Raw genomic sequence first — 57671 nt, forward strand, 5'->3', positions numbered from 1 at the left:
AGCGGCAGCCTTCTAAGCTGCGGGTCAGGGGTTCGAGTCCCTTCAGGCGCGCCAGCTGCTGTGGTGGATGTAGCTCAGCTTGGTTAGAGCGCCAGGTTGTGGCCCTGGAGGTCGCGGGTTCGAATCCCGTCATCCACCCCATTCATAATAAATAGAATACGGCCAGAGATGCACGCTCCACAAAGCCCCATGAGTGCCTCGGGCTAGCACTGGGCTAGCACTCCGCGCATAGGAACATTTTCTCCCCTTCAAACAAATGGTGGACCAAAGAACGGTCTCTGAAAACTGATTCGCCTTACGTCTGGCTCCTTACAGAACTCCCCAAGCGCCGCGCGGGAGAGGGCCTACGGAGCGAATCCCAGGGGTTGTTTCAAGACGTTCCACGCACCAGGGTCGGATATGACGCGACGACGGCCCCGGTAGGTTATGGGAGCTCAGTCCACCCGACATCCGCACCATCCATGAGCTCCTGGGCCACTCAGACGTGACCTCCACGATGATCTACACCACCTCCTCAATCGCCCCGGGGCCGCGGTGTGCGCAACCCGACCGCTAGTCGCTGAGTTTCTTCGAAAGCCCAGGATCGAGTCTCGCTTAGACAAAAAGCCCCGGCTGCGGTGTGATGGGGGTGAGAAGCCTCGTGAATGAGCGAGAGACGCGCATCCAGGCGTTCTACGCGGAGCTCGGGCCAGCCCTTCTCGCCTATGCCCGATCCATTCTGCGGGACACGGCGCCCGCAGAAGATGTTCTGCAGCAAGTGTTCTTGAAGTTGCTCTCAAACCCGGCTTTACCCTTGCCCACAGATGCTAGACCCTACCTGTTTCGTGCCGTGCGCAATACCAGCCTCAACGTCCAGCGTTCGACGATGCGCGACGCCGCTCACCGAGAGGGTCTTGAGTTGTTTACGGCTCCAAACGGCCTCTCTCACCTCGTCCCGGAATTGGAGGCGGCACTGGACGACCTGCCGGACGAGCAGCGGCAAGTCGTCATCCTACGGATCTGGGGCGAGCTGACGCTAGATGAGACGGCGGAGGTACTGGGTATTCCCGCCAATACAGCGGCGTCCCGCTATCGATACGCGCTCGCGAAGCTCCGTCAACGTCTGGGCGCGCTCGTGAGGTCCTGAGATGTCCGATGATCCCGAGCTCGAAGCCTTTCTGAAGCAGTTCCGACCGCGGTCCCCAGCGCCCCTCAGGCGCCTGCCACGTCCGATGGGGCGTTCCTGGCGATTCGTCGCCGTGGCGGGGGGACTGTTGGCGGTGGCAGCGGCACTCATCCTGGCGCGGAAGCCGGACTCAGGCCCCACAAGGTCGCGGAAGTCGGGGAGTGGTGTACCGCTGCCCACCGTGGCCGTCCTCGGTGCGGCGCTCCGCGCGGGCCAGTATGAAGCGGTGCTGGACCACATGAACGCCCGTCTCCTGCCGAACCCCCGCCGGCCCGGGAGCGCGCTCAGTGAACTTGGCGACTTCAACAGGGACCAATGAGAGCACGCTGTTAGTCATAGAGGTGAGAATGATTTCGATGCGTTCGCTGTTCGTGTTCATGCTCCTCTCTGCCACTACCCTCCGAGCCACGCCAGAGAAGAGCCTGCCGTGCCCTGGTAATGCCGCGCTGCGGTACTGGATGGCCTTTGCCTTGATGGACAACCCAACCGCCGACAGCGAGCTCGCGAAGGGCCTCGAAAGAGTTGCCAGCGGCACGCAGCCCTGGGACGACAGCTTGGCGCCGATCGTCGACGGCAATCAAGAGGCGCTGGCGACGATGCACCGGGGCACACGCCTTCCCTCATGTGACTGGGGCCTAGAGCCTGAGATGTTGGCTGCGGCCCCGATTGGACACCTTAGTCGAGCTCGCGCGCTCGCGCGGCTCAACGTGCTCCTCGGGATGCGGCTGGCACGGGAAGGAAGGACGGCGGACGCTGTCGATGCGTGGCTGGCCGGCGCTCGGTTCTCTCGTGACATCGCCTCGGGTGGCCCCTATCTAAGCGCACTCGTGGCGGGCCAAGCGCTCAGCACCCATCTGCGCGCCATCGCAAAGGCAGTCACTGATAAGAAGCTAAATAGCGCGACGCTCTCGAAGGTCGTACGCAGCGTGAACGAGATGCCCGAGTCGGGATTCGACTGGGGGGTGGCCGTCGACACCGAAGTCGAGGGCCTGAGCCGTATCATCGGCTCCGCCGAAAAGGCTGATGACCCCGCCGAATACCTTGCGAGATACTTCTCTTCGATTGACGGCAAACCTGACCACGCGGCGCTGGCCCTACGGCTCGGCCTTACGGAGTCACAGTTGACGGATCGGGATCGGATGCGGGCTCGCGTGCGACAGGCCCGGGCGCTTTACGACGAGCTACGACCCCAGCTGGTGACTGCGTTTCGCGGCCCCTACGACCGCTCAATTGAAGCCGTCAAGGCGCTCGACGCCCACGCCTTGGCACAGCCGATCTCGGCACTGGGGTGGCCCTCTGCGTCGCAGCTTAACAAACGCCGAGGCGAGGTCGCCCGATCCCGCAACGAGCTGTTGACGCTCCTTCGGCAGTGAGCGCTCGGATTACCGCTTCGGCTGAAGGGCCTGACGCAGGCTGCCCGGCTCCTAGCGGCGCGTCGGGCCCGCGCGCTTCGCGCGCGCTTTGTGGGGCATACTCGGGCTTCCGCCCTCGTATGTACACAGCACGCCTCTCACGATGCGGTGAAGTCAACGGCCATGCACACTTACGCGCGCCCCTCTAGCGCCCCTGGCGATCTAACCACCTGATCCCAAAGTCCTTACGAGCGCCCCTAACAGATCGTGGCATTCCGCAGTTTGGCTGGTCTCAGAGGTCAGACGCCGATGCCTCGCGACCGGTCGTTCAGGTTGGGTTGATGTCATCACAGCTTGGCGCCCGGCCCTCCGCGCTGAGCAGGCAGGCACCAAGCATCAGCGAATTTGCGGGTACCACATCTCCCGAGATTGTGTGGTTGCTCTTTGTCTTCTGAACTGCGTCCTAGCTCGCCTTCGGCAGCGACGCACCAGAGATGGCTCGGGCAAGATCGCGATTAGACGCGCCAAGGGCCAGAAGAGAGCGGATCAGGAGGTCGATCGAGACGGAGGGATCGCCGCCCTCCATCTTCGCCACGCGAGACTGGCTCGAACAGAGCAGTTTCGCGAGATCCGTCTGGCTCAGGTTCCGCTTCTGGCGGCGACGCCTGAGGCTGTCCGCCAGCCGCAGCCGCAGTTCCACGTAGGCGGTCTCCTCATCCGACAGCCGAAGGAACTCCTGAGCGCTTCCGAACCTCCAGCCCTTCGCTTCCAGCCTCAGCGTCTTCCCTCTACGCATCATCGTATTCCTTCAAGCGCCTCCGACAAGCCTCCAAGACCGCCGCCTGGCTCTTGGCCGTCTTCTTGGCGAAGACTTCAGCAATCACGATCGCGTCCGGATCCACCCGATACACGATGCGCCACGTAACCCCCTTGTCTACCACCCTCAGCTCGTGGCAGCGGACGCCAACGGCCGGCATCGGCCGGGAATGCGGCATCGACAGATCTTCCCCCCTCTGAAGCTCCCTGAGGAAGTAGCCGGTCTCAATCCGCGCCCCCTTACTGAACGGAGGAGTCTTGACCTCCCCGTGAAGCCAGGCAAGCGGCTTATCCCTTGAGGCCTCACGTGCAATGCTATGTCAGTTCTGACATCGCAAGAAGCGCGAGCAGGTTAACCCTCCGCCCTAACTGGAAGTCCTTTGTTCGCCGCGGAGTGGCCACGGAGCGGAAGGCGGGGTTAACCCGCTTTATCTTGCAGCGTCGGTTCGTTCGGGCTGAGGTGGATTCGAGACACACCGTTCGCCGGCAACAGTGCAGAACGACCGAACGACAGGCCGACTGGCTAGCTCCCCGGCGCCTCGGGTGCAGCCTTCACGCGCTATCAAGTCCGCCGCCTCGCGACAGTCTCCACATCGCGGTGGGATACTAAGGAACGGGAGCGGAGCCATGAGAGCCAGCTCGCGCGCACGAAGCGCAGGTATGAGCCTTCTCAGCATCGTGTGGCTGCTGCGCCAAGGAACCGTTGTCGGCCGGGCGCAGACGTCCACCCCACCGGAGTTCCCATCACAGGTCGAGCTCATCACGCTCGACGTGGTCGTCAGCGACGGCAAGGGGAAACCGGTCGGTGGGCTCACCCAGAACCACTTCGTGGTGGAGGAGGACGGCCAGCGGCAGGAGATCGAGAACTTCGAGGCCGTGTCGCTGTCAACCCAACCCGAGGCGACGGCACCCGAACCCTCCGCAATAGCGACGTCCGCTTCGACGCGAAAGACCGGTCGCGGGTTCGCCATCGTCGCGGACGACTTGGGTGTTCAAGGAAAGCAAACCCCCCAGTTACGCGAAGCCGTAGCCACGATGATTGACAAGTCGCTTGGCCTGGGTGACGCAGTTGTCCTCGGCACGACGAGCGGCGAGGCGTGGTGGAGCGGCCGCATCCCGAGTGGGCGCGAGGACCTCCTGGCGGTCCTTGGCCGGGTGCAAGGCCGGCTCGCCGAGAGTTATGTTCTCGACCGCATGACCGATTACGAAGCCTTCTGGCTCAACGCCCACGAAGACTCCCCGAGCGCCGCGCCGCCGCAGCCTGATCGTTCGGATTTGATTCCGAGTGGTTCAGCGACGGAGGTGCCAGATCCTCTGGGGACAAGCATCAAGGCGCGCGTTATCGGGCGCTGGAAGGATGCCAAGGTCTGCGAGGGGGCCCGCTCCTGCGAGGCTCTGATCCAGGCACGGGCGACGGAGATTGACGCCCAGCGGCGCGCCCGCGCTCACCTGACGCTTTCCGCCGTCCACCGTGGGATCGGGGAGCTCGCGGGCATCCGTGGCCGCAAGTCGCTGATCCTGGTCTCGCAGGGCTTCCTCGACGACTCCTCGACGGACTTGCGCGAAGTCGCAACGACCGCGCGCGAGGCCAACGCCGCCATCTACTTCGTCGACCTCGACGGACCCGAGGCATTCCGGGGCTGGAGGTCCGTCGCCGAGGCGGAGGTGACGAACGATCCGCGGGCCTGGACCACCATGCGCTACGAGGAACGGGTCCTGGAATCAGCGGGTGCGCAGTTCTTGGTCGAGCAGACCGGGGGCTTCTCGGTACGGAATGCCAAGGATCTCGCGTCCGCAGTGGAGCGGATCGCTGTTGAGTCGCGTACCTTCTATCTCCTCGGATTCCATCCCCCCGCTGGCAAGCCTCCCGGAGTTTGGCGCAAGCTGCGCGTAGCCGTCGACAGAAAGGACGTCACGACGCGGGCCCGGCCTGGATACCGCCTCTACGGGGCCAGCGCAGGTGCCATTACGCGGTCTGGGACGGAGACACTCGTCCCGCTCCGGCTCGCCTCCTACGTCCTTGAGCCCCTAGCCACTGAACGGAACCGGGTGGTCACGGTAACCGAAATCGATGTCTCCGGCCTCGTGGCAGGGAGCCTTGATGTGGCCAGGCCGCCGCTCCAACTGAGGCTCGAAGCCACGCCCCGAGACGGGGGCAAGACGCAGGCTCAGGATGTCTCGCTCCAGTGGGCTCGTGGGAGCGCTCCAGAGAATCCGCCGACCGGCTCCGACTGGCGGTTGGCTCGCCTGGAGTCCGCCCTCCCTCCAGGCGTTTACCGGGTCCGTGCCTTCGTCCGTGACCCAGCCAGTGGGCGAACCGGCCAGGTGGAGCAACGCATTCTCGTGCCTGACATGACGGTGTTTCGCGTCTCGACGCCCGTGCTCTCCGATCAGGTGACGGCCTCAGTTGACGCCCAGTCTTCGGTTTCCCCCGCGCCCGTAGCCCACGAAGAGTTCAGCCCAACGGCGGCCCGCCCGTTGCTCGCCACCTTTGAGGTACTTGGTGCTGCCAAGGACCCCGCCACGGGCCAAAGCAGAATCGAAACCCGCTTCGTGCTCGAAGATCAGACAGGCCACCCGCTGGCCGCGCCTCCTGCCTCCGCGCTCGTTCCCTCACCGGAGGGCCGCTTGCAACAGGTCATAGCATTGCCCCAGCTTCCGGGCGGCCAATACGCTTTGGTGATAACGGTCGATGACCGCGTCGCGGGAAACAGTCAAGAGGTCCGTCGGGGGTTCAGCGTCCGGGAGCCGCCCGCCTCAGCCGCTGCAGAGGCCCCTTCGAGTCTTGGGCCAGTCACGGCGGCAACCCCGGAGCTCACAGCGATTTTGGATCGCGCCGCACAGTACGTTCTGGCTTATGGGCAGGAGCTCACCAACATCGTCGCCGAGGAGGAGTGCCGCCAGGTTTATGCGCCCGGCGACCTGGATAGACAGGTTGTGCGCACCATACGAGCGGGCGTTCTTTTCGTCTCGCTCCCTGGACCCGTGCCCTGGGCGACGTTCCGGGATGTGTGGGAAGTGGATGGCAACAAGATCCGCGATCGTGCAGACCGCCTAGTGCGTCTATTCCGCGACTCGCCGGCTACCGCCCACGAGCGCGCGCGGGCGATCCTCGAGGAGAGTGCGCGCTTCAACCTGGGGCCCGTTCGCCGCACGTTGAACATACCAACGCTGGCGCTCCTCTTCCTACATCACGAGAACCAATACCGCTTCGCCTTTCAGCTCAAGGGAGAGCGGTCGTTCCATGGCACCAAGGTCAGGGACGTGGCCTTCAGCGAGCGTGTCCGGCCGGCGCTCGTGGTGGGAGAAACCGGGGCGGGCGCCCCCGTCAGGGGCCGCCTCTGGATCGACCCCCAGCAAGGGACCGTCCTGAAGACAGATGCCGAGTATGACATCGATCCCCTAGACCCGTACCACAGGTCCCGGGCCCACATCGTTACCGAGTATCGACGCGATCCCACTCTGCGCATCGTTGTCCCGGATCTAATGGAGGAGACTTACGAGTCGTTGGTCGCAACCGGAGGCGGGGGTTTGGGGGTGGCCCTTGTCCAAGCTACGACACGGTACTCGGGCTACCTTCGTTTCAGCGTGACCACTGAGGAGAGGGTCATCGGCCTTCCCCACAAGTTGCAGTGAGCGGCGACGGATACGCCGAGTGTGGTTCATGCTCGACCTCCGCAACCCCGGATTTCGCCCCCCACTCGAGAGGTGGATTCACCTACACTTTGATGGTTGGTGCGTACACTGCAGTGTTGAGGGGTCAGTTGTCTTGGTGATTAGGAGTATATGAAGTTCAAGCTGACGGCCAGCCAAGTCGCTGACACGCTGGAGGGGTTTGTTGATGGAACGGCCGGCCCTTACGACTGGGACGACTTCCTAAGCCTCCCGCTCCAAGACCCTCGATTAGAAGCTATTCGACTGCGTTGTTTATCCCTTGACGAAGAGTTCCCCCCTAGGCTACCGGGAGAGTTTTGCTCGGAAGAAGGTGCCGAGGTGATACGGGAATACGTCCGTGAGTTGCGTGCCGATACTGCGGCGAACAAGAGCTAACCTCCCTCTAGTCGAGACGCGGCCGGGTCCGTGGAACAAAGAGCCTTGGCGTAGCATTCGTCTCGGCCAGGAGCCGTAGAAAGTGTCCCTGTTCTACATTGGAGCCATTTGTGGCGGACCTGAGGCCATGAGTTCTAAGATCGGCTCCGCGATCTCTAAGATTCAGAGGCTAGCGGGCCAGGGTCAAGCGGACGAGACGGGTTCGCTCGATGTCGTCTTTCATGTGCCGGGGTCATTAGTTAGTCCCGATTATGACGGAGTTCGCACCGGCACGTTCTGGAGGAAGAAGCGCATTCTTCAGGTGCAGATCGCTGTTCCACGAGATCTGAGCGAAAAGGAAGAAGGCGAAATTGGTCGTTCGCTCGTCAATTTGCTTCGGAGGGCTGTACACATCGCCCAGCCCGTATTTCACGAGGCGAGAGTCCCTTTTCGGCATGATCATTACGAGCGGCTCCTTGAGTCGATCGAAAGAGCGTTCTCGCCGAACTAGAGCAAAAGCCTTACCCTCTTGGAGTCCTGCCACGAAGCGGGACCACCACCGCCTCCCCGCCGCCCGCTTGGACGACCCATGATGCCCAGGCGACAAGGGCGGCACGGCGTTCGGGCAGAAGCTCGCTTCTGTCATAGACCCGTGTGACGCGAGGTCCAGCGAGTGTGTGTCCAAGAATGAGGCTTACGATGTCGCCTGAGACCTTTAGATCCTCGCGCAGGTGCGTGGCGATCGCATGCCGAAGGTCGTGGATCCGCCACTTCGCGATTCGTTGGCCGAGTTTCTCTTCAGTCGCCTTGCGAATCGCCTCCACAGCGCGGGACGACCACGTCAGATTGTGATGCTTGGGCGGCTCCCCTACCCGTGCTTGCGCGCGTCACCGCAAACAGCAGCTCCCCGGCAGTCCCTTCGAACCGCCGCCTCAGCACCGCCAGGGCTTCGGGGGAAAGCGGCACAACGTGAGCACGCCCCGACTTGGAGCGTCCCTCGAACCCGCCCGGGATTACCCAGCGCGGCTCACGGCCATCGAGGTCTTCGAGTTCGGCACGCTTCATGCCGAGGACCATGTCCCTCCGCACCCCAGTCAGCAGCAGGAGCCGTGCCGCGTCGGCGGGCTGCGGGAGAGCCACCATTGGTGCTGGCGGACTGAACCACTCCTGCACTTCCCTCTGCCCAGCCGACCTCGCCCATGCTAGAGGAGAACAGCCGGAGCTGACCGCCTGCCACACGCCAGCTCCGGAAGGAACCCCCCAAGGCGAGGGGAGCGGCCCTCTCCCTCCTCTAGCGCCGCTTTCTTCGGTACTCGTCGCTCTGGCGGAGGTCGTCCGCGATCTGCTGCTCGCTCCAATGATCGCGCAGAACCCTGGCCTTGTAGTCCCTGAGCCCGGTAGGGTCCGGCTCCCGATTCAGGACCGCGCGGTACGCCCGGCGCACCATGTCCGCCGCCTCGGCGTCGCTCCTCTGCCGCTTCTCGGGGCTCCTCCGGAGCGCTTCCCGGACGTCGTGCTCGTCGAACCCATCCTCGACGATATGCCTTCGAAACGTTTGCTGGCCCTCTGGGTCAGGCTCGCGGCCGAGGATGTCCTGGTAGGCCCGGCGGATGATCCGGTCGGCGGAAGCGTAGCGGTGCTCACTCGAAGCGTGCTCGTCGCTTCGGCGAAGGGCTTCCCGGACCTCTCGCTCCGACCAACCCTCGTCAATCATCTTGCTGCGATAGGTGCGCATTCCCTCCGAGTCCGGGTCGCGGCCAAGGATGTCCTGGTACGCCTTCCGGATGACGGCTTCGGGCTCAACGCCCCGCCCCTTGGAGAAGCGTTGGTAGTCGGGGCGTTCACTCAGGTCGCGGCGCACGTCTGCCTCTCCCCACTCGTTCTCCCGCATGAGCAGGCGGTACCGCCGCCGCTCCGTGGGAGAGGGCTCGCGCTCGAGGACGGCCCGGAACGCCCGGTCTATCGCCCGGTCCGCGCTCTCGTCATCCTGAGCCAGCGCGACGCCATTGATGGCCAGAGCCAGGTTCACGTGGGTTCCTCCAGGCACGGACCCGCCGGCAGCGCTACCGAGGGCGATCGCCACCAGCGTGGCGGTAGTCAGTCTCATGGCCTCCTCCTGTCATCATGCCCGTCTTCCGTGCGGTTGCCAGTTCATACCGCGCGCTGTCCTCCGCTTGCGCCCCGGTCGTCACCGGGAGCCGCGCTGCAGGCGAGGGTAGCGCCGGGAGCGGGCTCCGGGTCCCCTGGCGATGTCTCAAGTCCTCGCCCCCTTCTCAGCGAAACCCCGCCGAACCGCCTACACGGGGAGCAGCCTCCCATGCGCCACAGATCCCATCGCCGCCTCGATTGTAACCGCGGTTCCGCCTCGAGAGTGGCTGGCCAAGGAAGGGGGGCCGCGACACGCTGCCCGGTCCGATTGCCCTGACCGCTAGCCTCACGTAAAGGGCGGCGGCTATGCCAGGGCTACCCACTCGGCTAAACCTGATTCGGTTCCGGCGAGGTCTCGCTACTCTGGCCTACTTCGCAGTCAGAAGCTTCGGCCTCAACTCCACCATACTAGCTCAGGTCTATTCGCGCAGCCCGCTGATCGAGCGTCAACTGCATTCCTTGAAGGCAGAAACACCGCTATCCGACTCACATCGGCTTCACGAACTTTGCGTCATCGACGCGGACGTTCTCCTGAACCTGCTGGAGTTGAATGGTGTATTGAGATCTCGATTGGATGAACGTCCGGCGGAAGGGCACCTTGATTCCGCCCACGGCCCGATAGTCAGTGTAGTCGGCTTGAACGGGATTAGGGCCGAATGGAGTTTGCGTGTAGCGGAGTACGCGCACCAACAATCCGGATTGCCGATCGAAGCAATAGGTCATGGGCGGGTGATCTGGCTGGAGGCCCACGAGAACATTGATCGGGCGGCCGTCAATCATGCCGCGGGGCGCAACGCGAGCGTTGGATAATTGTCTCCGGATGCGGGCGGGCTCTTCGATGTCGGCGAGGGACCTGAAGTAATCGGTGGCGGCGGCGCTCATGTCATCAGCCGGGTCGCTCGACTTCTTTGTCCAGCCCCCACCGTGGCCGTAGCCGGTAAGCGAGTCGCCCCTGGGATAGTGGATGACCTCCAGCCTCTGGCCAGGGGCTTTCGTAAAGGCCTCGAAGGCAAATGATCCCGGGAAGATGCTGTTGGAATAGGAGCCTTTCTCCACGTATGTCGAGATCCTCCCGACGGCCGCCGCGCCGCCGATCGCATCGATGTACTTCTCGATGATCTCACTCGCCGCCTCAGACAAGGCTGCGCCCCGGACCGTTACGCCGTCGTCATCGCCTTGCCTTGCTACGCTCGGCAGGGGGAAACGGACGGGCGTGGCGGAACCCCGGTGGCACGTGTGACAGGTGACAACAGGCTGACCTCTGAAGTTCGCCTGGTTGATGGCAAGCTCCATCTCCATCATCTTGCGAGCCACCTGCTTGTTCTTCTTGTCGTCTTTGTCGAAGTCCGGGCCATCGACGTGACAGAAACCGCAGTCCACGTTGAGAGAGGCGCCAAAGAAACTCATGCTGGGGAACACACGGTCCGCGGGCATCTCTTTGAGCACCTGGATGTTCCGGAAGCGCCGCCCGGCGGTAGGAATCGCCTGGCCCGCGCCGACCGGGCCCTGAGGGCGCGCCCCGCGAGTCGCCACGATCGAGAGGACGAGAATCGAAGCCACCTGCGCCACGCGCTTAGTGCATTCTGTTCCCAAGCGGTCTCCTCGGGTGAACTGGCGGTACGAGCGATGCGATCAGCCCTCGCGCAATGCCGCCGTTATGGGGAGCCGGGAAGCGCGCAGCGCAGGAAGAAAGCCACCCAGAACGCCAACGATGAGCGTAAAGCAAAGCGCGGCCAACCAGTCACTCCGGCTGATGCGGAAGGCAAAGGCGATTTCGCTCATATTGGGTCCGAATGTGCTGACGCCGAAGCCATCGAGGCTGAAGGCGAGGAGGCCACCGAGCACTCCACCGATCAGCGCCACCAAGATTGATTCCATCACGAAGGCAGTGAGAACGCTGAGACGCGAGAAGCCCAGGGCGCGCAGGGTACCGATTTCGCGGGTGCGGGCGGCTACGATGGCGTACATGGTGTTCATGGCACCGAACAGCGCTCCGATGCCCATCACCACCGAGACGAAAATCGCGAGGCCAATGAGGAAGCTGGAGAAGGGACCCGCCTGATCCTCGTAATACCGGCGCTCCTCTTTGGCCTCCAATTGGAACTGCGGATTGGCCTTGAGATCCTGGTTGAAAGCCGCAAGAGCGTTGGGATCAGTCAGGCGCAGGGTCAGAGAGCTTTGCTCGCCAGCGCGGTTGAAGGCTGATCCCATGGCGCCGAGGTCCCCCCAGATTTCACTCTCGAAGGAACTATCCTCGGCGGTGAAGACGCCTACGACTTCGAAAGTCGGGCGCATGAGGCTGACGTGTGAGCCGAGGTCGAGCCCGCGCATCCGCTCCGCGGTGCGCTTGCCCACGATGACTTCGTAGAGTCCGGGGCGGAAGGCACGGCCTTGAACTATGCTGACCCCATTGCGCACGGCAAACGCGCGGGGGGTCACGGCGCGCACGGTGACGTTGGCGAGCACGCCGTCGGCGCGCCTCGGCAGCGCGACAATCGTGACGAATTCGGGCGAGGCGAGAGGGCCACCGTCCGCGGCCCGGGCCACGCGGGAATCAACGGCGATCAGGTTGACGTGATCCGTGGAGAGGGAGGAGGCGAGTTCCGCGGTTGAGCCTTGCTGCACGACGATAGCGTTTTGCGGGCTGCCCGTGGCGCGCAGGGTCATCTGAAAGCCGCTCGCCACAGAGAGCAGGGCCATGAGCACCATCACGACCAGGCAGATGCCCACAACGGCGAGCAAGGTCACCTTCCAGCGCACAATCAGATTGCGGAAGGTGTATGTGAGCGGTAGCGCCATATCAGACCTGCCTTAGTAGATCGGTGATCCGCGAGCGATAAGCGAGAAGGGCGGGAACAAAGCCTGCGGCTAGGCCGAGCGCAAGGGCCATGGCAATCCCGAGGGCGGCGATCGGAAGTGGCAGTCCGACGTTGACAACCCTCTTGAGCAGATCTCCGATCATGGGGGCCCTAACGAAGGCCTTGGTTGCGAATAGCGCGAGCACGATACCGAGCACGCCCCCGCACCCCCCAATCGCGATGGCCTCGCCGATGATCAGGCGTAGGACCAATCCCGCCGAGAAACCAAGGGTCTTGAGCACTCCGATCTCGGTGCGGCGCTCACGCACGGCCATGCTCATGGTGTTGGCGGTGACCAGCAGGATCGTGAACATCACGGTCAACCCGATGCCGTTTAGCAGCAACACCAGTTTTCCACCGAGGGAGATGAAGCCGGCGGCGTAGACGGCCTCGGTCTCGGTATGCGTTTGCGCTTCGCTGTCTCGAAAGAGCGCGTCGATGGCTCCGCTCACGGCGACGGCCTGACTGGAATCGGAAATCTCGACGCGATAAGTGCTGACGACCATTTTCCTGCCGGTGGCTTCGTCTAAGTACTTGAAGTGGAAGAACATCAGGTTCTCGCTGGTGTCGGGAAAGCGGGCCTGATCAACCCTGTAAATGCCGCGCACGACGAACTCAAAGGGCTTCCCAATGCGGTAGGGCGCCATGGTGCTTTGGAGTTGAAGGGAGTCGCCTTCTTTCAGGTTGGCTTTGTCTGCGATGTCCTTGCCGATGATGCAGCCTCGCTGGTCCTCAAGAAAGGCCTGCCGCTGCTGAGGATCCAGATGGTACTCAGGATACATGGGCAGGAATGCCTCGGCCTCGACCGCGAAGTTCGGGAAGAAATCGCGAGGCTTGGCGAGATCGCGCATGCCGCCGAACCAGTTGGCAATGGAGACTCGCTTGACACCCGGGACAGCAGCGATTTGGGCCCCATAGGATTTGGGCATGCGGAAGGCCAGGCTGACGTTATTGCGGGTGATGAGGCGAGACGCACCGGGACTCTTCACCTGTCCACTGACGGCGTAGACAAGGGTCTGTAGGGTAGCGAAGAGAAAGATGCAGACAGCCATGGCCAATACCGTGCTCGAAGTGCGCATCCAGTTGTGCCGCAAGTGACTGACGATAAAGGGAAGGAACTTCATGACTTACGCACTCGCGAGAACGCCCTTCTGGAGATGGAGTTGCCTACGGGCGCGCTCGGCGGCGCGCGGGTCGTGAGTAACCATGACAATGGTCTTCTTGAATTCGCGGTTCAGGGCCTGTAGGAGATCGAGAATCTCTTCCGCGCTATGGGCGTCAAGATCGCCGGTCGGCTCGTCGGCGACTAGGAGATTGGGATCGGCGACAAAGGCGCGGGCGATGGCCACGCGCTGCTCCTGCCCGCCGGAGAGTTGACGGGGATAGTGCGAGGCGCGATCAGCCAGGCCGACAATGCGAAGCGCCGTTAGGGCGCGGGCGCGCCGCTCCTTGCCGCCGAGGGGATTAAGAAGGAGCGGCAGTTCGACGTTCTGGACGGCGTTAAGCACTGGAATGAGGTTGTAGAACTGGAAAATGAAGCCCACGTTGCGACTACGCCAGCCGGCGAGCGCGCCTTCCGAGAGAGTCCCAAGATCAGCGCCGGCAACGGTTACTCGACCCGAGGTTGGACGATCGATACCGGCGATAAGGTTCAGGAGCGTGGTCTTGCCGGAACCAGATGGGCCCATGAGGGCGACAAATTCTCCTTCCGAGACGGCGAGATTGATGCGGTCGAGAACAACGATTTCCTGGCTGTCGCGGTGGTACAGCTTGCGAACCTCTTCGACGCTAACCCTGACGGGACCGGGCTTGATATCGGCGGTGGCTGGTGGCACAAGGCTCCTAACGCTGGATGCTCGCGCATTCTCTGCCCGTGCAGCGGGACATTAGGCCAAGCGGTTCTAGAAGCGAGATGAGCGGTCGAGCGAGGTGGTGTGCGGATTGCTAGCTGGCACCTCGTGCCTGCGCTCGTGGAGGCGCTCGTACCGAGGGCCGCGATTGTCCACCAAGGCTAGCGACGGCTGCGCTCTAGCGGGGTTGTAGCCGACTTCCGATGGCAGATCGTCTGATCTGCTGAAGTCTTTCCAATCGATTGTGGCGACCGGTTCCTGAGGGCGGATGAGCGGTCGTCTGGCGAGGATGAACGGGGCGCCGCTCGGCTCCGCCTACGACGATGGCTGACAAGGTTAAGATGGTGAGTGTGACCGCGCACCTAGCCCCGATACCGACAAGGATCGCCGCCTACGACCGCTTCGCTTACTACGTTGCGCAACTACTGGGATGGGGCCTCTACTCGGTTTTGATTTACCTCATTTCGCCAGGTCCAAAGGGAGCGGATCTGGCAGCTAGTGCCCTGGCATGGTGCGGTTGTGGGTTGTTTTGTACTCACGTGCTGCGAATCTATGTAAACCGGCATGGTAGACACAGCGTGGCGCAACTGACGGCTGGCTTTGGTGTCGCAATCGTACTGATTCCGGTAGCAATGGTCTCGGCGCAGGCACTGGCCCAGGGATTTCTGAGCAAGGAGCAAGTGCATTCGTCGGGCGTGGTTCCCCACTTTTTCCAAGCAGTGCTCGTTATCTCCCTCTGGTGCGCCCTGTACTTCAGCGCGCACGAGTTCCGCAAGCGCCGTGCAGCGGAGATGGAGGCCTTGCGACTGGCGCTCCTGGCTCAGGTGGCTCAGTTTCGCACGCTCCGCTCGCAATTGAATCCGCACTTTCTCTTCAATTCCTTGAACAGCCTGCGCGAGCTCGTCGATGAAGATCAAGAGCGTGCGAAGCAACTGATCACACGGCTGTCGGGCCTCTTGCGCTATACCCTGCGCGCGGACAGCGTGGAAACCGTCCCGCTCAAAGAGGAACTGGCGGCCGTCGAAGATTATCTCGCCCTGGAGAAGGTTCGCTTCGAAGAGAGATTGCGGTTGCGGTACGAGGTCACGCCCGAAGCTCTTTCAGCGAGAGTGCCCCCCATGTTGCTGCAAACGCTGGCCGAGAATGGGTTGAAGCATGGGATTTCAAAGTCCCCGACCGGCGGAGAGCTGGCGATCGCAGCCGCCGTGAATGACGGCTTTCTCCGCATCGAGGTAACCAACACCGGCACCATGGCAGAGACTAGCGGCTCGACGGCCATTGGTCTCGAGAACGCTCGCGAGCGGCTGAAGCTAGTCTATGGGGAGCAGGCGTGCCTGACGCTGCGGGTGGATACTGGCGAGAGAGTGCGTGCTGCGGTCACAATTCCACTGCTCACACCGAGGGCCGCCGGTACATGAGAACGCTGATCATTGATGATGAGCGTCTGGCCCGTAACGCACTGCGGCGCTTGCTTCGTCCATATAAGGATATTGAAATTGCGGGCGAGGCGGCAAATTCGGAGGAGGGCCTGCGGGCCATTAACACATTAAGGCCCGATCTTGTTCTCATGGATGTGGAGATGCCGGGGCGCAACGGTTTTCAACTCCTGGAGGAGTTGGAAGATGTTCCGCTGGTCATTTTTACGACTGCCTTTGACACTTACGCCGTAAAGGCATTCGAGGCGAGCGCGCTCGACTACTTGATGAAGCCGATTTCCTCGGACCGGCTGGAAGCAGCCCTGGGCCGGGCGCGCAGGGCTCTGGCCGCGGCTGCGGCCGAGCCCCTCGGTGCAGGCGTGAAAGGATCTGCCGCACGACAGATTTTCGTGCGCGACGGTGACCGCTGCTGGATCGTGCGCCTGGCCGATATCCGGTTGATGGAGTCTGAGGGCAACTACACCCGGCTGCATTTCGGAAACGATTCGCCTATCGTCTTCAGATCGCTTTCGGCAATTGAACAGGGTCTCGCTCCCGATCTCTTCTTTCGCAGTAACCGCTCGCAAGTCATTAACCTACAATGCATTGAAAGCGTGCACAACGAGATTGACGGAAGACTGGTTGTGAAGCTGATCAAAGGAGAGCAGATCGAGGTTTCGCGGCGCCAATCACAACGGCTGCGGCAGCTCCTCAAATTCTAAGGGATGCACTGGGCTCAAGCCTGGCGACGCGTCCTTCTTCCAACGGCTTCCCGAGGTTGCTTAGTTGCCTTGCCCGCGACTTTCCGAGGGTCATGGCTTCGATCCCCGCAGCCTGCCAACCTGCTCGACTCCAAGTGGCGTACGGAAGCGCTTGCCGAGAGGGTCTCCATCCTAATCCCTGGCTACTTGTTCGTACGCGCGTAGCCGAGGAACACGCTCACTGCTGAGCGGCTGGCCGCCGGTGACGACCCGGCGTGGAACCGTGCAAACGTGTAGTTCACACCCGCGCTTCCCCGTTTCTTGATCCGCGCCCCCACCGAGGCGCCGGCGAGAATGGTGTCGTAGGCGTAGGTAGAATCAAATTGATCCCCTGCCTCGCGGTAGTAGCCAAATGCGGAGAGGAATAGTCGACGGGTGAGAGACTGGCTGACGAGTCCGTAAAAGAGGTCTGCCACCTGACTGCGGCCCACTATCAAGCCCTGGTACTGCGTGCGGTCATAGCGGGCCGCGATGGTCGTGCGTTTGAGACGCAGGGAGAGGCCCACTCCCCCGACCGGTGCCCAACCGGAGGTGGTCGAGCTAGGCCCCTCGAGATGGCTCCCTCCGAGCGCGGCGTCGGCAGTGAATTCTTGGCTGAACTGCTTGTCCACATGCGCTTGGAATGTGTGGATCCGCAGATCAGGCTGGAAGTTGTTGTCTTGATAGGCGTAGGACAGGGTCAGATTCGCGCTTTGGTCAAGGACCCTCCGCAGACCCGCCGTTGCTTCAATCTGGTCTCCTTCCGCAAACGCTAGCGGGCTTTCGTATGTGCGTCGGTAGCCGAAGCCGACAGTGACGCGTGTCTGGGCGGAGAAATCGTGGGAGAGGCCCGTTCCGATCCGCCAGGTCAGATAGTCGAGTCGCAGGGTCTGTACTCCCTCAGCCGTCAGAAGCGCCAGCGCCTGCGAGGAGGCCTCGGGTGGTGCTGGCACCAGGGGCTGGCTCGGGAGGAGAGGGGCGAGCAAGTCCGCTCGAGCGAGCGTGTCACCCGGGAGCATTCCAGAGTTCACAAGCTGGTCCGTCTGATACCGAACCCCCGTCACATCGAAGGATACGGTGCCGGAAGTGCTAGGCGTCAGCTCATAACTGAGGCCCGCCACACCCGCGACCGACTTAAGGTCGAGTTGCGGGAGCCCCACGCGGCTGGCGTAGAGCGTTTCGAGATTCAGCCCGTCAGCGTACGACCCTCCCAGACGCAGTCGGACGCGACGAGAGAGCTTGGGCTCGAAGGATGCTCCAAGCCCGAACTGGACCCCGTTAAGGGAACCATACTGGTTGAAAAGCTGGCCGTTCGCCCATCCCACCGCAGACAGGGAATAGCGCGGGTCGAGCCGGCCGTAGCTTAGGCTGAGGGTGGCGCCAGAGATCGCATCACCCGGGCCTTCGGAGATCAGGAACAGGTTGTCGGTGAAGGTCTGACGCAGGTTGGCAGCAAACGTCCAACGCTCCGCCTCGACCTGGGCCGACGACGGCGTCGCCGCGAGGCCGAAGAGCAGGGTCAGAACGATGCCGACGCGCTCCACACCTGTGCGCGTCATTGCCCGCGGCAGCTTCGCCAATGACAAAGACTAACGGCGGCAGTGGCCAGGGTCAAATCGGCGCCTTGGGAAGCGGTTCCATTTGGGTTAAGGTACGGTTCGGATAATGCTCGGCGATTTGGCCGCTTCCTACAAGCCGTCCCGCGCGGCCTGGCGCGACGCACGGAATCTCCTCTGGGTTGAGCGTCGGCGGCTGCTGGCCGGCCTGTTACTGCTCTTGGTCGGACGGCTAGCCGGTCTGGTTCTGCCTGCCTCAAGCAAGTTCCTGGTCGACGATGTCATAACCCGACGCCATGGCGCCCTGCTCGGACCACTGGCTGCCGCCATCATGGTGGCAACCGTCATCCAGGCCCTCTCGTCGCTGGCGCTCTCGCGGGTCCTCGGCCTGGCTGCACAGCGAGCGATCATGGACATCCGACGGGATCTCCAGCGCCGGGTGCTCCACATGCCCATCGCCTTCTTCGACTCGACGAGGAGCGGGGTGCTGATCGCGCGCATCATGACCGACCCCGAGGCCCTACGGAATCTCATGGGCACCGGCTTCGTCCAGGTCGCCGGCAGTTTCCTCACCGCGGTCTTCGCGCTCGGCATCCTCCTGTGGATGAACTGGCGGCTGACGGCCACGACCCTGGTCCTCTTGGGCGCCTTCGCCGCCCTCATGGTCTATGCCTTTCGGCTAATCCGCCCACTCCACCGCCAGCGGGCCGAGATTGGGGCCCAGGTGACGGGTCGCCTGACCGAGGCGCTGAGCGGCATCCGCGTGGTTAAGTCCTACCGGGCCGAGGAATACGAGGCCCGAGTGTTCGCGGCCGGACTGGATCGGCTCTTCGCCAGCGTAGCCCGGGAGGTGACCGCCAGTGCCGCCCTGGGAGGCCTGGGGATCGCCATTTTCGGAGCCATATCGGCCCTCCTGGTTCTTTTCGGCGGGAAGGAGATTCTGACCGGGGCCATGACCCTGGGCGATTTCGTAATGTATGTCTTCTTCATCGGATTGCTACTTGCACCTCTTGTGCGAATTGCGGAGACCACCACGCAGCTCGGCGAAACCTTCGCGGGGCTGGACCGAATCCGCGAGCTGAAAGACCTGCCCACGGAAGAGGAAGGAGACCACGACCGCGAGCCGCTTCCTAAAATAGGTGGTGACGTCGAGTTCGAGGACGTCCATTTCGAGTACGCACACGGGATATCGGTCCTGAAGGGCATTTCCCTTCGCGCCGCTCCCGGTACGACCACGGCGCTGGTGGGCCCGAGCGGAGCGGGCAAGAGCACCGTGATTGGCTTGCTCATGGCCTTGTATCGCCCGTCCTCGGGACGGATCTTGTTGGATGGACGAGACTTGTCGACACTCCGAATCCGTGATTTCCGAACCCACCTGGGTGTGGTCCTCCAGGAGAGTTTTCTCTTCGACGGGACCATCGCGGAGAACATTGCCTACGCCCGGCCAGATGCCAGCCACGAGGAGATCCTGCGGGCAGCGCAGGCAGCGCATTGCGATGTGTTCGTGGAAGCCTTCGAGAACGGGTATCAAACGGTGGTGGGAGAACGTGGCGTCAAGCTCTCGGGGGGCGAGCGTCAGCGGGTGGCCATTGCCAGGGCTCTCCTGGCTGACCCGAAGCTCCTCATCTTGGACGAGGCCACATCTAGCCTGGACAGCGAGAACGAGGCCCTGGTCCAGGACGGACTGCGGCTCCTGCGGCGCGGCCGGACGACATTTGTGATTGCCCACCGTCTTTCCACGGTGCGCAGCGCAGATCAGATCCTTGTGATGGAGGCGGGTCGCATCGTCGAGTTTGGGACTCATGAAGCGCTGATCGACAAGGGGGGCTCCTACCGCCACCTCTACGAGCGGCAGTTCAGTACGAACGGCGACGACTTCTTGAATCCCGGCGAGACCCCAAGATCGGGCGCGGGGGACGTTGTGGAAGCCCAAGCGGCATCCGTCCCTCCTCCGGAGTCACCCCTCCCCCTCTTGGCCCCTCGCCCCCCCCGTGGAGGAGGGGGATTGGTCTAGGCCCCCGGCCGTCTTGACCCCAGGGTCCCTTGACAATGGCGACCGGTCCAACTAAGCTAAGCCTTCTCGGAACAGAAGCTTAGGGGGCTTGCGAGTCGAAGCGAATAGGCCAGCGGATCCGGCGAGGGATCGGATGGCAGCCGGTCTCGACGGGTTCGATGCGGGGGGTGGACGAGTGACGAACGTGTACCGGTTCCTGCTCCAGGCGGTCGTATGCCTTGGGACTGCGGCGTGCCTTGCGGAAGCGGCGCAGACCCCTCCCCCGAGCCAGGCCCCCGCTTCCGACGAGCCCGCTCCCTACTTCATCGCGCCGGGCGACATCCTGCACATAACGGTGTGGAAGGAGCCGGAACTCACCACGGACGTGTTCGTGCGCCTCGACGGAAGAATAACGGTACCCCTCGTCGGTGACATCAGGGCCGGGGGCCGGAGTACCGAGCAGCTCACGACTGAGGTCCGCACCAAGCTGCGGGCCTTCCTCGAGGTGCCCCAAGTCACGATCACGGTTTCCCAGGCGGTGAGCGCCCGGTTCTACGTGATTGGTGAGGTGACGACCTCCGGTGCCTTCCCCATGAGCGGGAGTACCACCGTGATCCAGGCCCTCGCCTTGGCCGGCGGCTTTCGGGAGTTTGCCAAGCGCGACCGGATCATGATCATCCGTGACCGGCGTGGAGAGCGCAAGGCCATTCCCTTCAACTTCCACGACGTCGAGCTGGGGCTCCACCTGGAGCAGAACATCATTCTTGAGTCCGGCGACACGATTATCGTTCCGTAGCCAACATGCGCAAGACCGTCCTCATCGACGCTTTCCCCGACAGCGCCTTCCGCCACCGCGAGGGCGCGGCCGTGGCCTGCATTGACGTGATGCTTGCTACCACCACCCTCGTCACGGCCGTCGCCCAGGGACGGAGGACTCTGCTGGCGGCATCTCACGCTGAGTTGCGCGCGATCCTGGCTCGGCTGGGGCCCGCTCTGGTGGCGGGTCGCCTGGAGGACGCAGCGCCGGGAGAGTTCGAACTGCCCGACAGCCCCTCCGCGCTGCCACGGTGGTCGGAGGACAAGCGCCCGCTCGTCCTCGCATCCGAGCCCGGTACCAACCTGATTGCCAACGCCGTCAGCAGCGGCCCTGTCCTCGTGGCCTCCTTTCGCAATCTCTCGGCCACCGCCGCCGCCCTCGCCGACTACGAACGCGTAGCCCTTCTTTGCGCGGGCTCTCGCGGAGAGTTCAGCTGCGAAGACCAGATGGCAGCGGCTTGGATCGCGGAGCAACTCCTGGACCAGGGTTTCGAGGCGGTAGACCGCCGCACCGCCGACACCGTGCGCCGCTGGAGCGGCGCCGCGCCCGCGCTGGCGGGATGGGGCAACAGCGCCGCCCAGCTCTGCCGCGCGGGTCGTGCGGAAGAGGTAGATTTCGTGATCGCCCATGTGGACGATGTGGACCACAGCTGCCGCTGCGAGGCCGACGAGGTCTTTCTGGAGCAGTTCCCGGTTGGCGTACGCTGCGCGCGGGAAGGACTCGACAGATGAACCACCCCGAGTACGCCGACATCGAGGAGCGGCCGAGGCGCGACGCTATCGAGTACCTTGAGATCCCCTTCCGCTACCCTCCCTATTTCTGGGTTCCCTTCGCGGCGGTCATGACGGTCGCCATCCTCCTCGCGCTCGGGGCGCCGCGAAAATACCGCTCCGCGACCCTCATCCTCGTGGAGTCGAAGAATGTGCCCGAGTACTTCGTGACCCCGGTCACTCCCGAGGGGATCGCCCAGCGTCTGAACACAATCCGTCAGGTGGTCATGAGCCGGACCCGCCTCGAGCAGGTGCTCCAGAAGCTTGACCCCTACCCGGAGATGGCCGGACAGCCCTCCCACGTAATCGTAGAGGCAATGCGGGGCGCCATCGAGATCCGTGTGCAAGGCACGGACTCGTTCGTGATCGAGTATGTCAACCGTGACCCCGAGAAAGCAATGAGGGTCACAAACATGCTCGCCTCGCAATTTACCGAGGACGCGGCGCGGCTCCGCGACAGTCTGACCAAGAAAGCCTTCGACTTCATCCAACAGAGCCTTGAGGACGCGCGCAAGACTCTCGAAGAGCGCGAAGGGGCGCTGCGTCGGCACAAGCAGGCGTACTGGGGCTCCCTTCCGGAGCAGCTCGACGCCAACCTCCGTGTGCTTCAGCAGCTCCAGCTCGAGCAGCAGACGCTGGGCGAGAGCCTCCGCACCCTAGGAGACCGCCGAGCGGCCCTGGAGCGGAGCGTGCTCGAGGGCCAGCGGCTCGCCCCCAGCCCTTCGACGCCGGAGGCAGAGCTCGCTAAGCTCCGCTCCACCTACAACTCCCTCCGTGGCCGCTATACAGACGACCACCCAGACATGCGCGCTCTTCGCGCTCGCATGGAGAAGCTAGAGAAGCAGCCTCGGGACCCCCAAAAGGGAGACGGGGAGGACACGAGCGAAGTCGCCAACCCCGAGGCCGCCTCGCTCCACCAGTCTCTTCGCCTCGTTGAGGCCGAGATCGAATCGCTGCAGACCCGGCGTGAGCATCTTGACCAGAGGATCGCGGCTTTTCAGGCTCGCGTGGAGCAGACGCCCCGGGCGGAGCAGGAGTTGGCTGCCCTGACCCGCGATTACCAACAGCTCCGTGAGAACTACAACACCGCGCTCAAGAAGGAGATGGATGCGGAGATGGGGCGGCGCCTGGAAGAGTACTGGAAGGGCGGATACTTCCGCGTTCTCGACCCCGCTTTTCTCCCTCGCCGGCCCATCCGTCCCTACGGTACGCTCTTCGTCATGGCCGGCCTCCTGTTCGGCCTCGCGGCCGGCCTCGCCGGCACCTTCATCGCCGACCTCCTCGACCCCTCCATCAAGAATGAGCGTGACTTGGAGGATCTCCTGCCCCAACCCGTTCTGGTCACAATCCCGCGCGTGATGCCGCCTGGCAAGCACGCCACTGCGTCTTGAGCCCTTCCATGACTCCGGTCGACCCCCTCCTGACCACGCTGCCCGCGACCCGGGTGACGTTCGCGGAGCCGGCGACCGCGCCCATTCTGATCGAGGACCCGCGACTCGCCGCGCTCGTCTCCCCCGGCACCTTGGATTTTGAGCCTTTCCGCGTCTTGCGTTCCAAAGTGAAGGCAGCGGTGGAGGGGATGTCGATGGTGGAGACGGTGCTAGGCGAACAGCGCCTCGTCCGCTGCCTCGGCGTGATTGGCCCGACGGCCGGCGAGGGAACGAGCACGATAGCCCTGGGGCTCGCCAACGCCCTCGCGCAGGAACAGGAGGCCCGTGTTCTCCTCGTCGAGGCGGCGCTTCGCGCGCCCCGGCTCGCCCAGATGCTCGGCCTTCCTCCCGAGGCCGGCCTCAGCGAGTGGCTCGCTGAAGGAGGCCACGGAGCGGTGCCGCTGGTCCGCCTCGAGCCGGGGGGGGTTCTTCTGTTAGCGGCCGGGACGCCGTCCCCTCTTCAATCTGCGGAGCTGCTGGGCTCGGAGCCCATGGCACGGCTGTTGGCAGCCGCGCGCCGGTCCTTTGATTTCGTCCTCCTGGACTGCCCACCGCTGGAGACGGTGGCGGATTCGGTTGTGCTCCAGGACTTGCTTGATGGCTTCCTCCTGGTAGTTCGGGCCCGTCACGCATCACGTACCGCAATCCGCCGGTCCCTGTCCAAACTCAAGCCCAATGCAGTTCACGGGGTGGTCTTCAACGACCGGACGGAGATCCTGGCCCGCTGGCTCGAACGTCGCCGCAAGCCGCTCTGAGGCGTCGTGAACACCGTCTCCCTGCCTGATTTCCGGCGTGCTGTTCTCTTCCTCGTGGAGTCCCTCCTTCTCCTGCTGGCGGTGGTGCTGGCTTGCCTTCTCGGCTCTGCTCACGAGCTGCAGGCCAGCCCCGGCTCGGCTGTCCTCAAGGCTCTGCTTCCCGTGCTCGCCCTCCAGCTCTGCCTGTACTACAGCGAGCTCTACGACGACCGCGCCCTACGGAGCCGTACACAGTTCTTCCTGCGCCTAGGCCAGTCCTACGTGGCGAGCGCCCTGATCCTGGGCCTCGCCTACTACCTCCTGCCGGCAGCGCGCATCGGCCCCGCGACGCTCCTCCTAGCCTTACCGTTCAGCTCCTTCGCAATCCTGGGTTGGCACACCGCGCACCGGTGGGCGGCCGACCGAGAGTCGCTGAACGACAACGTGCTCATCCTCGGCACTGGCCAGACCGCCCAGTTGATCGCGGTGGAGATGCTTCAGCGGGCCCCGCTCGGATACCGGGTGTTGGGCTTCCTGGGGATCCACACGGCCGACGTGGGTCGCCGACTCGTCAACCCCTCCGTCATCGGAACCATGGGCGATCTTCTGCTGCTCGTGAGCTCACTCAACGTCAACCTCATCGTCGTCGCATTGGAGGATCAGCGCGGCCAGCTCCCGGTAGATGACCTCCTCAGTTGCCGCCTGGCCGGCATCCGCATCGAGGACGCCCCGAGCTTCTACGAGCGCCTGACCGGCAAGATTCTCATTAGCGACCTGCGGCCGAGCTGGCTCGTCTTCTCCCCCGGCTTCAGCAAGCCGCGCCTGCTTCGCGGCACCAAGCGCGCGGTAGAGACGGTGGTGGCGCTGATAGGCCTGGTGCTTGTCGCCCCCCTCCTTGGCCTACTCGCCCTGCTCATTCGACTGGAGACCCCCGGTCCCGGCTTCCTGCGCCAGGTGCGCGTGGGCATGCAGGGGCGGGTCTTTACCCTTTACAAGCTCCGCACCATGCGCACGGACGCGGAGGCGCTCACGGGCCCGGTGTGGGCCTCGCCGGATGAGGATCCGCGCGTCACCCACCTCGGACGCGTCCTCCGCCAGCTCCGGCTGGACGAGCTTCCCCAGGTGATCAACGTGGTAAAGGGAGACATGAGCTTCGTGGGCCCGCGCCCCGAGAGGCCCCATTTCGTGGAGAACCTCCGAAGGATCATCCCCTACTACGACGAGCGCCACACTGTGCGCCCCGGAATCACGGGCTGGGCTCAGGTCAAGTTCGGCTATGGCTCGACCATCGAGGACAGTGAATGCAAGTTGCAGTTCGACCTCTACTACGTCAAGAACATGTCCCTGTTCCTCGATCTCGCCATCATTCTCGACACCTTCAAGGTCATGCTCCTGGGGCGGGGGGCACGCTGACCATGACCACGCGGACGCCCTACCTCGCGAGTGGGCCGTCGCTGGCCGCTTCCTCTCCGCCCCTCCCCGGGGCGCGTTTCGAGGCTGTCGCTCGGCGGGCGCAGCAGGAGGTGCGTCCCGGCCTCGTTCTCGCCCTCCTCTACGCTTGCGGTCTGGCTGTGGCCCGCGCCATCGACGTTACCGAGGACGGCCCCGTCATGCTGCTCTTCGGGGCGGCCTACTCCGCAACGGTCACGGTCTCGGCCCTCCTCCGCCCTCGCTGGTACCTGCCGCTGGTGGTAGCTTACCTGCCCTTCAGCAAGGTCTACCCCCTTCCCGTGGCCGGAATCGCCGGCGCCAACTTGACCAACTTGCTGCTTGTGCTCGGACCCGTCGCTTGGTTATCCAGCCGTTTCCAGGGCCGACCTGACCTCCGCGCCAAGTTGCCTGACTTGCTGGCGGTGCTTTTCGTGGCTGTGGCATCGCTGAGCCTGCTCCCCGCCTACGCGGCCGGGCCCGGCCTTGGGGAACTCGTCCAGACCTATCGCGCCTGGCTTGCGCCCGTGCTGTTCTTCTTTATGGCGCGAGGGCTTGCGCGCGATCGAGAGGATATCCGCGCTGTGCTCCAGGTCATGGCCTGGACCACCCTCCTAGTCGCGGCCGACACCTGGAGGGCGGGGCTGGAGCGCTCGAGTCGGGGCAGCATCGACGCCGCCCGTGTTCCGGGCCTGATGGTGCAGGCCAATTCCATGGGCGCGTTTCTCGCCTATTACGGGGTCCCCCTTCTCGCCTTCGCAATGAATGCGCGACCCCGCCGCCGGGCCCTGGCCTACTTCGCTTCCTTCGCCTTCGCCGTCCGGGCGACGCTCTACACCTTTTCGCGCGGAGCCTATCTAGCCCTGGCCGCGGGCGCGGGAACCGTATTGGCTTTCACGAGCCCGGTGCTCCTGGCCACCGCGGGTGGAGGGGGAGCCGTGACCCTCCTAGCTTTTCCTTCCTTGATCCCCGAGAGCGTTCGCGAGCGCCTCGCCGACACTACCGCGGAGCGTTCGGTGCCCTCGGCGTTTGAAGGGGAGAACGCGACGGTCAGCCTGGACCGCAGCAGCGCCCACCGCCTGGTCCTCTGGCGCGGCGCCGCGCAGATGATCGCAGATCACCCCCTCACCGGCGTAGGCCTGGGCCGTTTCCAAGAGCTCATCGGCTATTACACGGAGTACCCGCTGCGGAGGAGTGATCCCCACGACGCTCACAATGCCTTCATCCTTCTGGCCGCGGAGACGGGCCTGCCCACTCTCGCCCTCCTTCTCTTGCTCTTTCTCGCCTGGTCCTTGATCGCCCTAAAGCTCCGCTTCCGACGCCGACACCCGGTCGACCGCGGCCTTGCCCTGGCCTTCCTGGGCAGCCTGGTTGCCGTGGTGGTGAGCTCCTTGCTGGGCTCGCGCTTCTCCGACGAGGCTCTCGTGGGGTGGTTCTGGATCCTGGCGGCCTTGGTCGTTGTTGCGGGTCGCCTTCGTGATCCTTTTCGGCCCGCACGCCGGGCGGCATGACGGGCGCGGCTCCGATCAAACGGACGGTGGCCTGGAGCCTCCTCCGCTCCGGGGCTCTGCGCCTCCATCGCTCCCATTTCGAGAAGGGGCGGGCCATACTCCTCGCCTATCATCGCGTGAACGACGAGCGGGACCCCTTCTTCCCTTCCCTGCCCCGAAGTGATTTTGCCGCCCAGGTCGATTACATCGCCTCCCGTTATCGCGTGGAGCCCCTGGACGCAGTCGTCGCCTGGCTGGCCGATGGAGCACCGGGGCCTTCCCGCGTGGCCATAACCATCGACGACGGGTATCCCGACACGTTCGAGGTCGTGCTACCCATCCTCGAAGGCCGCGGCCTACCCGCTACTCTGTTCCTTGCCACCGGTCCCCCGGAGACGGGCGAGCCCCTTTGGATCGACCGGATAAGGTGGGTGCTCAAGCACGCTCGGGCCACCGTGCTCGACGTTCCCGCCCTCGGTCTGCCTTCCTCGGGCCTGGGCCGGCCGAGCGCGCGCCTGGAGTTGCTCGCCCGCCTGCTCCGGCAGCTCAAGGCCTTGGGCCCGAAGGACGTGGAGGACGCGGTTGCCACCCTGGAGGCCGCCCTGCAGCCACAGGGCCCGCCCCTCCGCCTCCTCCGCTGGCCGGAGGTCCGGCGGATGACCGAGGGAGGGATCAGTCTCGCCGGCCACACCCATCGGCACTACATGCTCTCCCGGCTCGATGAAGGCAAGCAGGAGGACGAGATCACGACCTGCCTGCGGCTGATCGAGGAACGGGCCGGCCGCCAAGTCACGAGCTTCGCCTATCCCAACGGCGACCCGGAAGACTACGACGGGCGCACGATTGCCATTTTACGGCGCCTTGGCTTGCGCTGCGCGGTCACCTGCCGCAGGGGCCTGGCCCGCCCCGGCCAGGACCCCTTCCAGCTTCCCCGCCTTTATACCAACGAGCCGAGCCTCGCGCTCTTCGCCGCTCGCCTCGCAGGCCTCGGCCAAGAGGAGCGCGGGCGAGTAGAGGTCTCGTGATGCGCGGCTTGGGCGGAGGGACCGTCGCCCGCGCCATGATCGTGGTCTCCGCGTCCTCGGGCGCCGCCCTTCTGGTTGGCTTCTTCAAGAATGTCCTCGCCGCCTACTACTTCGGGACTTCGGGGGGTATGGATGCCTACCTTGTGGCGCTGCTCCTCCCGGATCTGGCCATGCAGCTCGCGCGCACGGGCGCGTTCAACTTCATCCCACTCTTCGCGGCCCAACGGGCCCGCTCCGAGGATGAGGCCTGGCGCGACGCGGGAAGGATGCTCAGTTATTGGCTGCTGCTGCTCTCGGGATCGCTGCTCATTGCCTATCTGGTATCGCCGGGGGCTATGTCACTGCTCGCCCCTGGGTTTAGCGAGGCGCGACGCACCCAGACGCTGGAGCTGACCCGAGTGCTCCTGCTCATGAGTGCCTCCCTGGGAGCGGGGCGCATCCTGGGCGTGGTGCTCCATGCAGAGCGGCGCTTTGCGGCGGTGGGGCTCTCCGAGATCGCCTTCCAGGCAGGCTCCACGGCTTTTCTGGTCGTTCATCATTGGATGGGGGTGGAGGCGCTCGCCCTCGCCCAGGTCTTCGGCGGCTTGTTGCAGTTCCTCGTAGTGACGGTAGCCCTTCTCCGGCGCCGGAACCGCCTCAAGGCCGGCCTCGATCTCACGAGCGCCCCGGTTCGGCGGCTGATCCGCCTCTCCCTGCCCGTCTATCTCGGCGACTCCGGCGACAAGCTCAACCTCATAGTCATGCGGGCCTTCGCCTCCCTCCTCCCCGTGGGCGCCGTCTCCGGGCTGCAGTATGCGTTCACTCCTGTCGAGGCGCTGCACCGCCTGCTCGTAGGCCCCCTGACCACCGCATTCTTTCCCTTCCTGTCCAGCCGCTTCGCGGAGCCCAACCAGCAACAGGCGAGGGTGAGCCTCGGCCGAGCTCTGCTGACTGCGGTCATGGTCTTCCTGCCTCTGGCGGCAGTCGTTTGGCTTGTGGCCGATCCCTTGGTGGTTGTGCTCTTCGAGCGCGGATCCTTCGACGTGCGCTCGACCAGCGTTACCGCCTCTGCACTCCGTCTCTTTGCGCCCTCTGTTTTCGCTTTGGCTCTAAATGAGCTCGTCGGCTCCGCCTTTCATGCCCGTCAGGACACCCTCACGCCCATGCGGGCGGGATTCGCCCGGGTGGCTTGCAACGCGATACTCTGCGCCACCCTCACCCCCTGGATGGGACACCGCGGCATTGCCCTCGCCACCACTCTCTCCCTGTACTTCAAGCTGCTCGTGCTGGCCTTCTGCCTACGTGGAGTGTTCACCCCGAGCGAGACGCGCCGGCATCTGCGTTCGCTCTACGGGGTGGTTTTCGCGGTAGGGGCCATGACGCTAACGGTCTACCCGGTCGCCGCCTTCAGCTCGACGCCGGCCGTGCTCGAGGGCTACGCCCTGCCCGCCGCCGTGGTCCTCGGTTTGCTCTGCCTCGGCGTCTACACAGCGGCTCTTTGGCTCTTCGCCCGCCGTCAGCTGCTCGTGCAACTCGCCTTCCTGCACCGAGCCCTGCGCCGCCCGGCCCGCCTCCCGCTCCCGGTCGCGGGCGCCTCCAGGAAGCCCACGGCCGTCGCTGAGCAATCCCCCATATGACGACTGGTCGGCGCATCCTGCGACGGGCCCTCGTCCGTACATTCGCCCTGGCCGGCACGGGAGAGTCGGGCCTGCGCATCCTGACCTATCACCGGGTAAACGACGGCCATCCCCACGATCGCCTCAGCGTCACTTCTCGGGCCTTCACTGATCAGATGGATGCCCTTGCGAGCTCAGGCCGGCCCGTGCTCCCCCTTGCGCACGCGCTCCCCGCGTTGGGGGGGGCGGCTCCCCTACCCGCGGGCGCCGTAGCCCTCACTTTTGATGACGGCTTCGAGGACAACTATTCCACCGCTCTGCCCATCCTCCACCGCTTCGGCTTCACCGCGACGTTTTTCATCGTCACCGGCGCCATAGGCGGGACGGAAACGCTGGATCGGTACCGGGGCTGCTGCGCTGCCGATCGGATGCTCGACTGGGAGCAGGTCCTCTCTCTGCGCGCGCGGGGTCACACCATCGGCGGCCACGGCCGCACGCACCGCGAGCTAACGCGCGTGACCGCAGCGGAGTTGCGGGAAGAGGCCGAGGGTTGCCGGCGCGACATCGACGAACGCACCGGGGAGTCCCCCCGCTTGTTCTGCTACCCGCGGGGCCAGGAGTCGGTAGGTGTGAGACAGGTCGTGGCCGCGGCGGGGTTCGAGGCGGCCTGCACGGTGCGCCCGGGGGTCAACCCTCCGGGGACCGAGCCGTTTGTGCTCCGCCGCACGGAGATCTCTGGCGACGACACAAGCGAGGACTTCCGGCTCAAGCTGGAGGGCGGCTTCGACACCTGGCATCGCTTCTGGCAACGAGCGCAGGCCGCGTGGGCCCCGTGAACCGGTCGACCCTGCGCTTTCCCTTGGTGCTGGTCGGGATCTTGACCGCGGGCTCGATTCTTGTCGCCGCGGTCGCCGGACGCCTTAAGACGGTTCGGGCGCGGCGGGCTCAACCATCAGGTTCTCAGAACGGGGCCCAGGCCCCGCCTCCCCCGCCTCCGGAGACTCGCTCGTCGACCCCGGCGGGCTTGGGCCTTTGGGTCCTAAGGGACTCGGTAAAGGTGCGGCCGGGCGATGGCCTCGGGGAACCACAGGCGGTCGGGGCGCCGGTGCGGCTCCAAGGCGCGCGTGGCGAGACCGTGGCCTTCCAGGTGGCACTGGCCTCCGAGAGGGGCAGCCCAAGGGTGGAGGTCGAGCTTAGCGATCTGGCGGGACAGGGCAGCCGACTCCCCCGCCGCCAGTTCGCCGCCTTCTTGGAGACCTACCTCTACTGTCCCGCAGTGGAAGGTAAGCTGGTCGCCCTCCCCCCCGGGGAGTACCCGGATCCCCTGGTGCCGCTCTGGGAAGACGCGCCGGGCAGCCGTCCCGTGGCCGCCCCGTTTTCCCTCATTCCCCGCCGCAACCAGGTTCTCTGGATCGATCTCGAGGTCCCACGCGGTGCAGCGGCCGGGAGCTATGCCGGCACCCTCACCTTCCGCGCGGAGGGACAGCCTCTGGCTGTGTTGCGGATCGAGCTACAGGTGCTCCCCTTCGAGATCCCCGCCCGCCCCTCGCTGGCAGCCTGGGTGCCCCTCTACGCGACCCGCCTCTGGGAGCGCGAGGGCCTTGCCCCCCTTCCCGCACCCGAGCGCCAGGGGGTCCTCGCGGCTTACTTCCGCATGGCCCACGCTCACCGCTTCGCCACCCAAATCATGGAAGAGCAGCCGGAGCTACGATGGGACGAGAAGACGGGCGCTCTCCTCTCTGTGGCCTGGGCCGACTATGACTCCCGCTACGGATCTAGCCTCGATGGCTCTCTATTCACGGACCGGGAGCCGCCCCGCCTGTGGAAGGTTGGGGGCTTTGTCTGGTGGGGAGCCCGCACCGGCGATCCGCCCAACTTCGGCGGCGACTACCGGCGAGACTCGGCCCTCACCCCCGCCCACCGCCGCGCCCTGATCGAGTATGCCCGCATCTGCGCCCAACACTTTCGCGAGAAGGGCTGGACGCGACCCCAGCTGTTCATGTACATGATCGACGAGCCGAAGTTCCGAGAGTACCCTGGCACACCGCGGCTCGTGAAGGACTACGGGGATGCCCTCCACGCGTCGGGCACGCCCATCCGGCACTTGGTGACGATCGCCCCGCACGACAGCCCGGTCCCCGTGGGTGCGGTGGACATCTGGGCGACCTGGGGGGCGGGTTACCGCCCGCGGGAGATGGGCGCGCGGCAGTCACGCGGCGAGCAGGCCTGGTTCTACCAGCAGCACGAACCATTCGTGGGCGGCCACTGCTTGAACAATGAGGGCCTCGGCCTCCGCAGCTGGCCCTGGATCGCCGAGCGCTACGCCGTCGACGGGATCTTCCTCTGGGTCGGGAACTTCTGGGACCAAGATCCGTATCGAAGTGTCTACAACTGGGACGATGGCCTCCTCGGGAATGGCGTGCTCTTCTACCCGGGAGCCATGCTCCCCTCCGTTGGCTTCCCGGCGGTGCGCGGCCCCGTTCCCTCCTTCCGCATGAAGGCGCTTCGTCGCGGCCTTCTCGACTACGAGTACCTGGCCCTGCTGAGGGCCCTCGGCGGCGATCCCGGCCCCCTTGTGCGCCGCGTGATCCGCTCCGCCCTCAACGAGAAGGAGTACGACCCCTACTGGGATCACCCGCTCTGGGCCAAGCCGGGGGACTGGAGCCACAACCCCGCCGATTGGGATGCGGCGCGGGAGGAGGTGGCGCGCGACATCGTGCTCCGGAAGGCGCAATGAGGCCCCCCCGCGCCGCCATCCTCATGTATCACCGGGTCAGCGAGACGGGCGCCGAACCGGAGGAGGGCGACTATGCCCTCCCGAGCGCGCTCTTCGAGGCCCAAATACGGCTTCTGGCCGCGGAGGGGCGAGCGGTGGTGCCTCTGGTCTCGCTCGCGCAGGGGCCCTACCCGGACGGGGCGGTCGTCCTCACCTTCGACGATGGCTGTGACACGGACGCCATGATCGCAGCGCCATTGCTCCGCACGCTAGGTTTTCCGGCCGCCTTCTTCGTAAACCCCGCGCGGGTCGGACAAGCCGGCCGCCTCTCCTGGGATCAGCTCCGCGGCCTGGCCGCGGATGGGTTTGCGATCGGGTCGCATGGCCTGGACCACACACTACTCGACCACGTTTCCGCCCCTGAGCTGCAGCGGCAGCTCGTGGACTCGAAACAGCGCCTTCAGGAGTGCTTGCGTCAGCCCGTCGATGCCCTGTCCTTGCCCGGCGGCCGCGGCGGACGGCGCGCGTGGCGCATGGCGAACGCCGCGGGCTACCGCTGGGTGCTGGGATCCCGCCCGGGTCTCGTGCGCGGGGCGGCGGGGGCCGGCATACTACCTCGCTTCCCCCTGCGGCGGGCCCACGGCCTGGCCGGGTTCTCGGCCGCGGTCGGGCAGCGGCCCTCCTTCCTCCTCCGGCAGCTGCTGCGGCATCAGGCGACGCATGTCACTCGGGCGCTCCTATCCGCGCGAGCCTATGATAGCCTGCGCCGCCTCTGGCTCGCGCGCTTCCATCCCACGGGGAGGGCTTGAGAGGTGGGGCTCGTGTTCTGGATCGCAGCCGCGCTCGTTCTCTACGCCTACCTCGGCTACCCCATCCTCATTACCGTCATGGCCCGACTATGGCCGGCGCCCGCGGTCTCTAAGCAGGACGTCACCCCCGCCCTCTCCCTCCTGATCATCGTCCACAACGAGGAGGCCTACCTCGAAGACAAGCTCCGCAATGCGCTTGCCCTCGACTACCCGAAGCACAAGCTCGAGATACTGGTCGTCTCCGATGGCTCCACGGACGGCACGGAAGCCATTGCCGTCAGCTTTGCGGCGGCGGGCGTTCGGCTCCTGTGCCTCGCCGGACCCCGTGGCAAGGCGGCCTGCCTCAACGAAGCAGTGCCCCGCGCCAGTGGCGATTTCGTAGTATTCACGGACGCCCGCCAGCCTCTCGCCCCGGATGCCGTGCGTCACCTCGTTGGCTACTTTGCCGACCCCTCGGTGGGCGCAGTGGGCGGCGAACTCCACCTGCTCACCCCTGCCGGCGTGCCCACCGAGGGGGTGGCGCTCTACTGGAGGTACGAGAAACTCATCCGTCGCGCAGAGAGCCGGTTCGACTCCACGGTGGGCGTAACGGGGGCCCTCTATGCGTTGCGCAGGGACCTGTTCGTGCCCCTCGATCCCCGAACGATTCTGGATGACGTCGCCCTGCCCATGGAGGTCGTGCTGGCCGGGCACCGGGTGCTCTTCGCCCCGGAGGCGCGAGCCTGGGACCGCATGGCCGAGAGCCCGGCCCGCGAGTTTCAACGCAAGGTCCGCACCCTGGCCGGAAACTTTCAGCTTCTCGCCCTGCGTCCCGTGCTTCTACACCCCGTGCGCGACCGTCTCCTCTGGCAGCTTCTCTCCCACAAGGTCCTGCGCCTCGCGGTGCCTTGGTGCCTGCTCGTCCTCTTCCTAGCCAGCGCACAGCTCTCCTTTTCGGGCAGTGCCTTCTACCGGCTCGCGTTTGGCGCCCAAGTGCTCTTCTATCTCCTTGCCGCTGCCGGCGGACGTAAGGCCCGGGCGCGGAGCCCTCTGCGCCTGACCCTCCTTCCCTACACCCTCGCGCTGCTGAACCTGGCCGCCGCTCGCGGCCTGGTTGGCTTTCTCCGCGGCACGGAGACCGCGGTCTGGAAGAGTTCTTCATGAACACTTCCCGCATCGCCTATATCCTCTCCAGGTTCCCTTGCTACGACGAGGTGTTCCTGCTCCGCGAGATCCACGCCGTGGCCGCGCGGCTCGATACCTGGATCTTTACCTTGCGCTCCTCCCATGAACCCGTAGTCCACGATGAGGCCCGCGCCCTCCTCCCGCGTACGCTCTACGTCGCCTTTCTGGTGTCTCCCCGCATTTTGCGGGCGCACGCGCTTTTGCTCCGGCGCCGACCTCGGCGCTACCTGGCCGCGCTGGCTCGCCTCGTGGCCGGCAACTGGCGAAGCCCCGAGTTTCTGCTCAAGAACCTCGCCTTCTTTCCCAAGGCCGTGTGGCTCGCCCAGTGGGCGATCGAAAACGGAGTCACCCACGTGCACGCCGGCTGGGCGACCTACGCAGCCTCGGTCGCCCACGTGGTCTCCGGGATCTCTGGCGTACCCTTCAGCTTCTCCGGCCACGCCCACGACATCTATCTCAACACCACCCACCTCGCCGAAAAGATCCGGCACGCCGCTTTCGTCACCACCTGCACCGTCGCCAACGCCGTGCACCTCCGCGGGCTCGCTCCCGAGTGCCCATCCGCACACCTCGCCGTGATCCACCACGGCATCCGAGTCTCCGACTTCCGCCAAGCGCGGGAGGGGGATGAGCCGCTGCATATCCTTTCCGTAGGCACCCTCAACCCCCACAAGGGATTCGCATACCTGATCGATGCCCTTGCCCGTCTGGCCGGGGAGGGCCACAAGTTCCACTGTACGATCGTGGGCGGGGGACCCCTGGACGCGACCCTGCGTGCCCAGCTGACGGGCGCCCGCCTAGACGATCGCGTCACCATGACTGGGCCCCTCAAGCACGCAGACGTGCTCCCCCACTACTCCCGCGCGTCCGTCTTCGTCCTGATGGCCCAACCGGAGTGGCACTGGGGGATCCCCAATGTCCTCATCGAGGCCCTGGCCGCCCGTTGCGCCGTGATCACCACCCGCTTTGGATCGGTGGAGGAGCTGGTGAAGGACGGAGAGACTGGACTGCTCGTGCCACCCCGCGATTCCGCCGCGCTGGCGGAGGCCATCCGCGGCCTCGCCGAAAACCAGGCGCTCCGCCGGCGGCTCGCCGAAGCCGGTCATCGGGTCGTGGCATCGGAGTTCGATCTCGAGAGGGCCACGGAGGAGTACGTTCGGCGCTTCCAGGGCCTGCCCGCATGAGCCTGCGTCCCATCCGGGTCGCCTTTCTGATCGACAAGCTGCACCGGGCGGGGGCCCAGGTCCACCTGGGCCAGCTCGTCTCCCGCCTCGATCGCGGTGCCTTTACACCCGAGGTCGTCTGCCTCCTCGGCGGCGGCCCGGTGGCGGATGAGCTACGCGAAAATGGGGTGAGGGTGGAGGTTCTGAGTCTCGGTCGACTCTACAGCCCCCGCGGCATGCTCGGCCTGCCGCGCCTGGCTCGGCGCTTGCGCGCCTCAAAGCCTGACGTGCTTCACACCTACCTGACGAGCGCGAACATATATGGCGCGCTAGCCGGACGGCTCGCCGGAGTGGGCGCGGTGGTGACCTCCCGCCGGGACACCGGCTTCTCACGCAATTGGAGGCTCCGGCTCGTCGAAGAATGCCTCATCAACCCCTTCGTGGACCGAGTGACCGCGGTCTGCCCCGCCGTCGCCACCGCAACCCGGGGGGAAAGGGGCCTTCGCAACGGGCAAATAGTAACGATACCGAACGGAGTGGACCTGACGAGGTTCGATCCCGAGCGCCACTCCCGGGCCGAGGCTCGCCACCGATGGGGCCTTCGCCCTGAGCAGGAAGCGGTGGGCGCGATCGGGAACCTCCTGCCTGCTAAGGGGCATGCCGACTTGCTCAAGGCCGCGGCGCTCGTGGTGGCGCAGAGGCCCGACACGCATTTCTTCCTGGTGGGCGATGGTCCCCTGCGACCCGACCTCGAGGCCCTTGCCGACCAACTGGGCATCCGCGGACGCGTGGTCTTCACGGGACCCCTTCAGGATGTGTCCTCCGTCCTGGCCATGCTGGACGTCGTGGTCCTACCCTCCCACCACGAAGGCCTCTCCAACGTTCTGCTCGAGTCCATGGCCATGGCACGGCCCGTGGTAGCGACCGCCGCGGGTGGGAATCCCGATGTGGTTCGCGATGGGGTAAACGGTCGCCTGGTCCCGACCCGCGACCCCCAGGCCCTTGCTGCGGCGATCCTCGCTCTCCTCGAGGATTCCCCCGCGGCGGCATCCCTGGGGCGCGAAGCGCGGCGCTTGGTTGGGCGCGAATTCAGCCTGGAACGCATGGTTGCCGGCTATGAGGTCTTCTACCGCGACCTCGTGGAGTCGCGGCGGGCCGCCTCCGCGCCCTCCTCGTAGAGCTGCTCGTGGGCCGCCACCATGCGCGCGACCGTGAAGAGCTCCTCCACCCGGCGATGCGCCGCCTCCCGGATCGCGGCCGCCCGGGCCCGGTCCCCGAGGAGCCCGATGAGCGCCTCTGCCAACGCGTCGGGCTGTCCGGGCGGCACCAGGAGACCGGTCCGGCCATCGGTTATCAGCTCCGGGGTGCCTCCGACCTCGGTGGCGATCACGGGCACCCCAGCTGCCATTGCCTCCAGCATGGCCATCGAGAGCCCTTCCCGTACCGACGAGAAGAGCACGGCGTCCAGACCCGCCAGCAGTTCCGAGACGTCCGTGCGCAGGCCGGCGAACACCACGCGTCTCTCCAGGCCGAGCCGTCGAGCCTCGCCCTCCAACTCGGACCGCAGGGGGCCGTCGCCGACCACGAGGCCGCGCAGGGCGGGGACGCGCAGCGCGGCCCGGGCCAGGGCCTGCAGGAAGACCTCCGGTGCCTTGGCGGGCACGAGCCGACCGATCAGCGCCACCACCGGCTCTTCCGCTCCCAGACCGAGGTCCCGCCAAGCCGGGCCGCGGTGCCGCGAGGGGGCGGCACGGATCTCCACCCCGTTGTAGATGACCTGCCACCGCCCACGACCGACCCCGTGGCCCTCGTAGAACTCCCGCACCTCTTGCGAGACCGCCACCAGGCGGGTAGTGGCGAGGGCCAGGGCGCGGTCGATCATGAAGTGATGCACCCTCTTCCAGGAGTCAACGTTGTGCTCGGTGGTCACGACCACGGGAATCCGGGCCCAGAGCCCGGCCAGCCGCCCCCAAAAGTTCGCTCCCCAGAGATGCGTGTGGACCGTCTGCACTCCGCGGGAGGAGAGGAGCCGGGCGAGCCGGTGAGCCGCCCCGCCGTCGAGGGGGCCCCGCTTGCCGAGGGAGACGACCTCGATCCCCGCCTTCTCGGCCTGGGTCGCGAAGGGCCCCGGCTCGTCAAGGCAGCAGATGAGGGGCTCGAAGCGTCGGCGGTCGAGCCCCGCGGCCAGGCGAATCACGACCTGCTCCGCCCCCCCGAGCCCGAGCGACCAGATCGCGTAGGCGACCCTGATCAAGGCCGGGCCTTCCTTTCCCGCGCGGTCCGGCCGCTTGGGCGAACGAGGCCTTGAGAGTGAGGGCCTGGCGCGCGAACCTCGCCTTGGCCGCCTTCGGCGCGGCCGCGGCCCTCGGCTTGGGCGAGATCGTCGCCCGCGTTGCCCCCCCGCTCGCCCGCAAAGCAGCCGCGCGCCAGGCCGTCCTGGAGCGCCAATTCGAGGTCCACCCACGGGGGCTTTATCACCTGGACGACCAGTCGTTCTGGACGCTCACCCCCGGCTTTTCTGGGCGCTTTGTGCGCCCCTACTTTGACATTGAAGTGCGGGCTAACAGCAAGGGGCTGCGGGACCGCGAGTACTCCGCCAAGAGCTCCGGGATCTTCCGGACCCTCGGGCTCGGGGATTCTTTTGCCTTCGGGTGGGGTGTTCCCCTGGAGGCCAGCTTCTTCAAACGGCTGGAGCTGCTTCTGAACGGAGCCCCCACCGGAAGGGTCCATGAAGTGGTGAACGCGGGGATTCCCGGCTATGGCACCTACGAGGCTCTCCGCCTCCTGACCTCCGTGGGCCTCGGCTACGAATCGGACCTCGTGATTCTCGCCTTCTACGAGGGCAACGATTACCTGAACAACGCCGATGCCCCCCGAAGACGCGCGATCGTCGACGGCTACCTGAGCGACGCCCCGTCCTGGGAGCGTTCGGGCCTCACTCGATTTGCCCTCCGCCACAGCGCGCTTTTTGCGGTCCTGGATGGGCAGTGGTCGGGAGTGGGGGAGAAGCGTGCCTTCCGTGCCTCGGTTGAGAAGACCAAGCGCTACCTCCTGGAGATGCGAAGGGTGCTCGCGGTGCGGAACACACCGCTCGTGCTCGTGTTCATCCCCGATCAAGATGCGGAGGCCTACGCTCGATCGCCGCTCTTGCGGCTCTCGGACCGGCTCCTGCGGGGCGAGGAATTCTTCGGCCAGCGCGCCGAGCTGGAGGCATTCTGCCGCGATCAGGGGATCGGGTTCTGCCGCCTGTCCGTGGCATTCGAGGACCGCCCCGAGTCTCCCCGCCTGCGACTTTCGTCCATGGATAGCCATCTCAACGCGCGCGGGCACCGTCTGGCGGCGGAGGAGATCCACGCCTGGCTCTCCGCTCATCCTTGGGCCCTGGAGGGGAAGATGCCCCCTCCCGGGGGCCCGCCCTAGAGCGCCTCCCGAGCGGCCACGTGGCAAGCCCAGTCGGCGAGAAGGGCCACAAGCCGCTGCTGGGCCGCGGCCGGGGTGAAGACGTGGTCCGTGCGCGTGATCACCTCGAGCTGTGCCCTCCCCCGCGCCATCGCCTTCCGGACCTCCCGGCGCAGAAGAGTCCGGTAGTTGTGGTAGGCGGGGCTCTCCGCGGAGTACACGAGGCAGAGATCGACCCCCCGCTCGGTGAGCCTCCGGAGCTGCGCCAGAACCTCCTCCCGGGAAGGAACGACGGCCTCTGTGATCACGGATTGTGCCCCAGGCACGGGATCGGCTTCCCCACTCGCCCTCGTCCGCTCCCTGAGCATTTCCCAGAGCTCGCTCCGCCCGCGGAGCAGGCGCCACCAGGCGAGGGGGTTCAGGATCTTCCGTCGATAGGAGTAAAGAAGGAACCCGGGAGCGGGAATGCCATACGGTTCGATGAGGGCCGTACCCACCACCCGCTCGTCGAGTCCAGCTGCGCGGAGGGCATTGTCGGCGCCGGAGCAGATGCCGATCAGAAGGAATGATTGTGCCCCCCGCGAGCTAGCGAGGAGGTCCATCCCCTGGCGCGTTTCCGCCACTGCCGACTCCACAAATGGCGTGGGGTCGCGGCGGGAGCGGCTGTCACCCAGGCCGGAAAAGTCGAAGCGCATCGAGACGAAGCCATGGCGCGCCAGCTCGCGAGCGAGGCGCACGTGGATGCGGTTGGGACCCACTCGGTGCAAGACGCCGGCGTTCAGGAAGATGACGGCGGGTCGCTCCCGCCCGAGCGCCCCAGAGGGTTCGGTGATCACGGCTACCAAGGACTTCTCTTCGCCAAAAAGGAGCGCCCCTTCTTTCACGTGCAGGCGCCCTCCAGCCAGGTGGTAACGGCACTGAGGAGCTGAGCGGGCACGAAAGCCCGGCCCATCCCTTCGGCGGGCAGCCATACCGGTGCGGGCGGGAAGCGCTGATGTTCCACTCCCGCCGCTCCTCTCCAGAGAGGCGGCTCGCCTTCCCCATCCCCACTGTTGACCACCAGCACGCGGCGGGCGGGTCCGTGGGCGAGACCCAGGAGGCCCACTCTCTCGAGGTCAGCCGCCAGTTCATCGCGCAGGGGAAACCCCAGCGCCTCGTTGGGCTGGGCGATCGCGCCCGGGGCGTGCTCGTGCGTCCAGGCCTCATGCGTTTCTCGTAGCTCGCGCAGGTAGGCGGCACCTTGGACCACGGGGTCCCAGAGCACGAGGGCTTCCACACCTCCGAGGCGAGCCGCGCAGAGGCCGGCCAGCGTCCCCCCTAGGCGCAGGCCGATCAAGGCCACCCTGGAGAGGCCCGTAGACTCGCGAAGCTCCGCCACCGCGGCCACGGTGTCGGCAAGCCACTCCTCCCAGCGAGCCTCTTCCCCTTCCCCCGCTGAGTCCCCGCAGCCGTGATAGTCGAAGCGCAACGCGGGCAGCCCCGCCTCGGCGAGGCGCTCCCCTAGCTCGCGGAGCGAGCGATGCGCGCGTAGGTACTCCTGCCCGAAGGGAGCACAGACGACCACACCCGTGCGCCGGCTGGAGCTGCGTGGCGCGTGATAGACCCCGAAGAGGGGCCGAGCGGAGTCTCCGAAATAGAAGGGTTGCACCGAGGAACGGGGCGAGCAAGAACCCGCAACGGCGAGGCTAACACGGAAGACTGGGCCTGTCCACGCGGGCAGGAGCAGACGGCCCGGTGCGGATATGCTTGCGGTCCCGGCCCCCTGCGCCTGAAGAGGGGCGGCGACCGCGCCGCCCCCGCGGGCTCAGGGCGAGAACGTGAACACGGCACTCGCGGAAGCGAGCACATCCCCGGGTTCGAAAAGGTTGTCAAGCAGCGAGCCGGGACGCACCGCGGCCAGGACCCAGGCGTACGTTCCCGGCGTCTCACTGCCCGTCCAGGTGTAGGTGAGAAATGGCTGGTTGAGCTGGAAGGGTGCAGAAAGGTCGACGCCCGCGGCGACCGGAACCAGGCTCGAAGGCTGGGAGAGCCGCCCCCGCTTGGGCCCCTGGGGGGTGAGAAGCACCACCTGGTCGCCGTCCGGAAGCACCTCGAAAAGCAGGAGGTCCACCTGCGCGGCCCGCCCGATGTTCGTGATCGACAGCGACGCGCTGAGGGAGCTCTTCGTCGCGTAGCGGGACTTGTCGGTGGACACCCCGAGGCGGAGCCCAAGGTCGGAGGGCAGTTCCAGGACGTAGGTGTCCACACTAAACCCGTTGCCCCAGTCGCTTCCGAAGATGGCCCGCGTGCCGCTCGGGCTCGCGACTACATGCGGCTCCGCCCAGTAGTTGTTGCTGAGGTGGGTGTTGTTGTTGCCAAAGCTCCGGTGGTGGGCAGCGCGGCAGACCCGACCGGTGTTCGTATCCGCTATGACGATCTCGTTGTCGAGGACACCCGCCCCCGAGGGGTTGCCCACGATCGACAGGAATACCCAGCCTGGGTTTCGGTAGTCGAGGGCGGAGACGTGTGTCCCCGACGGTGGGTACGGATAGCCCGTCGACGGCCCGACCACCACTCGGGAGCTACCGTCGGTCAGGTCGAAGCTCACGAGGGAGCCTAACCCGCTCCCCGCTGGTCCGGGATCGAAGGCCACGGTCTCGTACGTGTCGTGGCCGTTGGTCATCTGCCCCTGGGACGCGTGCTCGTAAGGACTTGCCAGGTCCAACTTCCGCTGCACGTTCAGACCCGGGTCCAGGACCCAGCCATCCATGACTACCCTCGCTCCGCTGGCCGAGGCCTGCGGAGCATCGAGGGTCGTCGTCCCCATGCCGGTGACGGCGTCGCTTCCGATCTGGTAGACAAAGACCGTGGAGTCACACTTGAGACCGATCGTGTTGGAGTCCCAGGAGGTAAACATCGGGTCACTTCCACCACTGATGGGCCCTGAGCAAAAGTTGAACGAATGCACCGTTTCCCGCGTGTCACTCGACACGTGGTAGCGCAGGAGGCTCTTGCCGCTCAAGTAGAAAAGCACGTCCGGGTCGGTGGTGTGCCAGTACACCTGCTCGATGTCGTTGGGGGCGATGTCGAGGGAGCGCAGGAAGCGGTAGGAACGGCCATCGTAGAGCTCATGGCCACGACCCACGTGGTAGAGGAGTAGCCGCGACTCGTCCGCGTTCCACGCCGAGATGGTCGAATAGATGGGCACGATTGCGGCGTCCGAGCCGGGCACGCTGCCCGCGGCCGTGATCCGGCGGACCGTCCCTCCGAACTCCGGATCCACAACGGTCTGGCCCACGGCGGGCTGGGTGAGCGAGCTCAGGGGATGCGGGAGCTTATCAAGAACGAGCCCTTGACACAGATCGGATGGGGCCGCGGGTGGGGCGGTGAAGGCCAGGCTCGAGAGCCCTAGGGCCAGGTGAAGGGACTGGCGCAAATACTTCATGTTGCCTTGGGTTCCTATCGAAGGCGCTGGCCGAGACGAGGTCGGCCAGCAGGTCACCGTCGCGGCGCGAGGCGCGACGGCACCTCCACCCGGCTCTGACGACGCCGCTTCGGCCCGCAGCCTCGCGCCTCAGTGAGGGAAGCCGAGACGGCGCACCGACGGCCCATCCCCTTGGGCGGGAGGGCTCCCGCCGAGGGACGGCCTATTGTCCTTGGGCTAGGGGGGCCCGGACAGTGAGGGCCCTCACAGTGTGAGGGCCCTCACAGAGGCCGGCAATCGCTCAGATCACTTCGACTTGCTCGCGGCCTGCTGGGGCGGAAGCCGCCGCGGCCAGACGCTGGTGCAGGAGAGCGGTCAGTGCCTCAACTGTCGTGGAGTCGAACAGCTTGCCGATCGGCACGTCGACCTCCAGGTTGGTGCGGATCTGGTTGCGAAGCTGGACCGCCATCAGGGAGTCGAAGCCCAGCTCGAGGAGGGTGAGCTCACTGTCCACCTGGGCGGGATCGCTGTAGCCCAGGATCTTGGCCACACGCTCCCGAACGTAGGCTGACAGCACCTCCTGACGGTTCGCGGCCTCTGCCGCCCTCACCTTGGGTAGAATGCCCTTCACCTCTTCGCCCGCAACGACCCGCTCGCCCTTGGGAGCGAGACGCTCCAGGTAAGGCGGGGCCGTGCCTTCGGCCACTTCCTTGAAGAACTTGTCCCAGTTGATCGGCATGACGCCGACCTGGGCCCGACCCTCGGCGATCAGGTCACCCAGCACCTGGACCGCCTGCGCCGGGTCGATCGGCCCCAAACCGCGGTCCCGGAGCGCCTTGCGGCGGAACTCGGGCAGTGTCGCGGCCATTCCGACCTCCGCCCAGGTTCCCCAGTTGACGGCCAAGCCCTTGAGCCCTTCGCGGACGCGGCAGTGGGCGACCGCGTCCTTGAAGGCGTTGCCCGCTGCGTAGCTCGCCTGCGCCACGGAGCCCAAGAGAGATGCGGCCGAAGAGAAACACACGAAGAAGTCGAGGGGCAGGTCGCGGGTGAGAACGTGGAGGTTCCAGCTCCCGGCCATCTTGGTGTCCAGCACCTCGACAAAGTGCTCCCAGGTCTCGTCCAGCAGCACCCCGCCGATCCCGATACCCGCGGCATTTATGACTCCCCGCAACGGCGGTAGTGTCGCGGCCACCTGATCAAACACGGCCTTCATGTCACTCTCGTTCGCCACGTCCGCAGGCATCACAACAACCTGAGCGCCCTGGGCCTCGAGGGCCCGGATCTCCTCCCGAGCCGACTCCCTCGCGCCCCGACGGCTGGTCAACACGAGGTACCGGGCCCCTTCGTTGGCCAGCCAGGCCGCTGCTTTCAGGCCAAGGCCTCCGGTGCCTCCGGCGATCAAGTAGGATGCGTCGGGACGAATCTCGGTACGCCGGCGCTCCGGCCGCGGGCGACGCGTGAGGCGGGGCACGAATCGTTCACGCTGGCGGTAGGCGGCATGGAACTCGCCGTCCGGTCCGGCGAGCTCGCCGAGGATGGCCGCTACCTTCGCCTCCTTGGAACCAGCCTCCACGTCCACCATGCCTCCCCACAACTCGGGGTTTTCATCCAGGAGCGCCTTGCCCAGGCCGAAGAGTGGAGCTTGAGCTATCTGGACGGGGCCCTGACCCAAGGCCTGAGCCTGCTCGGTCACAAGCCACAGCCGTGGCTTCGCGAGCCCCTCTACCCCAGCTAGGGCCTGCACTAGGTGAATGGCGCTAGCGCATCCGAGCACCTGGGCCTCGCGAAGCGAGGCCAGGCTCAGCTCATCGACGGGAGCGGCGTCGAGGCTCCAGAGGTGCACGGCACCGCGGAATGTGGCATTTCCCTGCTCCTTAAGGAGCCGGAAGAAGTCCTCCCGCCGCGCCGGGTTCACCGTGAAGCGGTCGGTCTCGACCCGGCTGAACGCCGACCCTCGGGCCACGATCACGGTCTTCTCGCCGGCCTCCCGGAGGCGCCGGGCGAGCTCCGCCCCGACGCCACCCGCATCCGCCAGGATGAGCCAGTTTCCGGGCTGGCCGTTGCTCTTCCATGGTTGGGTGCGGTTCTTCCTTACCCATTCCACCTCGTAGCAGCCGTGCGGGATGGAGACTTCGGAATAGGGCGTTGGGGCCTCCAGCACCGGCCGGTTCAACCGCCTCAATTCCTCGACCGAGATGTCCGAACGCTTCTCGCACGTAATTAACGCGTAGAGCGCCAGGCCTTGCGCGTGCATCTTTCCCAGCCGGTCGTAGGATTTCAGGCCACGGAGAAACTCCTTGGAGCCTCCCTTGGCTTCGAGCTTGGCAAGGTTTTGGTCAAAGTCCGGGTCGTGGAGGAAGTACGACATCTCCCGGCTGATGTCGACCAAGTCCACGCAAAGCAACTGGCTCTCGGAGAGCAGTTCCACCCACTCCTCGGTCGTCGGGAAGTAGGAGGAGATGGCGTCGTAGTCGATGCTGAAGCCGGTCCTGGAGATGAAATCGGCCATCACCAGCTGACCCCTCTCGGTGAGGTGCCGGCCGATGTGGCCGAAGAGGGCAGGCTTGTCGGGGACGTGGTGGGCAACCTCGAACCCGAAGGCGAGCTCGTACATCCCCGGGAACTCGTCCTTGGTACTGTCGCAGTTGAAGATGCGGACGCGGTTTGCGAGGCCGAGTCGCTCGGCTTTCTTCTGCCCTACTTTCATCTGCTCGACCGATAGCGTGTAGCCCGTCCCCTCGATGTGGGGGTACCTAAGGCCCAAGGTGCAGAGGTCAGAGGCGTAGCCACATCCGAAATCGAGGACACGTTTCACCTGGGCAAAGTTCACCTTACGGAACACAGCCTCGCGGAGGTCCTGTTGCGCCTCCAAGGTGAGCTTCGCCCACCCGGGACGGCTCTCGCCGTCGACCATGGCCAGCACCCAGGAGTATCCGGGGAGAACCGCCGGCAGAGGGGCAAAGGTCAGGTAAGCCTCTGTTGTCTCTTCGAGCGCCGCTGCCTCTACATCCGGGTTGAGGTTACGGAAGTTGTCGTAGTAGTTTCCGACCACGGCTTTGTAGGCGCCGTTTTCGGGGTTGACACGGCGCTCGTACTCCTCCGCGAACACCTCGAGGAGCCGACCTAGCAGTCGTGCCTCGTCGTCCGAGAAGCGCCCGCTCCTCTTCACCTCCTCCACGATCCTGCCCTTCTCTCTCTCTTCGAGAAGGTCCTGAAGCCAACTACCGTCTCCCCGCCGGCCGTTCGGGATCGCATCCACGAAATAGCGCTGCCCCTTGTGCGGGTAAGTCGGCATGCCGATCTTCCTGCGGCCATACCCAGCGTCGAAGGCATCCCAGTCGACGCCAACCCCGCGCACGAACAACTCGCCGAGGGTTAGGAGGATGCGTTCCCAGTCATCCTGGCCCGGGGAAAGCGTGGGAAGGAAGGCTCCGCTGCCCGGAGGCAAGCAGGCTTCGCTGATCCTCGCCAGAGTCGGCTTGGGACCGACTTCGACGAAGAGCTCGCAGCCGAGGCGATGAAGAGCCGCTATCCCGTCTGCGAAGCGCACCGGCTTCTGGATGTGGCGGACCCAATGGTCGGGCCCCGTCAACTCGTCCCCCGCCACGGCTCCGGTCAGATTCGAGACGAGCGGGATCCGGGGCTTGTAATAGGTGATCCCTCGCGCCACCCGCGTGAACTCCTCGAGCATAGGGTCCATGAGTGGCGAATGGAAGGCGTGCGAAACCTTGAGCGGTCGCGTCTCGACCCCCTCGGCCTCGAACGCGCGGGCGATCCCCTCCACCACTTCTGTGCGCCCGGAGATGACGACGTTTCCGGGCCCGTTAAGGGTGGCGATGGACACATCCTTCCGATAAGGCTCGACCGCACGCGCTACCCGTGGCTCGTCGGCCAGGATGGCGACCATGGTCCCCTCGCGGGGCAGGGCGCCCATGAGTCGGCCCCGCTCCGCGATGAGCCGAAGACCATCCTCCAGGCTAAAGACGCCGGCCACGCAGGCCGCCACGTCCTCGCCCGCGCTGTGGCCGATCACGAAGTCGGGCTCGATGCCCCAGGATTTCCAGGTCTCGCAGACGCTGTACTCTAGGGCGAACAAGGCGGGCTGGGCGAAAGTCGTGTCGTCAATGGGCGAGGTCACGCCGGGCGCTGGATAGATCACGTCCAGGATCCTTCGGCCCATGATGGGCCGCAGGATCTCGTCGCAATGGTCCATTGCCCGACGGAATGCCGGTTGGCACTCGTACAGCCCCCGTCCCATCTGGACATACTGGGCACCTTGCCCGGTGAAGAGGAACCCCACTAAGGGACGGCCGCTCGACTTGGCCTTTCCGCTCACGACACCGGGGGTATCCTTTCCCTCACCCAGGGCGCGCAACTTCGTCCGCAGATCCTCGAGCGAGGAGCCGACCACGGCAAGACGCTCTCGGTACTTCGAGCGGCCGGTGGCGGCGGTGAAGCAGGCGTCGCCTACGTTCAGTTCCGGGTGTTTCGCGAAGTGGTCGGCGTAGGACTTGCCAAAGCGCTGGACGGCTTCCCTGTCCTTGGCGGAAGCCACGAGCACATGTCGCGGACGCTCGCGATTAACGGCGCGCGGCCTCTCCATGGGCGGCGCCTCCCCCACCACCAAGTGCGCGTTGGTCCCGCTCACACCAAAGGAGCTCACGCTGGCGTAGCGCGCCCGGTCGCCCCGCGCCCAGGGAGTGAGCTTCGTGACCACCTTGACGGGCAGGGAGTCCCAGGGAATACCTGGATTTGGGGTGCGAAAATGGAGGTTCGGAGGCAGCGCCTCGTGCTGAAGGGCGAGCACGACCTTGATCAAACCCGCGATCCCAGCCGCAGACTCGAGGTGGGCGATGTTCGTCTTGACCGTGCCCAGCAGCAGAGGGTTCTCCGGGCTTCGTCCCTGGCTGTAGGCGTTGCCGAGAGCAATCACCTCGATGGGATCGCCCACGGTGGTGCCAGTGCCGTGCGCTTCGCAGTAGGCCACCTCTGCAGGCTCGATCCCTGCCTGGAGGAGCGCTCTCCTCGCGGCCGCCTCTTGGGCGGGGCCATTGGGCACCGCGATACCGCTCGTCTTCCCGTCCTGGGTCACGGCAGAGCCGTAGATCACGGCTTGGATGCGGTCCCCGTCACGGAGGGCGTCTGAGAGCCTCTTGAGCAAGACCGCCCCCGCCCCCTCTCCGCGGCCGAACCCATCCGCCGAGGCGTCGAAGGCCTTGCAGCGGCCGTCGGATGAGAGCACCTGCAGGCCGGAGAAGCACACGTAGTTCTCAGGCCCCAGGATGGCGTTGACCCCTCCCGCCAAGGCCATATCACAGGCCCCACTTCGCAAGCTCTGCACGGCCAGGTCCACTGCTACCAGCGAGGCCGAGCATGCGGTGTCGAGGGATAGGCTTGGTCCCTTGAGGCCCAGCCCGTAGGAGATGCTGCCCGAGGCCAGGCTGTGGAGGTTGCCGCCCACCACATTGCCATCGAGCGCCGCAAGCGGCCTCGAGGCCAGGCGCTGCCAGTACTCGACGCTCCAGACTCCTACGAAGACTCCGGTGATACTCCCGTCGAGGCTAGCCGGGGCGATCCCGGCATCTTCGATGGCCGCCCAGCACACAGCCCCAAAGAGCCGGTGCTGTGGGTCGACGGAAACGGCGTTCTTCGGAGCGACCCCCGCGAACACGGCGTCGAAGAGCTCGATGTCCTTGACGAAGGCGCCGTAGCGCGTGTGGGTCTTACCCGGAGTTCCGGGCACGGGGTTGTAGTACTGATCGATGTCGAAACGCTCCCGTGGGACCACGGTGACCGCGTCCACGCCGTCGCGCATCAGCTCCCAGAACTTCTCGGGGTCGGTAGCCTCGCCGGGCATGTTGCACCCCATCCCGATGATCGCGATGGGCTCGTGCTGCCGTCGCTCCGTGGCCTCGAGCCGCGCCTTCAGCTCCTCCGCCTCCAGCAACGCCTTCTTGAGGGCTGTAAGGTCGGTTGGATTCATTTCGCTCATGCTAACCACTCCAGTTATACGAGGCGCCCAAGCGGCAACGCCTCCGGTCTTGCTCTCCGCCGATTGGCAGCGTTCGCCATATCGCGTTCAAGCCTCACAGCTCGATCTCCACGCGCTCGCCCGTAGCCCCGCCAGGGCCCGCCCCCCCCTTGGCCCATGTGGCGGTCTCGACCTGGGTTGCCAGCTGCGCGATCGTGCGGGCATCGAAGATCACTTCCACCGGCAGTGATACGCCGAACACCTCCCGCACCCGCGACAGCACCCGGGCCGCGAACAACGAGTGCCCTCCTAGTTCGAAGAAGTCGTCGTGGATGCCCAAAGTCTCCAGTCCCAGCAGCTCCTGCCAGATGCCGGCCAAGCGCCTCTCGGCCTCGCTCCGCGGGGCGAGGTATTCGCTGCCAAGGGGAGGACGGGGTCGCGCACCGGCCGCCGCGGACAACGCGGGCGGAGTCGGCAGCGGCTTCCCCCGGCGCCCCAGGCGGGCCTCCAGCCGGCCCGCCGAGACCAGCAGGCGGTCAAGGCGGCGCAGGCGGAGCAGCCGAGAAAAGCCGCGCAGGGCCTGCTCCGGCATGAGCGCCGGCCCTTCGGTCGCGAGGCCGCGCATCCATGCTGCCTCCACGCGCCCGGGCAAGGCCCACTGGTCCCAGTTGACGCTCACCCAGGCTGCGTTCCCTTCTCGGCTGGCCGAGGTGGCAAAGGCGTCCAGGAACGCATTCGCGCCGGCGTAGGCCGCGTAGCCCACTCCGCCCAGCGCGGTAGAGAGCGACGAGATGAGTAGGCAGAAGTCGAGCTCCTCGCCTCGCAGCACCTCTTCGAGGGCCAGAAGACCCCGTACCTTGGGGAGGAACTGGCGGTCGCAGGCCTCGCGGCCCAACTCCCGGGCGACGCGGAAGCTGTCCGCGTCCAGAACGCCCGCGGCGTGGATGACCCCATGGAGGGCGCCGAACCGCTCGTGGGCTGCCCGCACAACCGACCCCATGGCGGTGACGTCCGCAACGTCCGCGGCCACGACCAGGACTTCGGCCCCGAGCCCCTCCAGCGCCTGGACCTTTCTGATCCGCAGCGCGGTCCGCTCCGTGGGCTCGTGGCTCGCGAGCCAGTCCCCCCACTGCGCGCGCGGTGGTAACCCGGTCCGTCCTGTAAGGACGAGCCTCGCTCGCGCCTGCTGTACGAGCCAGATCCCAAGGACGAACCCTATGTCCCCGAGGCCCCCGGTGATCAGATAGACGCCACCCGCACGTGCCCTCGAGCCGTTGAGTGCGTCGGCGTCCGCCCCGAGCGGGTCGTCTTCCTCCGGCATCCAGTCATAGTCCTGGACCCAGCGGTGACCTCGGCGATAAGCGGTCACCGGCTCGGGGCGCGGGAGCCCGAGTTCCGCCACCAGCCGGTCGGCCAGCCCCTCGTGGCCCCCCACGGCGGGCTCCACATCGATCACGGCGCAGGTAACTTCTGGGTCCTCCTGGGGCAGGACACGGCAGAGTCCCAGCAAGGGCGCCTTCTCGGGGGCCAGCGCCTCCCCACCCACGACCTCATGGAGGCCCGCCGTGACGACCTTCAGGGCGAGCGGGCCGCCACCGCGCGCGGCGGTTAGGTGGAGCAGGCTAAAGAATCCGAGGTCGCAGGCCCGCCGAAATCGCTCTGGGCTGGACAATTGGGGATCGGGGGCCTCCACGCTCCACAGGTGGATCACCCCCGCCGGCAGCCGTCGGCGCCGGTGCAGGTCCTCCCACAGTAGAGAATAGTCTCGCGGCTGGCTGGGGTCGATGGTGTAGCCCCGCTCCGGATCACCCGTGAAACGGGCGCCCGCTGCGATCGTGATCACTTCGGCGGCAAGGGCGTTTAGCCGCTTAGCGATGCTCGCCCCGAGGCCCTCAGGATCAATGAACAGCAGCCAGAGCTGCCCTGGACCCGCAGGTTCCGCTGCCGCGGGCAGCGCGGTCTTCCAAATGGGCCGATACAGCTCGGGCTCCATCTTCTCATCCGCGGGCTTCGCCTCCTCCTCGAGGGGATCCACCCAGAAGCGGCTCCGTTCGAATGGGTAGGTGGGAAGGGGAACCCGCCGGCGGGCCTCCGGCGCATGCACCGCGCGCCAGTCGAGCTCCACGCCCGAGAGCCAGAGGCGACCCAGCACCTCTAGCAGCTGCGCAGAGCTCAGGGAGGCGCGGATCGCCGGCGCTTCGGAGCCCCGGATCGCATCACGGGTCGTCACCCGACCTCCATCAAGCTCGATCCGGAAGCGACCGCCCCCAGAAGCCGGCTCCGCGGTGCTCCCCGCCGCCTCGGGATTCGGTCCGCCGGATCGCACGGCCCCCGCAAGCTCCATCACTCCCTGCAAGCAGGCCGCCACCCGCGCCCCCACGCCTTCTCCCTCGATGGCCTCGAAACGGAGGCCCCAGGACTGGAGAAGGCGCGCGCTCGCGTACTCGAGGGCGAAGGTGGCGAGGGACCCGATCTGGGGCTCGACAAGTGCTCGCCCAGCCGCCTGTGCTTCGGGAGCAGCCGGGAAGAGCGCATCCCGCATCCGGCGGCCGGTCTCGCCCGCTGCCTCCACACAGGAGAGCAGCGCATCCCGGAACACGGGCTCCTGCTCGTACAGATCGCGCCCAGTACCCACGGGGGGGGGCGCGCTGGTGGCCAGGCGCAGAACGATGGGAGGGTTCCGCAGATCGCAGACAACACCCGGCCCATCTGTGCGCAGAAGGGATGCGGCCTCGCCTGCCGTCGCGGCGACGAGGACGCCCCGGTGGGCGAAGGCCCGGCGGCCGACCTGCAGCGTATAGGCCACGTCGGCGAGGTTCAGCTCGGGTTGCGCCTCCAGGTACGCGGCCAGTCTGTGGCGAGCCACCACCAGCGCCTCCTCCGTCCGCGCCGAGAGGAGGAGCAGATGATGCCGGCGCGCGGATGGGGCGCTCGGCATCGCCGGCGCTTCCTCTAGGATCACGTGGGCGTTGGTGCCGCCGACGCCGAAGGTGTGCACTCCCGCCCGGCGGGCAACGCCGTCACGGGGCCAGGGCCGGAGGGTGGCGTTCACGAAGAACGGGCTGTCCGAAAGGTCGATGCCGGGATTGGGGGACTGGAAGTGGAGGCTGGGGGGGATCTCGCCGTGCTGGAAGGCGAGGATCACCTTGATGAGGCTTGTGACCCCGGACGCCGCGTCCAGATGCCCGACGTTGCCCTTCACCGAGCCAAGGGCGCAGAAGCGGCGGCGATCGGTCCCCGTGCGGAAGGCTCGGGTGAGGGCCGCGACTTCGGCGGGGTCGCCCAGCCGAGTGCCGGTGCCGTGAGCCTCCACGTAGCCGACCGTCGAGGGGTCGACGCCGGCCGCGGACAGGGCCTCCACCACTACCTCGGTCTGCCCGACCACTCCCGGCGCCCCGAAGCTCACCCGCAGCGATCCGTCGTTGTTAACGGCGGAGCCCCGGATGATTGCGTGGACGCTGTCCCCGTCGGCGAGGGCGTCCTCCAGCCGGCGCAGCACGACCACCCCGAGCCCGTTACCGAAGACGGTGCCTCCCGCCCGGGCGTCGAAGGAGCGGCAGTGACCGTCGGGCGAGACGATGCTCCCCTCCTCGTACAGGTACCCGCTCTGCTGCGGGACGTAGATGGTTACGCCCCCCGCCAGGGCCAGGTCGCTCTCGTGGTTGAGAAGATTCTGGCAGGCCAGGTGCACCGCGACCAGAGAAGTGGAGCAGAAGGTCTGTACCGCGCAGCAGGCCCCCTTTAGGTTCAGCTTGTAGCCCACCATGGTGACCAGAGAGTCCTGCACGTTGAAGAGGGTGGCCTGCAGGTCACCGAAGGCCTCCATCCGGGGCCGGTTCCGGTAGAGGTTGTGGACGAGGTAGTTGCTGAAGCTCGCCCCCGCGAAGAGGCTGATCGGCCCCGGGAAGCGCTCGGGATCGTGGCCGGCATGCTCGAGCGCCGTCCAAGCGCACTCCAGGAAGAGGCGATGCTGGGGGTCGAGGATCTCGGCCTCCCGTGGGGTGAAGCCGAAGAAGGCGGCGTCGAACATCTCCACGTCGTCCAGGATGGGCCGGACCCGCACGTAGCGGGGATCCTCGAGATGTTTCCTGTCCTCCCCCCCCTTCAACAGGTCCTCTTCCGAGAAGACCGTGATGGACTCCACTCCCTCACGTAGGTTTCGCCAGAAGGCTTCGACGTCGGGCGCACCCGGGAACCGCCCCGCCATCCCCACCACCGCGATCTCGGAGCCGTCGTAGGCCGGCTCGGCGGGCGGATGGAAGCTCACGACAGGCCCTCCGTCCCCTGCTGGCGCCGGCGGCGCTCATCCTTGCGCCGACGCCCCCGGGCGCTGCTGTGCTCGAACTCCTGGGTTTCCTCGGTCTCCCGCCCGATGAGGCGGGCGAGCGACTCGACCGTTGGCCCTTCGAACAACGTCGCCACGGATACCTCGGCCGCGAGCTCGGCCTTGATCTTCGTGATGACCTGAATCGCCAGCAAGGAGTGCCCGCCGAGATCGAAGAAGTTGTCCTGTATCCCGACCTTCTCCACCCCCAACAGCTCCGCCCATATGCGCGCAATCTTCTGCTCGCTGGGCTTACCGGGGGCAACGTAGGCGTTCTGGAGGTGGGGCCGGGGGTGGCGGGCGCCTTCGGACTCCTTGGCCCCTTTGTTCCTGTCCCCCCGCAGTGCCTCCAACCGGATCCACTTCTCGATGCGGCCCTGCAGGTCTCCGGTGGAGACCACGACCTGGGATACGCCCGCAAGGTCGAGCAGGCGGGCGAACGCCCCCGCTCCCTCAAGGGCGCCCATCGCGAACTGCGCAAGGCCCGCCCCCCGGCCGGCTTCGTCGGGAGGCTCGGCGAGTCGCCACTCGTCCCAGTCGACGCTAAGCCAGCGCGGTCTCCCTCGCTGGTTCCTCGCCTGCGTGAAGGCATCCATGAAGATATTGCCGGCGGCGTAGGCGGCGTAGGCGAAGCCCCCGAGCACGGAGGAGAGGGAGGAGGTGAGCATGCAGAAATCGATCTCTCGGCCCGCGAGCACGCGGTCTAGGGCGAGCAGGCCCGCGATCTTCGGATGGAACTGCTGCTCGCACTCGCTAGGGCCAATCTGCGGGATTGGCCGGAAAGAGTCACCCCCGACGATGCCGGCCCCGTGGATCACACCGTGGACTGGGCCAAAGCGTGCCTCCGCCTGACGGAAGGCCTCTTCCATCTGGGCGGAATCCGCCACGTCGGCGGCCACGACCAGCACCTCCGCCCCCAGTTGTTCGAGGCTCTCCGCGCGGACGATCCGCTGGCTGACCGGGTCGGCATCGCCGTGGCTCCGCCGCCATTCCGCCCACTCTCCACGCTCGGGCAAACGAGCACGGCCAGTAAGGACCAGCTTGGCCTTGGCCACGTGGGCGAGATAGGCTCCGAGGATGAAGGTGACACCGCCCAGGCCGCCGGTGATCAGGTAGACCCCTCCCTCCCGCAGAAGGCGTGGTCGAGCTTCCGGGAGCGGCAATCGCAGCGGCTCGTATCCCAGGACGAAACGTTGCCGACGGCGGACCGCGACCACCGTGCCCGGGTGGCGGGTACGCAACTCGAGCAGGAGGCCGTCAAGGGCGGATACGTCGCTCCAGGTGGGAGCCTGGGGCGCCTCCACATCCACCGCCGAGCAGGTGACGTGATGCAACTCCTGCGGAACGACTTTGACGAGCCCCAACATGGTCGCCTTCTCGGGGTGCGGGACGTCGCCCTGCAACACGTCGTGCATTTGGCTGGTCAGGAGCTTGAGCTGCAGGGGATGGCTTTCCGCTCGCCCGGCCAGAGTCTGGGCCAGGTAGAGCAGGCTGTAGTAGCCGAGGTCCTGCGCCTGGGCGACCTGCTCCGGGGTGAGCGTGCCCGCTCGCTCGGGACCCACCGCGAAGCCGTGCACGATCCGCTCCACTCGCCGTCCCTCTTGGGAAGTGGCCTCGAGCACCCGCTGGTATTGCTCGCGCGCGCGGGGATCGATGACGAACCCGGTGCGCGCGTTGCCCGAGAAGACGGATCCGGGACGGACGGTGACCACCACATCGCCCTGTTCGCGCAGGCGCTGGGCCAAGCGGTCCCCAAAGCCACCCTCGTCCACGAAGAGCAGCCACCCGCTCGCCGAATCGGACCCGTTCCGCGTCTCCACCGCCTCCGCGGGCAAGGCGGACTTCCAGGTCGGGAGGTAGAACCAGTCCGCGGGATCCTTCTTCGCCGCGGCGGCCTGGAGGGCGGCCCGGGCGGGATCCGCCTCCACCCAATAGCGCTCGCGCTCAAAGGAGTAGGTGGGCAAGCTGACCCGCCGGCGCTGCTCCCCCGCGAAGATGCGCGCGGCGTCGATCCGCACCCCCGACGCCCACAGCCGGCCCAGGGCACTCAGGAGGAATGGCAGGTCCCCCTCCACCTCCCGGGGATGGCGGAGGGAAGACACGATCGACGGGGCGGCGCTCCTCGCCGCCTGCTGGCGGGCGAAAGCCCCGAGGGCGTTGCCGGGGCCGACCTCGAGGAGCAGGCGCTCCGGCTCGGCCCAGAGAGTCCGGATCCCTTCCGCGAAGTGCACCGTCCCGCGCAGGTGGCGCACCCAGTAGTCCGGGCTCGTGGCTTCCGCCTCCGTGATCCAGGTTCCGCTAAGGTCCGAGACATAGGGGAGACGGGGCGGGGCCAGGCGAACCGCGTTCATCCTCTCGCGAAAGGGAGCCAGGATGGGGTCCATCATCGGGGAATGGAAGGCATGGGAGGTGTGCAGCCGGGTGGCGGGGACGTTGCGCCGCTTCAAGTCCGCCTCGATCGCCTCGATCGCGGGGCTGGGCCCGGACAGCACGCAGTAGGAAGGACCGTTCACGGCGGCCAGAGCCACGCCGTCGCGGAGGCAGTCCTCCACTTCGCCCGCGGGCAGGGGCACCGCCAGCATGGAGCCGGGGGGCATCGACTGCATGAGCCGCCCGCGCTCCGCGACCAAGGCCATGGCATCTGCCAGGGTGAGGACACCCGCGAGGTGCGCCGCCACGTACTCGCCGACGCTGTGGCCGATCATGGCTTGAGGTTGGATCCCCCAGCTCATCCAGAGACGGGCGAGGGCGTACTCCACGACGAACAGGGCCGGCTGGGTGATCGCGGTCTGGCCGAGGCGATCCGCGGCTTCCGCCGCGTGGTCCGGAGAGGGGTAGAGAACGCTGCGTAGGTCGAGGCCGAGGGTGGGCTTGAGCCGTTCGCAACACTCGTCCAGGGTCTTCCGGAACACCGCTTCCTGCTCGTACAGCCCGCGGGCCATGTCGACGTACTGCGCTCCCTGGCCGGGAAACATGAAGACGACCGGGCGTTCCATGGCCCGCGAATACGTCGTGTAAACCCGCTTGGGATCGAGGCTTTCCAGGGCGTCGGCCGCCCGGATCGCGTCCTCCGCCACCAGGATCCGCCGGTGCTCGAAGCGGCGACGGCCAGCGAGGAGTGTGAAGGCGACGTCCCCGAGGTTCTGGTCGGAGTGGGATCGGAGGTGCCGGACGAGGCGCAGCGTGGCCGCCTCCAGAGACGACTCTGTCCGCGCCGACAGCACCATGAGCTGGGCCGGCCGACCCGGTCCCGAGGGCGGGTTGGAAGGCGCCTCCTCGAGTATCAAGTGTGCGTTTGTTCCCCCCACTCCCAGAGAGCTGATTCCCGCCCGGCGGGGTGAGCCGTCCGTCCTCCACTCGGCAAGCCGGGTGTTGACTTGGAAGGGGCTGTTCTCGAAGTCGATCTTCGGATTGGGCCGCTCAAAGTGGACGAGAGGCGGGATCGCCTGGTGCTTCATCATGAGGGCTGTCTTGACCAGGGAGGCGACGCCAGCCGCCCGGTCGAGGTGCCCGAGGTTGGCTTTCAGGGATCCGATCGCGCAATAGCCCTTCCGCTGGGTCCCTGCGCGGAAGGCCCGCGTCAGGGCCTCGATCTCTATGGGATCGCCAAGAGCGGTGGCCGTGCCGTGGGCTTCCACGTAGCTGATGGAGTCCGGGCTCACGCGGGCCACCGCCATGGCCTCGGCGATCGCCTTGGTCTGGCCCACGACGCTCGGTGCCGTGTAACCGGCCTTCTGGGCCCCGTCGTTGTTGATCGCGCTGCCGCGGATTACGGCGTGGATGGTGTCGCCGTCGGCGAGGGCGTCGGCAAGGCGCTTCAGGGCCACCACCCCCACCCCGTTGCCGAAGACGGTCCCCGCGGCTTTCTCGTCGAAGCTGCGGCAGTGCCCGTCCGGGGAGAGGATTCCCCCTTCCTGATAGAGGTACCCCCCGCCCAGGCCGACGTTGACCGAGGAGGCGCCCGCCAGGGCCAAATCGCTCTCGCCGTTCAGGAGGCTCTGGCAGGCCAGGTGAACGGCGACCAGCGATGTCGAGCAGAACGTCTGAACCGTGATCGCCGGCCCGGTCAAGTCGAACTTGTAGGCCACGATGGTGGCGAGCGAGTCGCGGTCGTTGAAGACCCCCAGGGAGGACATCCCCGCACCGGCCGCGCGTATCGCCTCCGGGTTCAGCAACAGGTTTTGGGTCAGGTACGTGCTCATGGCGGAGCCTGCGAAGACGCCGATGCGCCCCGCGTACTGCTGGCTGTCGTAGCCTGCGGCCTCAAGCACCGTCCAGGCGCACTCCAGGAAGAGGCGGATCTGGGGGTCCATGGTCTCGGCCTCGCGCGGGTTGAAGCCGAAGAAGCTGGCGTCAAAGAGCTCGATGTCGTCGAGGAGGGGAGCCGCCTTCACGTGCGCCACTCCGCCGTGCACGACGGGGGCCTCCGGAGAGAGGATGGTGATGGTCTCGACGCCCTGACGGAGGTTCTCCCAGAAGCCCTCGAGGGTGGACGCCCCCGGCACTCGGAGCTCCATTCCCACGATCGCGACGTCGTTGAGGTGATCGTCCTGGTCGCTCATAGTGTCACGCTAGGGGGTCCAGCGCGGGTTGGATCTCACGCTGCTGCCGCCGTCGCCGCATCAGGTCCAGGCGGGTCTCCGCCCGCTGCCCCACTTCTTCGAGCACAACCGGCTCATCCGCGGTCCGGTCCCTCAAGGCGCGAGCGAGCAGGCCCACCGTCGGCGCCTCGTAGAAGGTCACGATGGGGATCTCCTTCCCCAGGCGCGTTCTGAGGAGGGGGATGACCTGGAGAGCGGTGAGCGAGTCGCCGCCCAACTCGAAGAAGTTGTCGTCGACCCCGATCTCCTTCCGCCCGAGGATCCGTTCCCAGGTCTCGGCGATCATGCGTTCCAGGTCGCCGCTGAAGGCGTCCTGCTCCACGGCCCGCACCTCGCTCGTCGGTTCGAGCGTCCCCGCCAGAGCCGGGGGGGTGGCCTTGCGCTCGAGTTGGGGTTGGAGCAAGGCCGGCCGCATGTCCATCGTGAATACGACGACCTGGGGGACGCCGGCGGCGAGGATGCGGCCGAGGGCATCCACCCCCTCTCGGGGAGCGATGCCCACCTTTAGGCTGAAGTCGCGCGCCGCCTGCAGGGCGCCGGAGACGGGAGTGTTCACCGCCATCCCCACCTCCCGCCAAGCATCCCAATTCACGGAGATTGCCGGCGGCCCGCCGGCGGCGCGCGCGCGATGGGCGTAGGCGTCGAGGAATGCGTTGGCTCCGCAGTAGTCGACCTGGCCAAGGCCGCCCAGGAGCGCGGCCGTGGAAGAACAAAGCAGGAAAAAGTCGAGTGACTCCTCCCTCAGCGCCGCCTCCAAGACGAGCGTGCCCTGGACCTTGGGGGCCATGACGCGCGCCGCAACGTCACGTTCCTTGAGGGAGATGATCCCCCCGCCAGCCACGCCCGCGGAGTGAATCACTCCCTGAATGGGACCGAAGCGCTTACGAGTGGCTACGACTGCGCCTTCCAT

The 57671-nt window shown here is 66.2% G+C and carries 39 protein-coding genes and 1 tRNA gene (1 of these 40 running past the window's edge); 24 read left to right on the forward strand and 16 right to left on the reverse strand.

All coding sequences use genetic code 11. The features are described from left to right. The first annotated feature begins 63 nt into the window (after positions 1-63). The 3 genes from VN461_23055 to VN461_23065 all read left to right on the forward strand — a co-directional run bounded on the left by VN461_23055 (position 64) and on the right by VN461_23065 (position 2538). A tRNA-His gene (locus VN461_23055) sits at positions 64-141 on the forward strand. A 499-nt stretch (positions 142-640) separates the two neighbouring features. Beyond that, entirely contained in the window at positions 641-1126 is a 486-nt protein-coding gene (locus tag VN461_23060; GenBank protein ID HXB57659.1) for a sigma-70 family RNA polymerase sigma factor, read from the forward strand. A 395-nt stretch (positions 1127-1521) separates the two neighbouring features. Further along, a complete protein-coding gene (locus VN461_23065) occupies positions 1522-2538 on the forward strand; it encodes a hypothetical protein (GenBank protein ID HXB57660.1) in 1017 nt (338 codons plus the stop codon). Positions 2539-2980: 442 nt separating this feature from the next. Here VN461_23065 and VN461_23070 read toward each other — a convergent pair whose 3' ends face one another. Both VN461_23070 and VN461_23075 read right to left on the reverse strand, forming a co-directional pair. Beyond that, on the reverse strand, positions 2981-3316 hold the full coding sequence (locus VN461_23070; protein HXB57661.1) for a helix-turn-helix domain-containing protein: 336 nt from the start codon (positions 3314-3316) through the stop codon (positions 2981-2983). Next, positions 3306-3647, reverse strand: coding sequence for a type II toxin-antitoxin system RelE/ParE family toxin (locus VN461_23075; protein ID HXB57662.1), 342 nt, complete (start codon positions 3645-3647; stop codon positions 3306-3308). The genes VN461_23070 and VN461_23075 overlap by 11 nt, the downstream gene beginning before the upstream one ends. 346 nt (positions 3648-3993) lie before the next feature. Here VN461_23075 and VN461_23080 point away from each other — a divergent pair, with 346 nt between their 5' ends. From VN461_23080 to VN461_23090, 3 genes are all read left to right on the forward strand, one after another. Next, positions 3994-6969 carry a VWA domain-containing protein gene (locus VN461_23080; protein ID HXB57663.1) on the forward strand — a complete coding sequence of 992 codons (2976 nt, stop codon included), beginning with the start codon at positions 3994-3996 and terminating at the stop codon, positions 6967-6969. 150 nt (positions 6970-7119) lie between these two features. Next, complete coding sequence (locus VN461_23085) at positions 7120-7383, forward strand: hypothetical protein (protein HXB57664.1); 264 nt, start codon at positions 7120-7122, stop codon at positions 7381-7383. A gap of 82 nt (positions 7384-7465) precedes the next feature. Beyond that, positions 7466-7873 carry a hypothetical protein gene (locus VN461_23090; GenBank protein HXB57665.1) on the forward strand — a complete coding sequence of 136 codons (408 nt, stop codon included), beginning with the start codon at positions 7466-7468 and terminating at the stop codon, positions 7871-7873. Between the two features lie 780 nt (positions 7874-8653). Here VN461_23090 and VN461_23095 read toward each other — a convergent pair. The 5 genes from VN461_23095 to VN461_23115 form a co-directional block, all read right to left on the reverse strand. Then, positions 8654-9469 carry a DUF4214 domain-containing protein gene (locus tag VN461_23095; GenBank protein HXB57666.1) on the reverse strand — a complete coding sequence of 272 codons (816 nt, stop codon included), beginning with the start codon at positions 9467-9469 and terminating at the stop codon, positions 8654-8656. Positions 9470-9996: 527 nt separating this feature from the next. Continuing rightward, complete coding sequence (locus VN461_23100) at positions 9997-11079, reverse strand: c-type cytochrome (protein HXB57667.1); 1083 nt, start codon at positions 11077-11079, stop codon at positions 9997-9999. 63 nt (positions 11080-11142) lie between these two features. Then, positions 11143-12309, reverse strand: a complete 1167-nt coding sequence (locus VN461_23105) for an ABC transporter permease (protein ID HXB57668.1) — start codon at positions 12307-12309, stop codon at positions 11143-11145. Between the two features lies 1 nt (position 12310). Continuing rightward, positions 12311-13492, reverse strand: coding sequence for an FtsX-like permease family protein (locus tag VN461_23110; GenBank protein ID HXB57669.1), 1182 nt, complete (start codon positions 13490-13492; stop codon positions 12311-12313). Positions 13493-13495: 3 nt separating this feature from the next. After that, a complete protein-coding gene (locus VN461_23115; protein ID HXB57670.1) occupies positions 13496-14203 on the reverse strand; it encodes an ABC transporter ATP-binding protein in 708 nt (235 codons plus the stop codon). A gap of 593 nt (positions 14204-14796) precedes the next feature. Here VN461_23115 and VN461_23120 point away from each other — a divergent pair. Further along, positions 14797-15636, forward strand: a complete 840-nt coding sequence (locus tag VN461_23120) for a histidine kinase (protein ID HXB57671.1) — start codon at positions 14797-14799, stop codon at positions 15634-15636. Then, entirely contained in the window at positions 15633-16355 is a 723-nt protein-coding gene (locus VN461_23125) for a response regulator transcription factor (protein ID HXB57672.1), read from the forward strand. The genes VN461_23120 and VN461_23125 overlap by 4 nt, the downstream gene beginning before the upstream one ends. Before the next feature lie 182 nt (positions 16356-16537). Here VN461_23125 and VN461_23130 read toward each other — a convergent pair whose 3' ends face one another. Then, positions 16538-17932 carry a hypothetical protein gene (locus VN461_23130; GenBank protein ID HXB57673.1) on the reverse strand — a complete coding sequence of 465 codons (1395 nt, stop codon included), beginning with the start codon at positions 17930-17932 and terminating at the stop codon, positions 16538-16540. Between the two features lie 106 nt (positions 17933-18038). On the opposite strand from VN461_23130, the gene VN461_23135 reads away from it, so the two are divergent. The 15 genes from VN461_23135 to VN461_23205 all read left to right on the forward strand — a co-directional run bounded on the left by VN461_23135 (position 18039) and on the right by VN461_23205 (position 36241). Beyond that, the gene (locus VN461_23135; GenBank protein HXB57674.1) at positions 18039-19943 is read left to right on the forward strand and encodes an ABC transporter ATP-binding protein; all 1905 of its coding nucleotides are present in this window, start codon (positions 18039-18041) and stop codon (positions 19941-19943) included. A 133-nt stretch (positions 19944-20076) separates the two neighbouring features. Then, positions 20077-20718, forward strand: coding sequence for a polysaccharide biosynthesis/export family protein (locus VN461_23140; GenBank protein HXB57675.1), 642 nt, complete (start codon positions 20077-20079; stop codon positions 20716-20718). A 5-nt stretch (positions 20719-20723) separates the two neighbouring features. Further along, complete coding sequence (locus VN461_23145) at positions 20724-21470, forward strand: 2-phosphosulfolactate phosphatase (protein ID HXB57676.1); 747 nt, start codon at positions 20724-20726, stop codon at positions 21468-21470. Further along, positions 21467-22900: a hypothetical protein gene (locus tag VN461_23150; protein HXB57677.1), complete on the forward strand. Its 1434-nt coding sequence runs from the start codon at positions 21467-21469 to the stop codon at positions 22898-22900. Before VN461_23145 ends, VN461_23150 begins: the two co-directional genes overlap by 4 nt. Positions 22901-22908: 8 nt before the next feature. After that, positions 22909-23694, forward strand: a complete 786-nt coding sequence (locus VN461_23155; GenBank protein HXB57678.1) for a CpsD/CapB family tyrosine-protein kinase — start codon at positions 22909-22911, stop codon at positions 23692-23694. A gap of 6 nt (positions 23695-23700) precedes the next feature. Further along, complete coding sequence (locus tag VN461_23160; GenBank protein HXB57679.1) at positions 23701-25086, forward strand: TIGR03013 family XrtA/PEP-CTERM system glycosyltransferase; 1386 nt, start codon at positions 23701-23703, stop codon at positions 25084-25086. Positions 25087-25088: 2 nt separating this feature from the next. Further along, positions 25089-26612, forward strand: coding sequence for an O-antigen ligase family protein (locus tag VN461_23165; protein ID HXB57680.1), 1524 nt, complete (start codon positions 25089-25091; stop codon positions 26610-26612). Next, positions 26609-27616: a polysaccharide deacetylase family protein gene (locus VN461_23170; protein HXB57681.1), complete on the forward strand. Its 1008-nt coding sequence runs from the start codon at positions 26609-26611 to the stop codon at positions 27614-27616. Before VN461_23165 ends, VN461_23170 begins: the two co-directional genes overlap by 4 nt. Then, positions 27616-29232, forward strand: a complete 1617-nt coding sequence (locus VN461_23175; GenBank protein HXB57682.1) for a lipid II flippase MurJ — start codon at positions 27616-27618, stop codon at positions 29230-29232. The genes VN461_23170 and VN461_23175 overlap by 1 nt, the downstream gene beginning before the upstream one ends. After that, the gene (locus tag VN461_23180) at positions 29229-30047 is read left to right on the forward strand and encodes a polysaccharide deacetylase family protein (protein HXB57683.1); all 819 of its coding nucleotides are present in this window, start codon (positions 29229-29231) and stop codon (positions 30045-30047) included. Before VN461_23175 ends, VN461_23180 begins: the two co-directional genes overlap by 4 nt. 269 nt (positions 30048-30316) lie before the next feature. Then, positions 30317-31948 carry a glycoside hydrolase domain-containing protein gene (locus tag VN461_23185; GenBank protein HXB57684.1) on the forward strand — a complete coding sequence of 544 codons (1632 nt, stop codon included), beginning with the start codon at positions 30317-30319 and terminating at the stop codon, positions 31946-31948. After that, positions 31945-32736 carry a polysaccharide deacetylase family protein gene (locus tag VN461_23190; GenBank protein ID HXB57685.1) on the forward strand — a complete coding sequence of 264 codons (792 nt, stop codon included), beginning with the start codon at positions 31945-31947 and terminating at the stop codon, positions 32734-32736. Before VN461_23185 ends, VN461_23190 begins: the two co-directional genes overlap by 4 nt. A 3-nt stretch (positions 32737-32739) precedes the next feature. Next, on the forward strand, positions 32740-33879 hold the full coding sequence (locus tag VN461_23195) for a glycosyltransferase family 2 protein (protein ID HXB57686.1): 1140 nt from the start codon (positions 32740-32742) through the stop codon (positions 33877-33879). After that, positions 33876-35084, forward strand: coding sequence for a glycosyltransferase (locus VN461_23200; protein HXB57687.1), 1209 nt, complete (start codon positions 33876-33878; stop codon positions 35082-35084). Before VN461_23195 ends, VN461_23200 begins: the two co-directional genes overlap by 4 nt. Continuing rightward, positions 35081-36241: a glycosyltransferase gene (locus tag VN461_23205; protein ID HXB57688.1), complete on the forward strand. Its 1161-nt coding sequence runs from the start codon at positions 35081-35083 to the stop codon at positions 36239-36241. Before VN461_23200 ends, VN461_23205 begins: the two co-directional genes overlap by 4 nt. Here the strand turns inward: VN461_23205 and pelF are convergent. Further along, on the reverse strand, positions 36190-37317 hold the full coding sequence (gene pelF, locus VN461_23210; GenBank protein HXB57689.1) for a GT4 family glycosyltransferase PelF: 1128 nt from the start codon (positions 37315-37317) through the stop codon (positions 36190-36192). The genes VN461_23205 and pelF overlap by 52 nt on opposite strands. Before the next feature lie 56 nt (positions 37318-37373). Between pelF and VN461_23215 the strand changes: the two genes are divergently transcribed. Further along, positions 37374-38483, forward strand: coding sequence for an SGNH/GDSL hydrolase family protein (locus VN461_23215; GenBank protein HXB57690.1), 1110 nt, complete (start codon positions 37374-37376; stop codon positions 38481-38483). Here the strand turns inward: VN461_23215 and VN461_23220 are convergent. The 7 genes from VN461_23220 to VN461_23250 form a co-directional block, all read right to left on the reverse strand. Continuing rightward, positions 38480-39346 (reverse strand): alpha/beta fold hydrolase, encoded by an 867-nt coding sequence (locus tag VN461_23220; protein ID HXB57691.1) that lies wholly within the window; start codon positions 39344-39346, stop codon positions 38480-38482. The two genes, VN461_23215 and VN461_23220, sit on opposite strands and share 4 nt — an antisense overlap. Further along, complete coding sequence (locus tag VN461_23225; protein ID HXB57692.1) at positions 39343-40026, reverse strand: alpha/beta hydrolase; 684 nt, start codon at positions 40024-40026, stop codon at positions 39343-39345. Before VN461_23225 ends, VN461_23220 begins: the two co-directional genes overlap by 4 nt. A gap of 240 nt (positions 40027-40266) precedes the next feature. Next, positions 40267-41886, reverse strand: a complete 1620-nt coding sequence (locus tag VN461_23230) for a hypothetical protein (GenBank protein HXB57693.1) — start codon at positions 41884-41886, stop codon at positions 40267-40269. A 280-nt stretch (positions 41887-42166) separates the two neighbouring features. Further along, complete coding sequence (locus VN461_23235) at positions 42167-47857, reverse strand: type I polyketide synthase (GenBank protein ID HXB57694.1); 5691 nt, start codon at positions 47855-47857, stop codon at positions 42167-42169. 94 nt (positions 47858-47951) lie between these two features. Beyond that, positions 47952-52103 (reverse strand): SDR family NAD(P)-dependent oxidoreductase, encoded by a 4152-nt coding sequence (locus tag VN461_23240; GenBank protein ID HXB57695.1) that lies wholly within the window; start codon positions 52101-52103, stop codon positions 47952-47954. Then, the gene (locus tag VN461_23245; protein ID HXB57696.1) at positions 52100-56722 is read right to left on the reverse strand and encodes an SDR family NAD(P)-dependent oxidoreductase; all 4623 of its coding nucleotides are present in this window, start codon (positions 56720-56722) and stop codon (positions 52100-52102) included. The genes VN461_23240 and VN461_23245 overlap by 4 nt, the downstream gene beginning before the upstream one ends. A 4-nt stretch (positions 56723-56726) precedes the next feature. Next, positions 56727-57671, reverse strand: the end of a protein-coding gene (locus VN461_23250; GenBank protein ID HXB57697.1) for an SDR family NAD(P)-dependent oxidoreductase. It continues 3708 nt past the right edge of the window; only the last 945 of its 4653 coding nucleotides appear in the window; the start codon falls outside the window, past its right edge — the gene reads right to left on this strand; its stop codon occupies positions 56727-56729.

Source organism: Vicinamibacteria bacterium (assembly GCA_035570235.1).
Classification (GTDB): Bacteria; Acidobacteriota; Vicinamibacteria; order Fen-336; family Fen-336; genus DATMML01.

Excerpts from the sequence above, each read along its gene's own strand:
- VN461_23105 (HXB57668.1), bottom strand. The coding sequence starts at position 12,309 with ATGGCGCTACCGCTCACATACACCTTCCGCAATCTGATTGTGCGCTGG.
- VN461_23180 (HXB57683.1), top strand. The coding sequence starts at position 29,229 with ATGACGACTGGTCGGCGCATCCTGCGACGGGCCCTCGTCCGTACATTC.
- VN461_23235 (HXB57694.1), bottom strand. The coding sequence starts at position 47,857 with ATGAGCGAAATGAATCCAACCGACCTTACAGCCCTCAAGAAGGCGTTG.
- VN461_23155 (HXB57678.1), top strand. The coding sequence starts at position 22,909 with ATGACTCCGGTCGACCCCCTCCTGACCACGCTGCCCGCGACCCGGGTG.
- VN461_23145 (HXB57676.1), top strand. The coding sequence starts at position 20,724 with ATGCGCAAGACCGTCCTCATCGACGCTTTCCCCGACAGCGCCTTCCGC.
- VN461_23175 (HXB57682.1), top strand. The coding sequence starts at position 27,616 with ATGCGCGGCTTGGGCGGAGGGACCGTCGCCCGCGCCATGATCGTGGTC.
- VN461_23200 (HXB57687.1), top strand. The coding sequence starts at position 33,876 with ATGAACACTTCCCGCATCGCCTATATCCTCTCCAGGTTCCCTTGCTAC.
- VN461_23125 (HXB57672.1), top strand. The coding sequence starts at position 15,633 with ATGAGAACGCTGATCATTGATGATGAGCGTCTGGCCCGTAACGCACTG.
- VN461_23130 (HXB57673.1), bottom strand. The coding sequence starts at position 17,932 with ATGACGCGCACAGGTGTGGAGCGCGTCGGCATCGTTCTGACCCTGCTC.
- VN461_23110 (HXB57669.1), bottom strand. The coding sequence starts at position 13,492 with ATGAAGTTCCTTCCCTTTATCGTCAGTCACTTGCGGCACAACTGGATG.
- VN461_23190 (HXB57685.1), top strand. The coding sequence starts at position 31,945 with ATGAGGCCCCCCCGCGCCGCCATCCTCATGTATCACCGGGTCAGCGAG.
- VN461_23230 (HXB57693.1), bottom strand. The coding sequence starts at position 41,886 with ATGAAGTATTTGCGCCAGTCCCTTCACCTGGCCCTAGGGCTCTCGAGC.
- VN461_23080 (HXB57663.1), top strand. The coding sequence starts at position 3,994 with ATGAGCCTTCTCAGCATCGTGTGGCTGCTGCGCCAAGGAACCGTTGTC.
- VN461_23170 (HXB57681.1), top strand. The coding sequence starts at position 26,609 with ATGACGGGCGCGGCTCCGATCAAACGGACGGTGGCCTGGAGCCTCCTC.
- VN461_23205 (HXB57688.1), top strand. The coding sequence starts at position 35,081 with ATGAGCCTGCGTCCCATCCGGGTCGCCTTTCTGATCGACAAGCTGCAC.
- VN461_23065 (HXB57660.1), top strand. The coding sequence starts at position 1,522 with ATGCGTTCGCTGTTCGTGTTCATGCTCCTCTCTGCCACTACCCTCCGA.
- VN461_23135 (HXB57674.1), top strand. The coding sequence starts at position 18,039 with ATGCTCGGCGATTTGGCCGCTTCCTACAAGCCGTCCCGCGCGGCCTGG.
- VN461_23150 (HXB57677.1), top strand. The coding sequence starts at position 21,467 with ATGAACCACCCCGAGTACGCCGACATCGAGGAGCGGCCGAGGCGCGAC.
- VN461_23245 (HXB57696.1), bottom strand. The coding sequence starts at position 56,722 with ATGAGCGACCAGGACGATCACCTCAACGACGTCGCGATCGTGGGAATG.
- VN461_23070 (HXB57661.1), bottom strand. The coding sequence starts at position 3,316 with ATGATGCGTAGAGGGAAGACGCTGAGGCTGGAAGCGAAGGGCTGGAGG.
- VN461_23140 (HXB57675.1), top strand. The coding sequence starts at position 20,077 with ATGGCAGCCGGTCTCGACGGGTTCGATGCGGGGGGTGGACGAGTGACG.
- VN461_23165 (HXB57680.1), top strand. The coding sequence starts at position 25,089 with ATGACCACGCGGACGCCCTACCTCGCGAGTGGGCCGTCGCTGGCCGCT.
- VN461_23095 (HXB57666.1), bottom strand. The coding sequence starts at position 9,469 with ATGAGACTGACTACCGCCACGCTGGTGGCGATCGCCCTCGGTAGCGCT.
- VN461_23085 (HXB57664.1), top strand. The coding sequence starts at position 7,120 with ATGAAGTTCAAGCTGACGGCCAGCCAAGTCGCTGACACGCTGGAGGGG.